Source organism: Staphylococcus sp. acrmy (genome assembly GCF_022690565.1).
GTDB classification, from domain to species: domain Bacteria; phylum Bacillota; class Bacilli; order Staphylococcales; family Staphylococcaceae; genus Staphylococcus; species Staphylococcus caledonicus.
In genome coordinates, this window is record NZ_JALCVE010000003.1 from 57,672 (window position 1) to 115,342 (window position 57,671).

Sequence of the window (57,671 nt, forward strand, 5' to 3'; positions counted from 1 at the left end):
CGATTAATCGTATTGTAGATTTCTGAGCTAGATTTTTAATAGATAGATAAGCAGTATGCTGAGCTTTTAAGCTTTGTTCAATATTTCTATAGTTATCATTGATGTATAATAACTGCTTACGTATCGTTTTTATTGTTTTGTGGTTCATACCATTGAAAAATTCTAGTGTCTTATTGATTTTATCTACGATCGCATGTAAATCGTGAAGTATTTGAGTTGTATCAAATTCGAACACATAATGATAGCGATGACTATCATCATCATGGACATCAGAATCTTTAATAATAGTATATAAATTATTGAATAGTCGTTCATTCAATTCATGAATTTCATTGATATTTGTTTTTAGACCAAATACATCTATTGGCGCTATATCTAGACGTTCTAAAATACGACGTTGTTCTAATGTATCAATAGCATGTAAAAGTCGTTCATTTTCATTTTTACCGATTAAGCCTAATTGGTATTTTAAATCTGAATAATTGAGTTCATTGGTCACTTGATTTAATGCATAGTCAGGTAAACGATGCGCTTCGTCAATAATACAATCATCAAATAATTGATAAATTGAATTTTCATAATCAGAATGTATTAAATGAGCATGATTCGTAATTCCAATTTGAATGTTATGGGCATTACGTTTTATATAATTATAGTAATGTATATCATGTCTTACAGGCACATACGTTTCAACTTTTTGGTCAAAATACATTTTTTGACCACCCTTTAGATTTAAATCTTGTATGTCGCCGGTAGTAGTCTCGGTAATCCAAATAAGTAACTGCATTTTTAAAATGTTAACCTCATAATTAGAAGTCTCATCTTTTAGTATTTGGCTAATTAAACCGAGTGATATATATTCATTTTTACTTTTAATTAAAGCAGCATTAATTTTAAAATTTAACGCTTGATTCAAACTAGGTATGTCTTTTTGTAATAATTGATTTTGCAATAATTTAGTATTTGTAGAGATCATTACATGACGCCCTGTTTCAATGTTATACATCAAAGCGGCAATTAAATAAGCAAGAGACTTTCCACTTCCTAGTGGTGCTTCAATCATAGCTTTATCATTATGCATCAATTGCTCTAAAATAATCTCAGACAAATAAAGTTGTTGAGGACGGTATGTAAGATTCAACGCCTCTGTGACACTTGAGTATAGTTGTTTTAATGAACCGTTAAACTTAGTTTGAGGGGCTTTTAAATCAACTTGTTTTTTATAAATAATTTGCTCAAATTGTCCAAACTTATCATCTAAACTAGATTGATTGTGATGTCTCACCATTTCAAACAAGATATTAAATAAATCGTACTTAAGATTCTTACTTAAATAATATAGTTGCTTCAAGGTATCCAATGGTAGTTGTTCAAACTTTTTAAAAGCATTGATCATTAAATAAGCAGTAGTTGTAGCATCTTCATCAGCCCTATGTGCATTTACTAATGGGACATTATGCGCTTCCGCTAATTCGCTAAGTTGGTAACTTTTATCTGTTGGAAATGCGATTTTAAAGAGCTCTAATGTATCAAGAACCTTTTTAGGTTGAAAAGTAATGTTATTTTGTTTAAAAGCTTTTTTTAAAAAATTCAAATCAAAATCTACATTATGTGCCACAAATATACAATCTTTAAGTTGATTATAAATTTCGTTCGCTACTTCATGAAAATAAGGCGCTTGTTCTAACATTGTTTCTTCAATTGAAGTTAGAGCTTGGATAAATGGCGGGATTTCTAAATCGGTACGAATCATTGAGTGATATGTCCCAGATATTTTATTATCTCGTACAAACGTAATACCAATTTGTATAATTTCATCGTAATCCAGTTGGTTTCCGGTCGTTTCTAAATCCACTACCGCAAAACTAGTATTTGCCATAATAAACTCTCCTTATCTTCATGTGTTTCTATTTAGATTTCGATATCGGCACTAATAAGGCGTCTTATCTGATTATTTTCATCTTTAACCATTAAGAAACCATCTTTATCAATATCAATCGCTTCACCGACGAATTGTTTTTTATTCTCAGTGAACTTCAATTTTCGCTGCCAAATATTTGAAGCTTCAATATACTCATCTCTAATTGATTCAAATGGTTGGTTTAAAAATTGATTGTAACGTTTTTCAATGGCTGAAATAAGTACTTTTAAAAAATCGTAACGGTTTATTTTTTCATCACTATGCATTCGGATGCTTGTCGCTCTATGTTGAATATCTTCTGAAAAATCTTCCGCTAAATGATTTAAGTTGATTCCAGTCCCACATATAATGGCTTCAATTGAATCATAATTTGCCACCATTTCTGTTAAAAATCCACACACTTTTTTATCATTAATATAGATATCATTAGGCCATTTAATTGCTACTTTATCTTTAGAAAATTGTTGAATCGCTTCTTTAATACCTAATGCAATGAATAGATTAAATTTTGGAATCATAGAGAACGGTATATGAGGTCTTAGTACTAATGACATCCATAGCCCTTTTCCTTTAGACGATGCCCAATTACGATTGAAGCGGCCACGTCCTTTAGTTTGTTCATCGCTTAAGATAATCATAGTATCATTATTTCCAACTAACGCTTGCTTAGCAATTGTTTGAGTAGACTCTACAGTATCATAAACGTTGATAGATGTAACAAGCTGATTATCGCTTAAAATATGTGACACAATCCCACTATACCATTGGTCAGCCAATTGATTTAATTGATGTCCCTTATGATTAATAGAATCTATTTGGCAACCGTCCGCTTTTAATTGGTCTATCACCTTTTTAACAGCAGCTCTCGAGATATGTAATTCATCTGCAATATCTTGTCCTGAAATATATTCTGATTGATGCGTATAAAGTATTTTAATAACATCTTGGCTATATTTTGACATTGTCCTTCACCCATTCCAAAATTTCTTTTTTCACATTTTGAATTTTGTTAGTTATAATAGCACACTCAATTTCGCGAAGTACTTCCTTTATCCAAGGCCCACTCTTTTTATGAAAATAATTTAATAAATCTCCACCATTTATATTCATTTCTTTACGTTCTTGTATAGGAAGTTGCTGTGCTACTTCATTAATTGATTGTGCATTAACGATAAGTGGTGAGGATATGGCTAAATTATTCAGTGTTAATAATGATTGAATTGAAAATATCTCTAAAATGTTTTGTTCGCCATAATCATACACAAAAATTCTAAAAGCGTCCTTACTATTAACGTTTGGTAGTTCTAAGATAATCTTTTTATATAACTGAATCATACTTTTTTCTTTGTTACTAAGTTTGAGTATTGCCAAAGAACGTTCAGATTGACTTTTTGCCATAAGAATTGCTAACCAAATTTCAAAAGATACAGGCACTGTGATAGTAGTTTCTGACATATCTAATTCTTTGAAAAATGGAACATAGTTAAATAAACCTAAGTTTAGAGAATTATGATAACTTTGACTCACGTTTTTACCTTTAATTAACTTTTTAAATTCAACTATAATCCGTTCAATTGAAAGATGTTCAATATCTGCAATTTGACCTTGCATTGCAGAATAAGTAGCCTCATCTAATGAAAATCCGAGTTGAGCTTGAAAACGTAAACCTCTAACAATACGCAAAGCATCTTCACTGAAACGTTCTTGAGCATTACCAACAGTACGTATGACTTGTTGATTAATATCTCTTTGACCATCAAAATAATCGTAAACGTTATAGTTTTTATCCATAGCTATTGCATTAATCGTAAAGTCCCGTCGTTGTAAATCTTCTTTCAAGTCCCGAACAAAATAAACCTCGCTTGGTCTACGATGATCTAAATATTCAGCTTCTGCTCTAAAAGTTGTCACTTCATAATTTTCTTTGTTATAGACTACATTCACTGTGCCATGTTCTTTGCCAATTGGTATTGTTTTATCAAACATCTCTTCTACTTCATCAGGTGTGGCACTGGTAGTAATATCGATATCATGAATTGCTCTATTCATTAGATAATCTCTAACAGAACCGCCTACAAAATAAGCCTCAAACTCATTGTTTTCTATTGTTTCTAAAATGGGCTGTGCTTTTTCAAATAATTCTATTCCCATATTATTCCTCATCTTGATTTAACATTTTTCTATAATAATTTTCATATTGATCAGTGATTAATTCTGAACCAAAGCGTTCTTTTACATCTTGTAACATATTTTGTTGCAGTTGTTTGTATAATGAGTCGTCAGTAAGCAATTGTATTGCGTATTTACTAGCATTTTCGCTATCACCTATATCAACGATAAAGCCCGTTTCTTCATGCTTAATAACCTCTTTAATACCACCAGCATTAGAACCTATTGGTACGACACCTGTCTTCATTGCTTCAAGCAAAGTAAGACCAAAACTTTCTTTTTCACTTAAAAGTAAAACTAAATCAGATAATTGATAAAATTTACTTACTTGGTCTTGTTTACCTAAAAATAGCACGCTATCTTCGATATTTAAATCTCTAGCCATTTTACGCATATCAAGCAATTCTGGTCCGTCACCTAATAGCAAGAATTTACTTGGTATGTGTTTATGTACTTTTGCGAAAGTTTCTAAAATAGTATCTATACGTTTTACTCTTCTGAAATTAGATACATGGATAAGTACTTTCTCATCTGGTTGAATTCCATAGACTTCTTTAAGTTTTGTTTCACGACGTGTAGGAAATTCATTTTCACGTACAAAATTATAAATAGGAACAATCTCTTTATCAGTCTCAATAATTGATTTTGTTTGTTCGGCGAGTGAACGACTCACGCTTGTGACTATGTCGCTTTTTTCAATACCAAACTTAATTGCTCCTTTTAAAGAATGATCATATCCAAGCACTGTAATGTCAGTACCATGTAAAGTCGTCATTATTTTAATATCTTTACCGGACATTTGACGTGCCAAAATACCACATATCGCATGTGGAACAGCATAATGCATATGCAATATATCTAAATCGTATTCTTTAATAACTTCTGATATTTTTGTGCTTAACGTTATATCATATGGAGGGTATTGAAACACTGCGTATTGATTCACTTCTACTTGGTGAAACGTAATATTCGGCAGTGGTTTCCGAATTCTAAATGGAATATTTGAAGTGATGAAATGGACGTCATGACCTCTTTCTGCCATTTTAATACCTAATTCTGTGGCAATAATGCCTGAGCCGCCCATTGAGGGATAGCACGTTATACCAATTTTCATGATAGCGCCCTCCTTCTATTTCTTTATTATCTTATTTACGCTCGAAGCGATCTTTATCACGAGTATTGAATTTATGCATGGTATCATTGAAACTTTCGGTCATATCTATTCCTAATGAGTTAGCTATGCAAAGTAAAACGAATAGATTATCACCTAGTTCAGCCTTAATCGTATTATCAGCTTCAGAATCTTTCTTTTTCTTCTCACCATGATAATGATTAATTTCTCTTGCTAATTCGCCGACCTCTTCTGTTAAGCGTGCGAGATTGGCTAATGGAGAAAAATAACCTGCTTTAAATTGGCCTATATATTCGTCGACTTCATTTTGCATATCTTGCATTGATTTCATATCTATACTCCTTTATAAACATTTCTTAATTAGTATATATCATATTAATCAATCATGCATTTCATGAATTCGTAAAGTACAGATAAATTCCCCTTTTACTAGTGATTGATTAAATTAAGTGTAACTATACAAAAACTGGTAACCATTTCAAAATGGTTACCAGCATAATATAAATTCAATCGCTTATTAATTATCGCTCGCTCTAGCCATTAGAATAATTCTAACTAGCTCAGCAACAGCTGTTGCAGTTGCAGCAACATAAGTCATTGCAGCGGCAGATAATACTTTTTTCGCATGTTTATATTCTTTTTCATTCACTATATCTAGTGCGGTAATTTGTTTCATTGCTCTTGAACTTGCGTCAAATTCAACAGGTAATGTCACGATAGAGAATAAAACCGCTAGTGACATTAAACCAGCACCAATCCATAAAGCTGTAGAGCCGAATGCGCTACCCATTGCAGTAAGGATAATTCCTAACATAACAATCATGTAACTTAATGAGCTCCCTACATTAGCTAATGGTACTAATGCTGTTCTAAAACGTAAGAACGCATAACCTTGTTGGTGTTGAATAGCATGTCCAACTTCGTGTGCTGCAATAGCTGTACCAGCTACTGAAGGTCTATCGAAGTTTGCAGGAGATAAACAAACAACTTTTTTATTAGGATCATAGTGGTCAGTTAAAAAGCCTTGGCCTTTAACTACATCTACGTCGTAAATACCGTTAGCATGTAAAATTTCTTCCGCTACCTCACGGCCAGTTTTACCACTTGTAGATCTAACTTGAGAATATTTTTCATAATTTGATTTAACTTTATGTTGTGCCCACATTGGAATGAGCATAATAATGACAATATATATGATATAAGACACTATAGACAATAATTCCACTCTCCTTTAATAATATTTTACTGACTATCGTCTTTTTAATCAAATAATTTAACCGTTAAGAGACGGTTAAGAGAATAATACATAATTAAAGCAAACACACTTAACCAGAATGCAATATAACCGATTATATCGCTATGTTCAGCGATAAAGCCGTAGTATGAGAACTTTCCTAGAACATAATCAATAAAGTCATTGTGAAAAACCCAAATCATTGCAACTAAAAATCCGATATATGTGACTTTAAAACGTGGATAAAAATAAATAGCTTCTAACGCCATTATGCCATGACTCATAATTAAAAAGACATTCATTATTGTAATATCGTGATACATATTAATCATGATGATATTCATAATAACGGCCCATAATCCATATTTTAATAATGAAACAAATGCTAAGGCATCTATTATAGAATTACTTCTGTTTAAAAGTATAGTTATTATTGCTATACATAAAAATAGTGAAGCAATAGGACTATCGGGTATGAATGGTAAAAAATACCATTTTGTTTGTAATAGCTGATCACCATACCATATAAACCCATATATTGTACCTAAAATGTTACATACTAGTAGGATAATTAAACTCAACCTATGATACAAAGTTAGTTCCCACATTTGTTTAAAAGTTAGCATAAACGTTAGTTCCTTCGTGGTTAAATAATTTTTAGTGTGTATTAAGCAGATTTAAAATTTGAGATAATTGATAAAATTGATGACAGTCATTCATCTGTAAACTTAAATCTATACTTTGCTGTAATTGTTCAATAAGTAAGTGCTTTTTATTAGGTTCTAATGATAGATGATGAATATTATCAAGATACGCATCAAACTGAGAAGAATACATAAGTTGATTAATAATGACTTCGTTAAGTCGTCTATCAGTCGAGTGATATTTATCAAAATGAAACAATATATCGAATGGTCTACGTTGCGATATAACATAACTAAAAATTTCATTCGTATTGATAAGTGACTGATTATCACGTGAAAGTTTAATAGCAGACATTTGAGAGTCTTTTAAACTTATTTCAAGTGTTTCATGGTTAGGTACTTTATGATTTACGAAATGAACATTATTTAACATCTCAGGAGAAGCTTTCAAGTAATTTAATATCCATACACTTATACGCGATTTAAAATGATAATGAAACAAAGCATATTCTATATAGCTTTGTTTCATTTTGAAAAGTGTTTGATTCAAGACATTCACCTACTTAGTAATCCAAACGGCTTGCTTCTTCATGCCATGTTTCATTGCTTGGATCAAGCTCTAACAATTCATTAAGAATTAATTTAGCTTGGTCTTTTTGACCTATTTCAGTTAAGTAGAAGTAATAATCACTTAGGAATGCACTTTGAGATTTCATTGTAGGATAAGCAAGCGTGAAGAAGTGTTGTGCTTCAGTATCTCGCTCTTCTTGACCATAAGCATGTGCTAAGTGCCACATAAATACAGGGTCTAAATCTTCTTCGTCAACGTAAGAAAGTAATCCAATAATAGCCTCGTAATCTTCTTCATTACGGAATAAATCACTTAAGATTAATAACGGTTCATGATAACCATTATCTACTTCAAGTGCTTGTTTTAATAATTCAACACCTTCATTAGCATCGCCATGTTCTATTTCAAGACTACCAGTCGAAACCATTAATTCTTTGTAGAATTGGTTTAAACGTAACCCCTCTTTACCAGTCTCAATAGCATCAGGATAGTTCTTTTCATTTTCGTATAATGATTGTAAATAAAAGTAGCCTTGAATGAAATCAGGGTCTTTAGACAATAGATTAGTCATAATCTTAATTGCTTCTTGCGTAATTTCATTCTTTTCATAGGCAATTGCTTTTTTGAAGAAATCTTCAGATGTCATTTCGTCTTCATTAATTTCATCGTATAAATGAATGGCATCACTATAATTTCCGCTTTGTAGTGCACAATCAGCCATACGTGCAAATAGGTTGACCCCATTCACTTCGTACTCACCAGTATCTAAGACAACTTCATATTCGTGTGTAGCGCGTAAATATTGACCATCGAAATATAATAACTCAGCTAATGCAAAATGAATGATTGGATCATTAGGTTCTAATTCACGTGCTTCAGTGAGTTTATCTATAGCTACTTCAGTCATATTAATTTGTTGATATAAGTCAGCTTCTAGCATTAGCTTTTCAGTTGAAAGCGTAACTTGACTTAGGTATTCTAGCGCTTCATCAGTTTGATTTTCAGCCATTAAGCCCTCAATAAAGTAAATCAATAGTTCACTCTCATCAGGATATTTGTGATAAAGCGTTCTAAATACTTCTAGTCCTTGAGGTGTCAAACCAAAGTTATATAAGGTCTCCCCTAGAATAAATAAAGCATCATCATTGTTAGAATTCAATGCCTCATTTACACGTGAGTCTAGATTGTCTATTTTTTGAAGATTAATATCATCTATTAATTTATAGATATCTTCCATAATGTATTATCCCTCATTTTCTAAAAGCTTTAATTTGGGCAAGAAACCTGGAAACGATACATTGACTGCATCAAATTGACGTATAGTAAGAGGCTCGTTGCTTAAAAGTGAAGCGATAGCCAACATCATGCCAATACGATGATCCGTCATACTGCTCACTGTAGCGGAGCGAGTAAATGTAGATGGATGAATAATTAATCCATCGGCAGTAGGTTGCAATTCAAAGCCTAATAAGCCAAGCATATCTGCAGTTGTATCGATACGATTTGTTTCTTTAACCTTCAATTCTTCTGCATCTTTAATGATACTAGTACCTGACGCTTGAGTACATAATAATGCAACAATTGGTAATTCATCAATTGCTTTAGGTACTAATTCACCTTCGATATGAATAGGTTTCAAATTCGGTGTATAGCGTATGCGAATAGATGCAGTAGGTTCCGAAGTTTTAGTAATATTGAATAAGTCAATATTACCACCCATTTGTTGGACGATTTCTATAATACCTGAACGTGTCGGGTTGATGCCAACATTATGAATTGTAATATCACTTCCAGGCGTAATAAGCGCTGCAACGATAAAGAATGCTGCCGAAGAAATATCTCCAGGTACGTGAAAGTCTTTGGCTTGAATATTCTCAATTGCGTTTGCAGATGTAGTAATAATATTCTGTTCAACTTGTAATGGAATATTATAATGTTCAAACATCGTTTCGGTGTGATTACGCGTAATGTCAATTTCAGTTATTTTAGATGATTCTTTTGAAAATAAATTAGAAAATAAAATAGCACTTTTTACTTGTGCACTCGCTACTTCCATTTGGTAATTAATACCTTTAATAGAAGCGGGTTTAATGATTAAAGGTGTGTAATTATTATCAATACCGTTAATATGCGCCCCCATTAGTGTTAAAGCCTTAATAACACGATCCATTGGTCGTTTACCTATAGATGCATCTCCAGATAACACACACTCAATACCTAAACCACTCAATAAACCAGCTAATAAGCGAGTTGTAGTACCTGAATTACCTGTGTAAAGCGTTTGATGTGGCGTTTCAAAATTTTGATATCCTGGAGAATGAATAATAATTTTTTCATCTTCAATCCGAATATCTACACCTAGTAATTTGAAAATATCAATTGTACGTTGACAATCTTCCCCTAGTAAAGGCTTATAGATAGTAGATGTACCTGTAGCTAAGGAGGATAACATAATTGCTCTATGTGTCATAGATTTATCGCCAGGTACTTCTATTTCGCCTACTAAAGGGCCATGTATATCAATTATTTGTTCGTTTGTCATTATCCTCTTCACCTACTTTAATAATGATTGCAATTCGTTAAACGCTGTAATTAATACATTTTTTTCAACATGACGAACATGAGGCTTACCTAACGCTTCAAGCAATACCATTTGGATGCCTTGTTCATCATTCTTTTTATCTAATAACATATAGTGATACATTTCCTCAAAGTCTAATGTTTCCACTATTGAAGTTGGATAATGAAGTTCTTTAATATAATTTGCAAAATGATGCGTATCGAATTGAGCGCCCATTACTTCATTAGAAATAATAAATTGATAAATTATACCAATCATGATGGCGTGGCCATGAGGGATTTTATATTTATATTCTATCGCATGGCCCAATGTATGCCCTAAATTTAAGTATTTACGCATATTATGTTCTTTTTCATCTTTAACAATAATATTTAGCTTAGTTTTAATCCCTTTAAAGATAAATTGATCCATCTCTTCTAATGATTGTAATTTTTCTTTTGTTGAAAAGTGCTTTTCAATGTCATCTACTGCAACTTGTCCGGTTAAAAGTGCGTGTTTATATATTTCAGCATAACCACTTAATACTTCTTCGTAAGGCAAAGTTTGTAAAAAATCTAAATCATAAATGACTGCTTTAGGTCTATAAAATGCACCAATAAGATTTTTACCATGAGATGAATTAATACCGACCTTACCCCCAACACTAGAATCATGAGCTAATATTGTAGTTGGAACCTGAATAAAATCAACGCCTCTTAATAGAGTTGCCGCTAAAAAGCCAGTTAAGTCGCCAGTTGTTCCACCACCTATGGCTAATAAGCAAGTGTTACGCGTAACGTTATAACTTAATAGTTGTTCTAATGTTTGTTGATAATGTTCGAAAGTTTTCATTTTTTCGCCAGTTGGCATAACTAACTTATAAACGTTAGGACTTTTAAGTAAAGGTTCAAATTGTTGTTTAAAGTTAAAATCAACATATTCATCTATGATTAAAAATGCTTTATCATATTCCTGAATGTAATCAAACAAATAAGAAATTGCATGATGCTCTACGATAATCGGATAATTATTACTATGATACGTTGTTTGTAATTGCATGTAAAAAACCTCGTTTCTTACTGTTATTATTAATTAAAATTCAATATTTAACTTTCTGCGTTCTTTAATTTGTTCTTTTAATTGATCGATATGATTTGATTGGAATTCTTCTAATAATGCTTTTGCCACTTCAAAAGCGACCACGTGTTCACATACCACACTTGCTGCAGGGACTGCACAACTGTCTGAACGTTCAATCGTAGCTTTAAAGTCTTCTTTCGTATTAATATCTACGGAATTTAATGGTTTATATAATGTTGGTATAGGTTTCATCACACCGTTTACGATAATTGGCATACCATTCGTCATGCCACCTTCAAATCCGCCTAAATGATTAGATCCTCTATAGAATCCTCTCTCTGAATTATATAATATTTCGTCTTGAATTTGGCTACCAGGCTTTTCAGCTGCTTTAAAACCTTCTCCAAAACTTACGCCTTTAAATGCATTAATACTTACCACGCCCTGAGCAATTCGGCCGTCTAATTTACGATCGTATTGAACATAGCTACCGATTCCAATAGGCATGTTTTCTACCATAACTTGAACGACGCCACCAATTGAATCGCCCTCTTTTTTAGCTTCGTCAATTTTATCTCTCATTTGTTGCGCAATAGTATCATCAATCACGCGAACATCATTTTTATCAATATTTTGTTTGAATGTTTCAGTGTCGTATAATCCTTCATCCTTAACGCCACCAATTTCTACTACACGACTATACATTTGAATGTCTAGTTGTTGTAATAAAATCTTTGAAACAGCTCCCACTGCTACACGTGCTGCGGTTTCTCTAGCAGAAGAACGTTCTAATACATTTCTTAAATCACGATGATTATATTTCATGCCACCGATTAAATCAGCATGACCAGGACGAGGTTTTGTAATGGTACGTTTCATGTTTTCACGTTCTTCATCAGTAATAGGCTCAACACCCATGATTTTTCTCCAATGAGTAAAATCATCATTCGTAACAACAATTGTAATCGGGCTTCCTAACGTGTAACCATTTCTAACACCAGAAACAATTTCTACAGCGTCTTTTTCGATTTGCATTCTACGCCCTCTACCGTAGCCACCTTGACGCTTAAACATTTCCTTATTAATATCTTCAGCTTTAATTTTTAAATTGGCAGGTACACCTTCAATAATGACTGTTAATTGAGGTCCGTGTGATTCTCCTGATGTTAAATATCTCATGAGCACAAGCTCCTTTCTCTTTACTACGTTAAATTATGATATGTGTTATCATATCATATTCAGTGTATTTACATAACGGTTGGAAAACGCTTAAATTAAAATTATTTGAAAATTCAAACAAATATCCGAGTATCTCTTCTTGAAATTAAGAAATTAAAAAGCAGGACCTCATTCATATGAATAGATTGTCCTGCTTTATTATTAGTCTATTGTTAATTGATTATTCGTATAACCATGTGTCTCTTGGTGATTCATAATTGCTTAATTCATCTTCTTTAAACCATAAATTAATTTCGCGTTCGGCAGATTCAACTGAGTCAGAACCATGAATGACGTTTCTACCTACTGTTAATCCTAAATCTCCTCTTATTGAACCAGGAGTTGCTTCTGAAGGATTTGTTTTACCTATAATATGTCTTGAAACGTCTACAGCATCTTCACCTTCAACGACCATTGCAAATACTGGCGCTGAGGTAATGAATGAAATAAGTTTACCGTAGAAAGGTCTTTCAACATGTTCCGCGTAGTGCTCTTCTGCTAACGATTGTGGCACTGTCATTAATTTAGCTCCCACAAGTTTTAATCCTTTACGTTCAATTCTAGAAATAATTTCCCCAATTAAATTACGTTGTACAGCATCTGGTTTAATCATTAAAAATGTTCTCTCCATCACACTTCATCCCCTTGTTTGTTTATCTTTCGTTATTCAGTGTTGTTAAATATGTATTTAACTATCAATAAAAATAAAACCTGTTACTAGTTTATAGTAACAGGTTGGTAAAGCGCTTTCAATACAGTTTTATTCTAAACGTTTCGGGAACCCATTTTCTTTATCAATTTTACAAAAAGATTTTGAGCATTAGGTTCTTCGAGTTGATCGATTAATTTTAAAGCTTTAGCAAGATAGCGATCGCTAATTCTTTTAGATGTCTTTATACTATCTGAATTTTTTACTCTTTCAATAATAGGCTCAAATACTTCAGTACTTGTATTATGGTTAAGTGATGCAATCTGTTGCTTAAATGAGTTATCACTTCTCATTTCGAGTAGTACTGGTAAAGTAATATGGCCATTCATTAAATCACTACCCACAGGCTTTCCAAGTTTCTTTTCAGAACTAGTGAAATCTAAAATATCATCGACAATTTGGAAACTCATACCTATATAATGGCCAATCATTTTTAATTTTCGAACGGTCTCATCATCAGCTTCAGAAGTAATTGCGCCAACTTCAGTTGCTAATTGGATAAGTAATGCAGTTTTACGATTAATACGACGTAAATAATTAGTTATAGTTTGTTCACTATTGAATTGATCTTGAAATTGGAATAGCTCGCCTCTACAAACATCTACTATTGAATTAGAAATAATATGGTGAATGCGATTATCCTGTATTTCGGATAGATGATGTAAGCCTAAAGCAAGTAAAAAGTTTCCAGTTAAAATAGCCGTTGTAACATCCCATTTTTTTACTATAGTTAAACGGCCTCTACGCTTATCGCTTTTATCAATGACATCATCATGAACAAGTGTAGCCATATGAATTAATTCTAAAGCTACAGCTACACGGTAAGTATCTTCAGTATTCTTTTTTGGACCGAATTGACTACTTAATATAACAAACGCTGGTCTAACGCGTTTCCCTCCTGATGATAGTAAATGAAATGTAGCTTCTTGTAACACCGGATCATTACTTTTAATAGCTTCTTGGAGGCGTTTTTCTACATTTTTAATTTCACTATTCATGTTTAACTTTGCCACATTAATCACCTTTTATTTAGAAGAACTTTTTTGTTTATAGCCTAGGTGCATTGCAGCAACGCCACCTGTGAAGCTACGGATTTTAATATTATTAAATCCAGCTTGTTCAAACATACGTTTTAACTTTTCTTTATTAGGAAAATTAAACGTCGATTGTTGTAACCATTCATACTCTTCTTTAGATTTGGCAAATAATTTACCAAATACAGGCATAACAAATTTAAAGTATAGTTTATAGACTTGTTTAAAGACGGGCATAGTAGGTTGACTTGTTTCTAAACATACTACCATACCACCAGGTTTTAGCACACGATTCATTTCTTTTAGGGCAGCTAAATAATCAGGGACGTTACGAAGCCCAAAACCAATAGTGACATAATCGAATGAATTATCTTCAAATGGTAAGCTCATTGCATCGCCATGGACTAAATGGATATTATCCATAGTTTTAGTTTTTTCTTTACCAACTTCAAGCATATTTTCACTAAAATCTAATCCTGTAACTTCGCCATGTGGCCCTACTGCTTTACTAAGAGCAATTGTCCAATCGGCAGTACCACAACATACATCTAGAGCTTTGCTCCCTGCTTTAACGTTCATTGTTTTCATGACATGTTTACGCCAAACCTTATGTTGTTCGAAACTAATAATATTGTTTAAACGATCGTATTTTTTTGAAATATTTTGAAAGACTGTATGAACTTGTTCTTTTTTTGCATTATTTTCAGCCATTTTTATTACCTCTACTTTTTTCTATATAGCTTTGATTAATATCTTTAATAAATTGATGAACTTCATTTTCATTATACATTTTCAAATAAGATGGATAATATGTATTGACATCTTTGAAAAGGTATTTATATATATCAACTTCCGATAAGTTTTTGTCACCAAAATGGGACAATGTTATATATGGGAAAATTGTTTCTATTTCAATAATGGTTTCATAAATATCATTTAATTCTAGAGATTGGTAATGTAAAGATGATTTTAACTCATTAGACTTAACGATAGCCTTACTCATAGCCAATTGAAATTTAGGTTCATTAATTTCAGCTAATAAAGTATAAAAATGGGCACTTAATAAATCTCCAATCAATATTGATTTCTTTGATAATTTATTATATGAAATCTTGTCAAGATGCTTCATTGAAGTATCGATAGTGAGGCAAGCAAGTTTAGCATTTTCAGGGATATCAAATCTATCCAGTAAATCGCTTAAATTACTATTGATATCAATTGATTCATAATTATTGAAACCCTTAAGCCTTTGATCAATTTGTCTCTTTAATATGCTTAATGTTCTTTCCATGTTCACACCTCACGTTATTATCACTATACATCTTAACATTATATACATAAAAATAAAATATAGTGATTTAGTGTGAATCAAACTTTATTTTATAATTAAGAGAAATTAAGTTTATTTGAAGAAAATAATTAAACTAACACATATATAATAACTTAATCGTTTTAAATTTTATGTATAAAAATAAAAAAGCCCTTATGTAGGGCTTTTAAGTAAATTATTTAACAGCATCTTTTAATGCTTTACCAGCTTTAAATGCTGGAACTTTACTTGCAGGGATTTCGATTTCTTTACCTGTTTGAGGGTTACGTCCTTTACGTGCAGCACGTTCACGTACCTCAAAGTTTCCGAAACCAATTAATTGAACTTTTTCACCTTTTGAAAGTGAGTTTTGAATTGATTCGAAAACAGCATCTACAGCAGAACCAGCTTCTTTTTTAGTTAAGTCAGCTTGTTCAGCAACTGCATTAATTAAGTCAGTTTTATTCATTACGAGTTCACCTCCAGATGAATGATAATGATATCTTTATATCATTATGCTATGACTTTAACACAATGATTAACGTCACCGCAATGATTTATACGCTTAAAACACTGAAATATCAGTATTTATACATAAAACTTTTAAAAAATAGCTATTAAAGTGTAATATAACACATTATTCTGCTTTCTTGTCGCGTCCCATTAAATCTCTTACGCTATCTTTCACAGGTTTATCTTCAAATAAAACTTTATATAATGCATTAGTAATTGGCATATCTACATGTTGTTCTTTAGCTAAATGATAAACAGAATTAGTTGTGTTGATTCCTTCAACGACCATATCCATTTCATTTAAAGCTTCTTCAGTAGTTTGACCTTTACCTAATTTATAACCTAAAGTGTAGTTTCTAGAATGTGTTGATGTACATGTTACTATTAAATCGCCGATACCTCCGAGACCTAAAAACGTCATAGGGTCGGCGCCTAATTTTTCACCTAATCTACTTATTTCAGCTAAACCTCTTGTCATTAATGCAGCTTTTGCATTATCTCCATAACCGATTCCGGCAACGATACCACTAGCAACGGCAATAATATTTTTTAAAGCGCCACCTAATTCAACACCTACTAAATCATTATTTGTATATACACGTAAATAATCATTCATAAATAAATCTTGAATTAATTGGCTAATATGTTCATCTTTTGAGGATGCCGCAACTGTAGTAGGCTGTTTAATCACTACTTCTTCGGCATGACTTGGCCCAGATAATACACCTATACCACCGTTATGAGCTTCAGAAATTGAGTCTTCAATCATTTCTGACACACGTTTAAAGGTTTTATTTTCAATACCTTTAGCTACATGGATAAATGTTTTTTTAGAATCAATAAGTGAGTCAATTTGTTCAGTAACCTCTCTGATCGCTTTCGTCGGTAATGCCATTAAATAAACATCAGAGAACTCTGTAGCTTCCTTTAGGTTACTTGTAGCTTTAATAGTATGATTTAACTGTGCACTTTTTAAATAACGTTTATTTTGATGATGGTCGTTAAGTTCTTTTACACTGTCCTCATTTTTTCCCCCCATTAAAACAGTGTGTCCATTTTCAGCTAGCACATTTGCTAACGCAGTACCAAAACTCCCCATACCAAATATTGTAATTTTAGTCATAGTTAAGTCTCCTTTTTAGTTTCTTCTTCTTGGAATGATATGAATCGGCGTGCCTTCAAATCCAAAAGCGTGTCTAATTTGATTTTCAAGATAGCGTTTGTAAGAGAAGTGCATTAATTCAACATCATTTACGAATACAACAAATGTAGGAGGTTCTATTGCTACTTGTGTAGTGTAGAAAACATTTAAACGACGTCCTTTATCTGTTGGAGTAGGATTCATAGAAATCGCATCAGTTACCACTTCGTTTAATGTAGAACTTTTTACGCGTTTTTTGTGATTTTGACTCGCTTCGTTTATATAAGGGAATAGCGTACGAAGACGTGTTCTTGTTTTGGCTGAAACAAACGCAATTTGCGCATAATCTAAAAATTGGAATTGATTTCGTACGTCGTCTGCAAATTTTTTCATTGTATTACTATCTTTATCTACTGTATCCCATTTATTCACTACAATAACAATTGCTTTACCTTCTTCATGTGCATAACCAGCCACACGTTTATCTTGTTCTATAATACCTTCTTCGGCATCAATGACAATTAATACTACGTTAGATCGTTCAATTGCTTTTAATGCACGTAGTACTGAATACTTTTCGGTCGATTCATATACTTTACCTTTTTTCCGCATTCCAGCAGTATCGATTAATACATAATCTTGTCCGTCATAACTATATTCAGTATCGACAGCATCTCTAGTAGTTCCGGCAACGTTAGATACGATGACACGTTCTTCACCTAAGATGGCGTTAACTAAACTTGATTTCCCTACATTTGGTCGTCCAATTATAGATAATTGTATCGTATTTTCATCATATGGGTCTTCAGTTTCTTCTTTAAAATGTTGAACAACTGCGTCTAATAAATCTCCTAGCCCTAGACCATGTGAACCAGATATAGGATATGGATCGCCAAATCCAAGTGAGTAAAAATCAAATATATCACTCTTCATTTCAGGGTTATCGACTTTGTTAACAGCTAAGACAACAGGTTTTTTAGATTTATATAACATTTGAGCAACTATTTCATCGCTTTGTGTTAAACCTTCACGTACATTAACCATGAAGATAATAACGTCTGCTTCATCGATGGCAATTTCTGCTTGTGCTCTAATTTGTGTTTGAAAAGGAGCATCTCCAATTTCTATACCACCAGTATCAATAATGTTGAATTCATGTGTTAACCATTCGCCTGATGAATATATACGGTCACGTGTTACACCAGGAGTATCTTCAACGATTGATACACGTTCACCTACTACTCTATTAAATATTGTAGATTTCCCTACGTTCGGTCTGCCTACAATAGCTACAATAGGTTTAGTCATAAGTTAACTTCCTCTCTTTCTAAAATCTCTATAATTTTATCATATGCGTTTATGTTTTAAAACTAAGTATATAAGTATGACTTGAGCATTACCAATTGAATACAATATGTATAAAGAAAATAAGAGCAGGATAGAAATCAAATTTAACTAGTATGATTTCACACTCCCGCTCGGTTTGATTAACTAGAAAAGATTAAGACATTAGTAATTTATGCTCTGGGAAACCGTTAAATGATGTCTCTAAAGCAAGATTCTCGACAGATATCGTTATGATTCTACTCAAATTCTAAACATTCTTGTTTTAATCTTCTCTAATCAATATGAACCAAATAAATGAGCCTAGAACATTTCACTATAAATGCCCTAGGCTCTAATCTTAAAAGTTATATTGCAATTAATTAAAATTTTAAGTTTTTAAATTTATCGCCAAATACGTCTCCTAAAGTAGGATTATCTTCGTTAGAATCATTATTTAGATAAGAACGAGTTGTCGCATCTGTACTTTCAATTAGGTCACCTTTAGGTAACGTAGCTTTAATAGATAATGAAATACGTTCATTTTCTTCATCAATTCCTAAAATTTTAACATTAACTTGTTGGCCTGGTTCTAATTTTTCGCCAGGAGTACCAATGTGTTCATGCGCAATTTCAGAAATATGAACTAAACCTTGAACACCAGGTGCGATTTCCACGAAAGCACCAAAGTTAGCTAAACGCATAACTTTACCTTCAATAACATCGTCTTCATGGAAACGACCTTTAATGCTTTCAAACGGTGTAGGAAGCGTATCTTTAATAGATAGTGAAATACGTTCTGCATCTTTTTCAACTGATTTGATTTTTACATCTACTTCTTGACCTACAGAAACTACGTTTTCTGGAGAGTCAACATGTTCGTGAGAAAGTTCAGACACGTGTACTAAACCATCAACGCCTCCGATATCAACGAAAGCACCAAAGTTTGTTAAGCGTGCTACTTTACCTTTAATTACATCACCAACGTTAAGTGATTCTAATAATGATGATTTCTTAACATCATTTTCAGCTTGTTCTACAGCTTTACGGCTTAAAATGACTCTGTTATTTTCTGGATCTAATTCTTCAACTTTAATACGAATTGTTTGTCCATCGAATACAGAGAAATCTTCAATGAAATCAGTTGAAATTAGTGAAGCTGGTACGAAGCCACGTTGGCCAACGTCTACAACTAAGCCACCTTTAACAACTTCAGTAACTTTAGCTTCAATTACTTCTCCATTATCAAGTTTTTCTTGTAAATATTCATATGATTTTTCAGTCTCAAGTTGACGTTTAGATAAAATGTAAGCACCTGAGTCATTTTCTTCATCGATTTCGATTTTAGTCACATATGCTTCAATTTCGTCGCCTTCTTTTACAACTTCACTAGGATTTTCGATGTGATGAGTTGAAAGTTGGCTAATAGGAATTATCCCATTGAATTTACCACCATTAATGTGAACTACGACTTGTTTATCTTCAACTTGTTGAACTTCGCCAGTGACTTTGTCACCTTCTTTAATGTCGTTAATCATTGATTCATTGAATTCTTCAGTCATCTTGTTTGCCTCCTTATACACTACATAATAATAACATCTTATAAACTGACAGAATTGTCAAGACATTCCCCTTTAGCTTCATAAGTTTTGATGAAAGCTATCAATCGCTTTGTTTATTTAATATTGAGTAATTAATACTGCAATTTATAATTTCAATTTATATTGTAACTCGGGAATGCATATAAGATTTAGAAGTGACTATTTGTTTCTAACATCAATTATATCGAACAAAAATAGCTATTTAAAACAATTCGCACTTTAAATAAAATAAAACGCAAAATATTCTAAATAGCTTTAATGTAATTTCTAAAGATTTTTGACTAACGCCATAATTTCTTCTGTAACTTCTTCAATTGTTTTACTTGTTGTATCAATTGTTATAGCGTCTTCAGCTTTTCTTAAAGGAGAAATTTCTCGATTCATATCGTATTGATCACGATCTTCAATTTCTTTTTTTAATTGTGACAGTGTTGAAGGTATACCTCTTTTTTCGTTTTCCTTTTGGCGTCGTTCAGCTCTTTCTTCTACTGAAGCAATCATATAGATTTTTAAATCAGCATCAGGAAGTACTACCGTCCCTATGTCTCTGCCATCCATAACAATACCTTTTTTAGCGGCTAAGTCTTTTTGTTTTTCTACTGCAAATGTACGTACTGGTGCTTTTGAAGCTACATAAGAAACATTTTGAGTGACATCATTTTCACGTAAAAAATCAGTTACATCTTCGTTGTCTAAGATGATACGTTGACCTTTTGAACTATCATAAGTTAATTCTAAAGTAGTTTGGTCAACAAGTTCTTGAAAATCTTCTGGACGGTTTTGTTGTAAATATTTATATGTTAATGCTCGATACATGGCCCCGGTATCTACATAAATCATTGATAGTTTACTAGCTACTTGTCGTGCTATAGTACTTTTTCCTGCAGCTGCAGGTCCGTCCAAAGCTATATTAATTGAGTCCATAAAATTTATATCCTTCCTTGTTGTTTTATTTGTATTATTTTATCATAAATATGTAATTTAAAAATAGGAGGAATTTAATGAAGCGTCTTCTCGTTATACATACTGGTGGAACGATTAGTATGTCTCAAAATCAATTTAATCAAGTGGTAACAAATGAAGTTAATCCTATTTCTTTACATAAAGATGTTATTAGACAATATGCAGAAGTAGATGAAATTCACCCTTTTAATGTTCCTTCTCCTCATATTACGCTAAAACATGTTATTGAACTTAGGGACATTATTATGCAGTCGATTAGTACCGAAGAATACTCTGGTTTTGTGATTACACATGGTACAGATACTTTAGAAGAGACTGCTTACTTATTAGATTTATTATTAGATATTGAAGCGCCAGTAGTCATTACTGGAGCTATGCGTTCCTCTAATGAAATTGGGTCAGATGGTCTTTATAATTTTATTTCTGCCGTACGTGTAGCTTCAGCAGATCAAGCACGCAACAATGGAGTAATGGTTGTATTTAATGATGAAATACATACTGCAAGAAATGTAACTAAAACACACACTTCTAATATCAATACTTTTCAAAGTCCTAATCAAGGTCCTTTAGGTATTCTTACTAAAGATAAAGTGCAATTTTATAATCAACCCTATCACCAAAAATCATTTTCCAAAATAAGTAATGAGTTGTACGTGCCATTACTTAAAGCATATGTAGGCATGCAAAGCGATGTTTTATATTTTTATGCTGAACAAGAAGTAGACGGTATAGTGATAGAGGCGCTAGGACAAGGTAATTTGCCACCTAGTTGCTTAGATGGGATTGAGGCATGTTTAAATAAAGATATACCTATTGTGCTTGTCTCAAGGTCGTTTAATGGTATCGTTAGTCCAGTTTATGCGTATGAAGGCGGCGGCTACACGCTAGCAGAAAAAGGATTGATTTTTTCTAATGGTTTAAATGGTCCTAAAGCGCGTTTGAAATTATTAGTAGCTCTAAGTAACCATTTAGATACAGGTATATTAAAACAATATTTTGAAGAACAATTTTAAAAAATAAAGCGAGAACAATTGAGATTTAGATACCGTTTGTCGGTTTCCAAGAGCACAAAATAAGTATGGCTCAGTCTCAAGTATTCTCGCTTTTTTATATTTAACTTTCTAAAGGCGTCTGTTTTTTACTTAATATGCTTTGAGTAATGATACCACCGTGGTATTTCCCATTTTCAATGAAGATACTATTATTATCATTACCAGCAGCAATGACACCTGCGATATAGCAATTCTCTACATTTGTCTCAAATGTTTCTTTATTGTGGACGGGCGCAGTACCAAATTCATTAGTATTAATTTCAATACCAATAGATTTTAAGAAATCATAATCTGGATGATAACCTATCATCGCAAACACATGATCATTTGGAATTTCAATGACTTTGCCATTTTTTTCATAAAACACACTATTCTCAGTGATTTCGGTTACATTGGCATTAAATTCCATCGTAATCTTCTCGTGATTTACTAATGATTCAAAATTAGGTAAAATCCAAGGTTTGATAGCTGCAGAATAACGGTCACCTCTATATAACACAGTCACATTAGCGCCTGCTTTTTCTAATTCTAGTGCAGCATCTACTGCAGAGTTTTTACCACCGATAACGGTCACATTTTGATTGAAGTATGGATGAGCTTCTTTAAAATAGTGTTGTACTTTAGGTAATTCAGCCCCTTTAACTTCTAATGTATTATGTTGACCATAATAACCAGTCGCCACTGTTAAAAACTTACATTCGTATACATCTTTTGTAGTTGTAATCGTAAATTTATTATCAATTTTTTTAACCGTTAGTACTTCTTCAAAAGCATTCACATTTAAGTTGTGATGTTTTACAACTTCTCTGTAGTAAACGAGTGCCTGGTTACGGTGTGGCTTACTCTCCTCTACTATAAAAGGAATATCCCCTATACTTAACTTGTCACTTGAAGAAAAGAATGTTTGGTGTGTTGGATATTTATAAATCGCATCCACAACGTTCCCTTTTTCAATAACTAAAGTTTTAATCCCTTTTTTCTTTTGTTCAATTGCAGCACTTAAACCACATGGGCCTCCGCCGATAATTATACTTTCTATGGTTTGCATGTCATTGGCCTCCTTTAATCACCCATATATTATAGCAGTTCATACTTTAATTCTAAATAGAAATAACTTTTGAATTTCTAATTGAACATAAATTGATGAAAATATGGAGAGGAAAGTGCATATTAAATAAAAAAAGCGAGACATCGAAATCTAATTTAATTCTTAGATTTCAACGTATCGCCTAGGCCAAAACTCAAATAATTATTATTGAGGAATAACTAATTTTTGACCATTAGTAATGTTATTACTTGATAAACCATTAGCTTGTTTTAATTTATTGACGTTTTCAACAGTACCTTCACCATAGTATTGAATAGCAATTCTATATAAGTTTTCATTGCCAGAAACTACGTGAGTTTGTCCGCCTGATGAAGAGTTACTAGATTGGCTATTGTTATTATTATTGCTTTGTGTACTGTTATTATTAGTAGCTTGTGAATTAGCATTATTGTCGCTATTAGATCCATTAGATGAATCATTAGAACTGTTATCTGAATCATTAGCGTTACTATCTTCTGAAGAAGAACCAGAAGTTGTTGCTTTATCAGATGAATTAGAACTGTTGTCATCACTAGATTTATCTTTATCAGATGAGTTACTGTCGCTAGATGCTTTGTCTTTGTCGCTATCATCTTTTGAAGCTTTATCGCTAGATTTATCTTTATCGCTATCGCTAGATGCTTTATCTTTGCTGTCTTTATCATCAGATTTATTAGTAGTTTGTTCAGTTTTATTATCACTTTGTTTCCTATCTTTATGGTCATTATTTAAATACATGCCTATGAAGATAGCTAATGCAGCTAAAATTAATAATAATGCTATAAGTGGTAGTAAAATACCCATTAAGCCACGTTTCTTTTTACCATTGTGTGCTTGGAATCCATCATTGTCATCATAACGATGATTATCACGGTGATCATCACGATAATCGTCTTTGTGGTTATCATGACGATGATTGTTGTCACGATGATTTAAATCATCGTCGTGAGAATGTTTATTTTTATGTTTAGCAGCGGCCGCGCCAGCAGCTCCAGCTCCAGCAACTCCTGCGCCAGCTACTGCGGCCTTTTTACCTTTACTTCCTTTTTTACGAGAATCACGTGAGTCATTTAAATTTTCATGACGCTCATCATTGTCTACATGATGTTTATCTTCATAACGTTGATCAACATCATCTTTAGTATTGTGACGAGAATCGCGTGGAGTATTATCATCTAAACGATCATTTTTACGATGTTTACCTTTGTCTTTAGCTGCATATGAAGCACCAGCTGCACCAGTGGCGCCTGCGCCTCCAGCAATAGCAGCGTCTTTACCATCAACTAAACGGTCATCGTCATCATGTTTGTTGTGTCGTTTAGTATCATAGTCATCTCTTTTGGAAGCTTTAGCATCTTGATACTTTTCTTCGTCTAAGTCACGATTATCTTTTCTAGAAGGACGGCGATGTTCATCATTTCGAACGTCGTCTTCATTTAAGTTTGTTGAATTTCTTTCGTTTCGATTATTATGTAAATCATCAAATGATTCTTCATCATAACGATCATCTAATGAACCTTCATTTATATTTTCATTTTGTTGGTCATTAAATTTTTTATTACGATGAGTAGCTTGGTTACGTCTTCTTTGACGTCTTTGTGAGTTTCTAGGTGGGAATTGCTGATCTGATTGATTGTCAACATTATCAACGTTATCATCAGAATGATTCGTCACTTGATCGACTTGGTCATCAGAATCTATCGATTGACGATTCTTTTCAAAGTCATCTTTAAAGTTGTTTTTAGACACGGTCAACATCCTTTCATATTGTTTATTTTAATAACACATACTTTATACCCTGATAAGTGTTAAATATGTATCATTTTTGATATTTCTTGTAAAACATTCAGTGATTTTATTATATCCTGTATAAAATATTTAAGTAAAGAAAAGCTATTCTACTTTAAACAAATTTTCTAGTTTTTCAGTATAAGTTAATTTGCGTTTTACTTTTTTTCTATTAAATTTCGATATATTGCTTAAGTTTGAATCTATATCACAGCAATTCTTCGGCTTATCTGGTATTTCACCGAAAAATTCTAAAAGATAGCTTCTTCTGCATTGATCTAAAGTTGTATAACCTAACATGCGTTGATAATTTCTTTTTTTACGTTGTAATGAATTAGCAAAAATAGTCTTAAGTTGTTGGGTAGTATAATTTAATGCTAAGACATCTAACATTTCTTGTTTGTTAGGTGGTAGAAATGCGCCTAATTGATATGCATCTATATCTTCTGGCATGATTGCGTCATTAAATAGTAAAGTCTCAAGAATGTAACTATCATCAGGTTGATATAAACTAATTGCTTGGCTTGGTTGACCATCTCTACCAGCCCTGCCTATTTCTTGTAGATAATTTGAAGGACTGGTTGCTAAGTGGTAATGAATAATTGTTCTAATATCTTTTTTATTCACCCCCATACCAAAAGCATTGGTTGCCACAATAATAGGTATAAAATTATTAAAAAATTGATACTGTACAGTGTGACGCTCTTGATAAGACAAGTCGCCATGATAAATGCCGGTTAAATAACCATGTTGATATATTAGTTTTGCAAGTTCTAAACATATTTTCTTAGATGACACGTAAATAATAGTAGGACCAGAATGCGCTATAAACTTGAGTAGCCATGATATTTTTCCTTCATCATTATCAAAGTTAATATGAGAAAATGCTATATTATCACGATTCATAGTTGTCTTTATAATTTTCAATTTAGTAGACAAAATCATTTCTAAATCATTTGATAAATGTGGAGGTGCTGTTGCAGTAAGTGCCAAAATAGTTGCGGTATTGAAATGACGTGTAATTTGGCCAATTAAAGCATAGTGAGGTCTAAAATCATATCCCCATTCTGATAAGCAGTGGGCTTCATCTAAAACTATCAATCCAAACGATAAATGTTTTATTAATTTAAAGTTGCTAGGTTGTAAAATAAATTCTGGACTTAAATATATAAAACGACTTTGATTTAGCATGTCAATATTTGCTTTCTTCTCATACTCATCCATGCCTGAGTGAATACATGAAATTAATTTCTCACCTTGTGATTTTAGTTGTGTAACTTGATCATCCATTAAAGAAATTAAAGGTGAAATAATTAATGTTGGTTGTTGTTTCATATAAGTTGGAAATTGATAACACAAACTTTTACCACTACCGGTTGGTAAAATACCTAGTGTATGTTGTTGATTTAGTACATTTTGAATAATTTCTTTCTGCCCAGGATTAAAGGTGTCATAGCCAAACCATTCTTTTAGCTTGTCTTCAAGCATAGATATCCCCTCTCTCTATACCTACAATTATTAATTTAATTTGAAAGTAAGATAATTCATTAAACGCTTCTTTAAATACTTTTAATTTTTCGCCTCTATGATCTAAATAAAATATTTCGAAATTTTTCACTACATCAAAAGGAATATAATGTTGATAATTTTGGTAATAACCCTTAATAAACAACTCTAGAACATGATCTTCTACTGTGTTAAGTTTCACATCTTGGGTAACTGCTATTTCTTCCATCGATAAGCCTTGAGCTAATTGTTGATATGAAAGTGCAGTTTTATTTAATAAAGACGGCAATATAATTAATTTAGATAATAAAGGAAAATCCTCTTTAGATTCGATAGCAAACATCATATCTACCAAATTATTAAGCTCAAATACAAAAAGCTCTTTAAAAGGCACACCTTCAATTAAACTGACCTGTTGTCTTGTGTACATTGATTCTTCATAACCTTGAAGATAATAATGTAAGTAGCAATGATGTTCATTATTTTGATCAATGATTGTAAAAAGACGTTTAATTTCATCTTGAAAATGAGTAAATAAATCATTTTGAATAATTTCTGCATAAAGTTGCTTTACTTTTTGTTGAACCATCATATGTTGAGAAACGGGAGTAAAGTCTAAATGGTCATTCAAGTAATGTGAAATGGACTGAGCTAACAATTGAATACCATTAAAAGTATTGATAAGACTATCATATGTATAGCGTGGATGAATTTTAATTTTTATATTTTCATTTGTCTTTTCTGTAATAAATCGCTCAAAAGACGGATATTTTAATTTAGGAAAACTATGATATAATGATAAAAGTTGTTGAGAACAAGCATCAAAAAACGTTTGGTGTGTTTTTTTACCACTTAAAATATTATAGATACTTTTATCAGTTTTATATTTAAATGCATGCGTTGATGCATATGAAATGATTGAATGCATTTGTGAATCCTCACTTTATGAAACTGTAAAATAATAAATTAAATAATCGAAGACTTAGTTAACATTTGTTATACTAGTGTAACATTTTTATCAAAGGAGGCGAAGAAATTGGCGAAGTATACAATCGTTGATATGGATACATGCATAGCATGTGGTGCGTGTGGTGCTGCAGCGCCGGACATTTATGATTATGACGACGAAGGTATTGCTTTCGTAATCCTTGATGATAATCAAGGTACTGCTGAAGTACCTGAAGAATTATATGAAGATATGGAAGATGCTCTTGATGGTTGTCCAACAGATTCAATTAAGATTGAAGAAGAACCTTTTGATGGTGATGCATTAAAATTCGAATAAAATCTATGATTGAATTGTACCATATATATTTTGGAATTGGGATATAACCCAACAATAAAGGCTTAGATATGATTGTTTTATAAATCGTCTCTAAGCCTTTTATAGTATCGACACTTTTTCACGTTCTTTAAACTAGAATAGGTTTATATAATATTTTATTTGATAACTTTTCTTAAACGTTCATATAATAGTACAAATATGATTGAAATAACAATACCTTTAATAATATTAAATGGAATGATGCCAGATAAAATTATAATTTTTAGATTACCAACTACATCACCTAAATTAAAAATCATGCCATATAGAGGTAATAGTACAAAGTAATTAAGGATACTAAGTACGATTGTCATAACAACTGTACCAACTATTAAACCAATAATTAATGAACGATTAGAATTAGAACGTACACGTTTACTTACATAATAAGCTGAAAGTAGAAAACTTATGCCAGCTAAAACGTTAGCCACAGGGCCAACTGGATCTCCCATATTAAATAAAAAGTTAAGAATATTTTTGATAAGCGCTACTATTACACCAGCCATTGGTCCTAATATAAATGTAGCTAGCAATGTAGGCACATCACTAAAATCAAGTGTTAAGTATGGCGGTAAAAATGGCAATGGAAATTTAATAAACGTTAGGATAAACGCGATTGCCCCCAACATACTTATAGTAATAAGACGTTTGTTTTGTTGCATATTAAATTTTCTCCTTCCATTCATCTTACATAGAATTGGAGATAATTTGCGCAACAAAAAACCTCCATCTCCTCCCATCCAGACTATACTGTCGGCTTCAGATTTACACTGAATCAGCCACTTCATAAGAAGCGGGTCGCAGGCTTAATTTACTGCCGGTTGGGACTTGCACCCTACCCCGAAGATGAATTGTATAATTATTTATTTAAATCTTACATGAAGCATATGAATTGTGCAATACTGTTGCTCAATTAAAAGAAGACCGTTTAAACCAATTAATTAAGTAATTAAAAAGTTTAAACGGTCTTATTATAATACAATAGTGTTTAAGATATTGTTTGTGGCTTAGGTAATCGGATAATAAATGTTGTGCCTTCATTAACTTCACTTTGAACAGAAATTGAACCACCATGTTCTTCGATTATCATTTTACAAATAAATAATCCTAAGCCTGTTCCCTGTTTACCTCTTGTTCTAGAACCCTCTACTTTGTAGAAACGGTCAAATACAAGTTCTAGATGCTCTGGCGCTATACCACTACCAGTATCACTGATATATAGTATTTGATCATCCTCAGTTGAAGATGTAGTGATAGTAATTGAGTCACCTGGTTTAGTATAACGTGTCGCGTTATCGATTAAGTTAGTGAGAACTTGGTCGATACGATCGGCGTCATAATACCAAAGTTCATTACCAACCTCTGGCGATAAATTCATATCCAATTCTAAATCCAATGCTTGTTGACGATATTTCATTTGTATTTTTGAAAGAAGTGTTTGAATTGGCTGAACTTCTTTGTTTACCGTCAAGCCTTCAGCATCCATGCGTGCCACATTTAATAATTCGTTTACTAATCGATTAAGACGCTTAGTTTCATCAAGAACAATGGATAATGAATCTCTTATTTCTTCTGGCTCTGTAACAATACCATCAACAATTGATTCGGTATAGCCTTGTAATAATGAAATTGGTGTACGTAGTTCATGTGATACATTAGCTATGAAATCTTTCTTCATTTGGTCAAGATTATGTTCATTTGTCATATCCCTGATAATCACTACAATGCCACTACGCCCGTCTTGTTGAATTCGCTCGATATAACTCATAATAAATACATAGTATTTAGAGTTAAATTCATATTCATTAAATTCTGTACCTTTAGATTTAAAGGTCTTTTCAATTTGTCTTTCGATTTCTTGGTAAGTATTATTATCAATTGTAGGAATGATATCATCAGCCATTTTATTAGATAAAATGATCTCTCTATTATCATTTAGACCTAAAACGCCTTCCACCATTGAATTAATCAAACTATCTCGAATATTTTTTTGTGTTGATAATGCTTCAATGTTTTCCTGGATTTCATGGCTCATATGGTTGAAGGTATGAGAAAGTTCTCCGATTTCGTCTTTTGTAGAGACCGTCGTTTTTTGAGAATAATCTCCCTTTGATACATTAATAGCTTGTGATCTTAACTCTCTCAATGGTTTAGTTATACGATTTGATAAAAAGAACGCAAATATAGTTGAGATAGCTAAGAAAATGATTGCGGTAATTAAGATAATAATTGTTATCGCATTATTAGTATCTTCTATAGATTTTAAATCTTGGAAAATAAATACAGCACTATATTTAGAATTAGCGTTATCTTGTGCTTGCATTGGATAACCTAATAAAATGTATGAATGTGAATTTCCGTTTTCTCTAATAGTTACGTTCTGGGTTGCTGATTTGCCCTGTGAAAATACTTGCTTAAAGTGACCATTATTATGTATTTCTTGGAGCATTTTATTTTTAGTCTCACTGTTTGAATGATCAGCCTTCGTATCTTTGTTAGTCATTATAATGACGCCACCTGAACCATCAATCAGTTGTTGACTATGTTTAATAGCAAGAGATTTATTATCAGCTTTCTCGACGAGATGACTAATCCTTGACGCATCTTCTCGAATTGAATTTTCAGTTTGTTGAGTATAGTAATATTGAATAAAGGTGATTAAAGCAGCACTTAATAAAATTAAAACTGTCGTTACTATAAATAAAATAGTTAACCACAGTTTTATGACGACACTATTTAGTCGGTTCTTCACTAGATTTTACCTCGAATTTGTAACCAACGCCCCACACTGTTTGAATCATATGAGCTGCGTCAGCAGAAACGCGATTTAGTTTTTCTCTTAAACGCTTAACGTGCGTATCCACGGTTCTTAAATCACCATAAAATTCATAATGCCATACTTCTTTAAGCAGCTGTTCACGATCAAATACTTTATTTGGTGTTTTAGCTAAATAGATAAGTAGTTCATATTCTTTAGGTGTTAAGTTAACTTGTTGATTATCCGCTAAGACAAAATGTGCATCGTTATCAATAAGTAAGTGATTAAATTCAATAACGTCTCTTGCATGAGGTTCACTTTGTTCTGGTTGAGATGATTGAGTTCTACGTAATAAAGCTTTAACTCTAAGGACCACTTCTCTAGGTGAAAATGGTTTGACAATATAATCATCAGCACCAGATTCAAATCCTTCAACTCTATTCGTTTCCTCGCCTTTTGCAGTAAGCATAATAATTGGAGTGTTCTTATGCTCACGCAATTTAGATGCCATTTCAATTCCATCCATTTCAGGAAGCATTAAATCTAAAAGAATGCACGCATAGTCATTTTCAATGGCAAGATCATAAGCTTCTTTACCGTCACTTGCTTCATGAATAGTAAACGATTCTCTTTCTAAGTATAGTTTTAATAATCTTCTAATTCTATCTTCATCGTCTACAATTAATATTTCTTTCGTCATTTTGCTTTTTACCTCCTACACATGCTCTTTACTCCATTTATTATAGCATATAGAACTAGTGAAAGCTTTATCTAAAGATATACTTTGTGAAAAAATTAGCAAGCGTAATTGCTAAAACTTATTTTCAGTTATATAGCTAATTATTTACCGTTTTCTGCCATATGTCTTAAAACTTTAACTTCATGAGGAGTTAAGACACGACCTTCTCCAGCATTTAAACCTTTAAGATCTAGGTTTCCTAACTCAATACGTGTTAATTTATCTACTTTATGGCCAAAATGCTCAAACATACGTCTTACTTGTCTATTACGTCCTTCGCTAATAGTAATTTCTACAAGCGTTGTGTTTCTTTCTTTATCTTGTTTTTTTACTTTAACTTGAGCGGGTTGTGTAATGCCATCTTCTAATTCAATACCATTTTCTAATGCTTTAACTTCTTCACGCATTAGGTAGCCTTTTAATTTAGCGACGTATTTCTTTTGAATATGGTATCTTGGATGAGTCATTAGATTTGTGAATTCACCGTCATTTGTAAGTAATAATAAACCTGATGTATCATAATCAAGACGACCGACTGGATAAATTCTAGTTTCTAAGTCCTCAAAATAGTCTGTAACTACTCTACGGCCTCTATCATCAGAAACACTCGTAATAACTTGAGTAGGTTTGTAGAATAAAATATACATTTTATCTTCTTGTTCAATTTTAATCCCTTCAACTTCTACATTGTCTGAAGGTTTTACTTTGGTACCTAATTCGGTTACAACTTCACCATTCACTCTAACTTTACCTTCAGTTATTAAAGTTTCTGCTTTTCTTCGTGACGTATAACCACTATTTGCAATTCGTTTTTGAAGTCTTTCTAATTCTTTGCTCATTTTGAATCTCCTTTTTGATTTACAAGGTTACTGAAGAAGTCTTCCATTTCTTCTTCATCTTCTTCAGTTGTAGGTAAATCTTCTATTTTTTCAATACCAAATACATTTAAAAATAAATCAGTTGTTTGTAAAAGATGACTACGTGAACTTTCAACATCTTTAGCTTCAATCAGACCACGAGCAATTAAAGTACGTACCGCACCATCAGAATTAATACCTCTTATCAGTTCTATGTCACTTCTGGTTAAAGGCTGATTATAGGCAATAATGGATAAAGTTTCCATCGCAGCTTGAGAGAGTTTCATATTTGCTTTTTGTTCAATTAGTTGTTCTATATAGGAAGCGGCTTCTTTTTTTGAAGTTAAAATATAAGTAGAACCAAATTTCTGAATGGTAAGCCCCGTAGAATCATAAGATGAAATCAATTTATCTAGTGCTTCTTTATCTATATCAAGAATTTCAATGAGTTGTTTCTCTTCAAGACCTTCGTCACCGGCTGTATAAAGTAATGATTCTATAATTCCCTTATTATCCAATGTTAAAATTCACTCCTCTGATGATGTTGATGTCATCAAAATTCTTTGATTGTTCTATATTAATGAGACCAGATTTAGACATTTCAAGTATAGCGAGAAAATGTGTTACTACTTGCTCTATCGGTTCATGAAATGTGAACAAACTGAAGAAATTGAAAGATGACTGTTTTTGTAATTGAAGTGAAACCTTTTCAGTAGCTTGTTGAATGGTAAACGATTCTTTTGTAATTTCAACTGATTTAGGCGTGTTAATCGCTACTCTATTTCTCACTCTTTGATACGCTACAATTAATTCGGTTAAATCAATTGTTTGGTTTGCATCCCATGTTGCGTCTTTTTCTAAATGTGATAAATCGGTGGGATGTTTAGTGAAGTATAATTCACGTTCTTTTTTCATATCATTAAGTAATTCCGTATATTGCTTATAGTTTTGATATTCTATTAAACGTCCAACTAACTCTTCTCTTGGATCTTCAACAATTTCATCGTCCATTTCTTGTTGTGGTAATAATAGTTTGCTTTTAATCATTAATAATTCAGAAGCCATGACTAAGTATTCACTCGCCCCATTAATTTCAAGCTGTTTCATCGCATGGATATATTGCATGTATTGTTCAGTTAGAGACTTCATAGGAATATCATAAATATCAATCTCATATTTCTGTATTAAGTGTAGTAACAAATCTAACGGGCCGTTGAAGGCATCTAATTTTACTTCATACATAGTTATCGTCCTCATAAAAATTCTATAACGTGCATAATTCACTAGAGTATTATAGCATGAATATCATAAACATTTAAATTAAGGATGATGTAGATTGGAACAAGCATTAATAAATTTCTATTATCATTTTCATAAGCATCAACATTATTTTCTCTGCCATGATATCTTAGAAGAGGCTTGGAAGATGAACCCATCTTTTTCCAAAAAGGATGCTATTGTAAGTTTAATCCTATTTTCAACTGCGATGTATCATTTTAGAAGACATAATTTTAAAGGCGCTTTGAAAAGTTTCCAAAAGGCATTACTTACTTTTCAACAAGCGTCAGATAAAGCAGATATAGGTTTAAAAGAAAAGGACTATATTAATTTAATAGAAAAACAAATCGATAATGTAATGAATCACCATACATTTATACCTGTATATTTACCTGTGACTAATTATATGGAAAAGTTAATATATAAAGTTTATCCAGATTATGAATTTAAACACTTACCAGTGAGAGAAGATTACATTGTACATCACCATTTGTTAAGAGATAGAAGAGAAGTTGTAGAAGCTAGACAACAAGCACTTCTAAATAAACATAGAAAAAGAGACGAGACAGAAATCTAATATTTTACAAAGATTTCATTGTCTCGCCCCGATATGGCGACATAAAAGAAAGGCATTAGATTTAATACACCCATATCTTAGTCAACCAGTGTTTAAGAGTTTTAGCCTCTTTTTACTTACACTCTAGGATGAAATTGATTATACATTTGTCTAATTTGGGTTTTTGAAACGTGTGTATATAATTGTGTTGTGGATATATCTGAATGACCTAACATTTCTTGAACCGCACGTAAATCAGCCCCATTTTCAAGTAAATGAGTGGCAAATGAATGTCTTAACGTATGAGGCGTTAACGTTTTAGTAATATTCGCTTGTAAACCATATTGTTTAATAATCTTCCAAATGCCTTGACGTGTTAAAGGTCGGCCATGCATATTTAGAAACAATACGTTAGTGACGGTGTTCTTTAATAATTGCGGTCGAACGTTATTAATATAAGTGTCTAAGTATTCAATAACTGTATCACCAAGAGGGATAATACGTTCTTTATTCCCCTTACCGAACACTTTTACAAACCCCATAATTAAATTAATATCTTCAATTTCTATTCGAATTAATTCAGAAACACGCATTCCAGTCGCATACAATAATTCAAGAATTGTGCGATCTCGATAACCATTATTCTTATTTAGATTTGGTGTTTCTAAAAGTTCAAGTACTTCATCAACTTCTAGTACGTCTGGGAGTTTCTTTTCATACTTAGGTGTTTCAATTAACACAGTAGGATCTTTAGCTGCATATTTTTCACGTAATGCAAATTGGTGAAAACTGCGTATTGTAGAAATAAAACGGGCAATTGATTTTGAGGAAGCACCTTCATCGATTAAATGGCCTAGACATTCTTGGATTGTTTGACGGTCGATAAAATCTATATGTGCGATTTTATGTTCTGACATATATGTTTTATATTTATTTAAATCTCGACGATAAGCACCAATTGTATTCTCACTTAACCCTTTTTCTATTTGAATAAATTTTAAATATTCTTCGATAATTGTATCCATAACAACACCTCTATTTTTCAGAAAAGGAATAGAAAAGGATTCATGTTTAACTTTTTAAGTTTCAATCTTTACATGAACCTTTATCATCCTGTCTCACCAATCAATTCTTTATTGATTTTTTTTAGCTTGGCATTCGGCACAAACGCCATGAAATGTTAATCTGTGGTCTAAAATTTTGAAATTGTATTCAGATTCTACACGTTCTTCTACTTGAGGTAATAAATCTTCATGAATTTCATCTACTTTACCACATTCCATGCATACTAAGTGGTGGTGAAAGTGTTTAGCGCCCTCTTTTCTAAGGTCAAAACGAGCCACGCCATCACCGAAGTTGATTTTATCAACTACTTTTAGTTCGGCAAGTAATTCTAAAGTTCTATAAACAGTGGCTAAACCTATTTCAGGCGCTTTATCCTTTACTTTTAAGTAAACATCTTCTGCACTAAGATGATCCTTTTCATTTTCAATTAAGACACGCACTGTTGCTTCACGTTGAGGTGTTAATTTATATGAAGATTGTTGTAATTGTTGTTTTACTCTATTTAATCGTTCTTCCATGGGAGCGACACTCCTCTATTAATAATTATAATCATTTTAATTTGAAAATATTTCAATTACTAAATTACCAATATTTTCGCTAAAAAGCAAGTCGTAAGCCATTCTTATTTAGAATGATTATAATTTAATAATACATGTTGTAATCCAATGATAGTTTTAGCATCTTCAATTTCGTTACTATCAAGTAAGGCTTTAATATCTTTAACAGGAACTTTATGTAATTCCACAAATTCGTCGTCATCAAGATTTAGTGTGCCTTCACTTAATTGATCTGCAAAGTAAATCGTTAATTTTTCATTTGAAAAGCCTGGTGACCCATACATATTTGTAATTAACTCTAAATCTTTTGCAATATAGCCTGTTTCTTCTTCTAATTCACGTTTCGCTGCTTCTTCTCTTTCTTCGTCTTCTTCTAATTTACCAGCTGGTAGTTCTAATAATGGTTTTTCAACAGGTTTACGATATTGTTCAACTAACAGTACTTCGTTCTCAGGTGTAATTGCACAAACTGCGACAGCACCATTGTGATAAACTAGTTCGCGTTTAGAAGTATTGCCATCCGGTAGCTCTACATCATGTATTTCTAAATCGATAATTTTACCGTTATAAATTACTGTTCTATCAAAAGTCTTTTCATTAAATTCCATTTAATTCACGTCCCTTTTAATTCGTTATATTAATTGATAAGATAAATGCGTTACCTAAAGTGTATCGAAAGGAGATTGGACATGCAAAAAAATATTTTAAAGAGTGGCATCGAAATTTCAGAACTAGGTTTAGGTTGTATGAGTTTAGGAACTAATTATCAAGAGGCTGAACCAATTATCGAAAGTGCAATTGAAAATGGTATTACTTATTTTGATACCGCTGATATATATGACAGAGGAACAAATGAAGAAATCGTGGGTAAAGCACTAAAAAAATATCAAAATAGAGATGATATTGTTATTGGTACAAAAGTTGGAAATCGTCCAACAGAAGATGGTGGTACAACTTGGGATCCTTCAAAAAAACATATTAAAGAGAGCGTTAAGGGATCTTTAAAACGTCTCGGGTTAGACCATTTAGATTTATATCAACTGCATGGAGGCACAATTGATGATCCATTAGATGAAACGATTAGTGCATTTAATGAATTAAAACAAGAAGGTATTATTAAAGCGTATGGTATCTCATCAATTCGCCCTAATGTCATCGATTATTATTTAAAACATAGTGAAATTGAAACAATTATGTCTCAATTTAATCTCATCGATAATCGACCAGAAAAACTATTAAATGATATACACGCTCATAATGTTAAAGTTTTAGCACGTGGTCCAGTATTTAAAGGATTACTAACTTCCAATAGTGTTAAGGCTTTAGATAATAAATTTAATGAAGGTATCTTTGACTATAATCATCATGATTTAGGTGAAACAATTGCCTCTATTAAAGAAATTGAAAGTAATTTGAGTGCCCTTTCATTTGAATATTTAAAATCTCATGATGCACTTGGCTCAATTATTGTAGGCGCTAGTTCTCCTGAACAAATAGAAGAAAATGTGAGAAATTATCACAAAAAAGTAAGTTTAGATCAAGTTAAAGTTGCCCGTGAAAGAGTTAAAAATCTCGAATACACACAACATTTAAAATAAAACTTATCAATAATTTTAATAGTCCAGGGAGTTAGTATCTTCCCTGGCTATTTTTATTTCTTTAAAATTGCGAGCTTTTTTAAGGATATTCGTTTTCGGTTATTTTTTTAGTATAACTTTTTATATAAGGAGTTATCCCCTAGTGATGCACTATCTAGAGCAACGTTCATGACTTCTCCTCTAAGTATTATTTCGTGAAATTTAAATTCAACAAATTCTTGTTCCGAAGCTTCTAATGAATCATAATGCTCATGCCCTAATAAATCTCTAAATGTAAACGTACTATGAAGTTCTAAAGTAGGAATATTTTCAACTGCCTGTTTGACATGATGATTGACGTAACACAACATGATAACCCCTCCAATTTAAATGCTAACTTTTATTTTTAAAAAATGGTGTTAGCCATTGTTCAAATCTTCTCGGCGCTAAATGATATAACTTTAGTAATTGATGCATCCATTTAGGTTTGTTAATTTCTTTTTCCTGTTTAATTATGCCCTCTACTACTTCACTTGCTAATTGCTTAGGGTCTAACATAAGCGCTTCATACTTCTGAGCGTATGCTAGTATGGGGTCAGCCTTTTCGTGAAATGGTGTTTGAATCGGTCCAGTATTTACCGACATCACATGATAGTTAGGTTCCTCAATTCTTAAAGCGTTAAGAACAGCGTTTAAAGCGGCTTTGGAAGCACCATAATGAGCGGCATGCGCCTGTGTCACATAGGCTGCTTGGCTAGCAATCCCAACTATTGAAGCATTCGTAGTGAAATGAGTGCGTAAGACATTCAATATAAGATTAAAACTAATCACATTCACGTCATAGGTTTCAATCATTTCTTTAGGTGAATGTTGCTGAATAGACTTAAAATAGCCTAAACCAGAACTATAGATTAAGCCATGTATTGGTTTATTGATATTTGACGCTAATTTAAAAATTGCTTCCCTATTTTGTAAGTCACATTGAACCATCGAGACCTTATTATGATATGTTTTAAAATCAATTTGGTTAAATTTTTGAGGGTTTCGAGCAATAATCGTCACGTAAGCGCCACGTTTAAGAAGTTGTTTAACAATTTCTAATCCTAAACCACTCGTGCCTCCTGTTACTACATAATGGTTGCCAATCATGATGACTTCTCCTCCTTTAAAGATTCATACTTATACTAACGTATTCATACTATTTGATAAAGAAAATAATAAATAAGCCTGGAAGAGATAACTTAGCAAAGTAACCACTAGTTTGCCATGATGATTGTATAATATGTTACTATGGTTTTATAAAAAATAGAGTGAGGATGATGTAGTCAATGAAATTAGTATTCTATGGCGCTGGAAATATGGCGCAAGCAATTTTCAAGGGAATTATTAACTCTAAGAAATTAAATTCAGATGATATCTATCTTACAAACAAATCTAATGAAGAAAGTTTAAAGAAATTTGCGGAAGAATTAGGAGTAGAATATAGTTACGATGATGAAGCCTTATTAAAAGATGCAGATTATGTATTCTTGGGAACTAAACCATATGATTTCGAAACAGTAGCAAAACGAATCCGTCCTTATATTACTGATGAAAATCGTTTTATCTCTATTATGGCAGGTTTACCTATCAACTATATTCATGATCAACTACAAGTTACAAATCCAATTGCTCGAATCATGCCTAATACGAATGCTCAAGTCGGTCATTCTGTTACAGGGATTAGCTTCTCAGGGAATTTTGGACCTAAATCTAAAGATGAAGTAATTGATTTAGTAAATGCATTCGGTTCAGTCATTGAAGTAGATGAAGATCATTTACATCAAGTTACTGCAATTACAGGCAGTGGTCCAGCCTTCTTATATCATGTGTTTGAACAATATGTTAAAGCTGGTACAGAATTAGGCTTGGAAAAAGGACAAGTTGAAGAATCTATTAAAAATTTAATTATTGGAACGAGTAAAATGATTGAACGTTCTGATTTAAGTATGGAACAATTGCGTAGAAATATTACATCTAAAGGTGGTACGACACAAGCAGGTTTAAATGCTTTAGATCAACATGATATTAAAGGCATCTTTGAAGATTGTCTAAACGCAGCAGTAAGTCGTAGTATTGAATTATCTAAAAATGACGATAACTAATATAATCATTTAAAAATAGCCCCTAGAATCTTTGTTATTCTAGGGGTTTTTGACATGGCACATTAAATTTTAAACGTATCAAAGTCTTTCACAAACTCAAAATTTGGTGTTTGTTCTTTGGCTTGTAAGTCCAATTTTATTGAGTCAATGACATCATGATTGTAACGGTTACTTAAATGAGTAATTAAGCTTCGTTTTACATTAGCTTGTTCTATTAAATCAAAGACATCTTCTATATGACTATGATGATAGTTATTTGCTAATGTTTTATCACCCTCTATATACGTAGCTTCGTGAACCATAACGTCAGCGTTTTCAGCTATATAAAATTCATTTTTACAAGGCTTAGTGTCACCAAAGATTGATACAATTGGTCCAGGTTTAGCAGGCCCTTTAAAATCATCTGAATTAAATATTTGGCCTTCATGTTCAAACGTCTCATAAATTTTAACTTCTTGATATTTAGGTCCAGGTTCTAAACCTATCGCTTTAAGTGCATTAACATCAATAGTTCCTGGAGTAGTTGGCGATTCAATGCGATAACCATATGATGGGATGCCATGATTTAATAGTTTAGCAGAAACTGTAAAACCGTCATGATGATATGTAAAGTTATTATCTATTTCAATATATGTAATAGGATAATTTAAATGGGATTCTGATAATCTTAAAGTAGTTTCAATAAAATTTTGTAATCCCTTTGGCCCTATAATCGTTAGTGGCTTATCTTCCCCACCTTGAAATGAGCGACTTGTTAATAAGCCGGGTAATCCAAAGATATGGTCGCCATGCATATGCGTGATAAATATATGATTCACTTTGCCAAGTTTAATCGAATGATGCAAAATTTGATGTTGTGTACCTTCCCCAACGTCAAATAGCCAAATAGAATTCGAATAAGGTTCTAGATTTAAAGCGATGGCTTGAGTATTTCTTTCTTTAGTTGGCAACCCAGCGCTTGTACCAAAAAACGTCACTTCCATTCATATGCCTCCCTTTTTCTCCAATATATTTTATCACATCTCCCATTGATTGTTATAATAAGAAATGAGATTAACTAACAAGAAACAATTTAAGGTATAATGATATTAATAAATTATTAAATTGCTCGTCTTTCATTTCATATGTACATCCTGAAAATAATATATACATTTTAGGCAAAATTGTATGAAGCGGTGTCAATTTATTTTATAATAAATTAATCATAGCAATTAAAGAATTGAGGTTTTGATCTTGAGTAAACATACTAAACATATTCCTTGTTTAATTACTATCTTCGGGGCAACCGGAGATTTAAGTCATAGAAAATTATTTCCATCTCTTTTCCATTTATTCCAACAAGACAATTTAGACGAACATATTGCCATTATTGGTATTGGACGTCGAGATTACACAAATGAAGTCTTTCGTGAACAAGTTAAAGAGTCAATAGCAACACATGTGAAAGATACTGATCAAATAGATGAATTTATGGAACATGTTTATTATTTTAAACATGATGTTAGCGATGAACAAAGCTATCATGCACTCTTAGATTTCTCTAATGAACTTGATAGTAAATATCAATTAAAAGGTAATCGTCTATTCTATTTAGCGATGGCTCCTCAATTCTTTGGCGTTATTTCTGATTATTTAAAATCAGCTGGCCTTACTGAAACAAATGGATTTAAACGATTAGTCATCGAGAAACCATTCGGTAGCGATTTAAAATCAGCTGAACAATTAAACAATCAACTACGTCAATCATTTAAAGAAGAAGAAATTTATAGAATTGACCATTACTTAGGTAAAGACATGGTCCAAAATATTGAGGTACTTCGCTTTGCGAATGCGATGTTCGAACCATTATGGAATAATAAATATATTTCTAATATTCAAGTGACTTCATCTGAAGTTCTAGGTGTAGAAGATCGTGGTGGATACTATGAATCTAGTGGCGCATTAAAAGATATGGTTCAAAACCATATGCTTCAAATGGTAGCTTTATTAGCGATGGAAGCGCCTATAAGTCTTAAGAGTGAAGATATCCGTGCTGAGAAAGTTAAAGTACTTAAATCTCTAAGACAATTAAAACCACAAGAAGTGCGTCAAAACTTTGTACGTGGTCAATATGGTGAAGGTCATATAAACGATACTAAAGTAAAAGCATATCGTGACGAAGATCGTGTAGCTGAGGACTCTAACACCCCTACGTTTGTATCAGGTCGCTTAACAATTGATAATTTCCGTTGGGCAGGCGTACCTTTCTATATTCGAACAGGTAAACGTATGAAATCTAAAACGATTCAAGTCGTAGTTGAATTTAAGGAAGTTCCATTAAATCTTTATTATCAAACAGATAAACTTCTTGATTCTAATCTTCTAGTGATTAATATTCAACCTAATGAAGGCTTGTCACTTCATTTAAACGCTAAAAAGAATATTCAAGGTATTGATACTGAACCAGTTCAATTATCTTATGCCATGGGCGCGCAAGATAAGATGAACACAGTAGATGCTTACGAAAACTTATTATTTGATTGCCTAAAAGGTGATGCTACGAACTTTACTCACTGGGAAGAATTAAAATCTACTTGGAAATTTGTGGATGTCATTCAAAAGGAATGGACGATGAATGAACCTAATTTCCCTAATTATGAATCAGGCACAAATGGTCCACTAGAAAGTGACTTATTGTTAAGTAGAGATGGTAATCACTGGTGGGACGATATTCAATAAATTTAATGTAAACTTTACAATTGAATAAGTCGAAGTATATGGGAAGACAGCTCATTTGAAGCGGTGTCTTCCCTTTTTTGAATTGTTTGTGAAAAAATTTTATGTTATAGCACACGTTAAGATGTATATTTTCTAAAAATAAGGTAAAATATGAGTTAATGATTGTAAATTTATTGGAGTGAAAGTTTTGAACGTTATCAAGCAGATACAACAGGCAATCGTATTTATCGAAGACCGTTTATTAGAGCCGTTTAATTTGCAAGAGTTAAGTGATTACGTTGGTCTTTCTCCTTACCATCTGGATCAATCATTTAAAATGATTGTAGGACGCTCACCTGAGAGCTATGCGCATGCTAGAAAAATGACAGTAGCAGCAAAAGAGATGATACAAAGTTCTTCGAGACTTGTAGATGTGGCAAAAAAATATAATTATGTGAGTTCAAATGACTTTGCGAATGATTTTAGTGATTTTCATGGTATCTCACCTATACAAGCATCTACCAAAAAAGATGAATTAAAGTTACAAGAACGTCTTTATATAAAATTAACAACCACTGAACGTGCACCTTATCCATATAGATTAGACACAACAGACGATATCGCACTAGTAGGCTACGTTCGATTTATTGAAGGAAATGATTTGTCTAATCCTTATAAAGTTCCTGATTTTTTAGAAGATTTATTTCTTGATGGTAAAATAAAAGATTTAAAAAGATATAATAATATAAGCCCTTTTGAGTTATTTGTAATTACTTGTCCTTTAGATGAAGGTGTAGAAATATTTATAGGCGTTCCGAGTGATCGCTACCCTTCTCATTTAGAAAGTAGATTATTGCCTGGTCATCATTATGCAAAATTCAATTTACAAGGTGAAATTGATTATGCTGTAAATGAAGCCTGGTATTACATTGAATCAAGTTTACAACTTACTTTACCTTATGAAAGAGACAGCTTGTATGTCGAAATTTATCCTTTTGATATCTCATTTGAGGACCCATTCACTAAAATTCAATTATGGCTACCTATTGAACAAGACGACTATGATGATTTAGATTAATTTAAAAATTTAAAGAGACTTAAAATTAAACACTAAAATGTAAGAGGCTGGGACATAAATCCTAAAATAATAGCGTAGAGATGATTCAGTACATGATTGAATCACCTCTACGCTTCTCTTTTATCAATACTTCGTATTGTTTGGCTCCCGTTCTTACTGTAATGTAAGCTATTTCCTAGGGGGGAGCGGGGAAGAAATCTAATGTAATTTCAAAGATTTCGTAGTCCCACCCCGGCAAGGTTGACTAGAAATGAAGAAAGTACAGATTGGACGCATCTTCATTTCAGACAACTACTGCCAGGTCGAGACAAGGTCTCGACACTCATCCTATTCCCTCAGGAGTCTCGCCAACAATACTATGTTATATAAATAAAGAAAATGGTAATTTCTATTGAAAACAGATAGAAATTACCATTTTACCTTTAAACCGAAATGTTTATGTCCCAGACGCTTCTCTTTTTATCAATGCTATGTTAGTTTCAGGTACATTTAAATTAAAAAATCTTAAATAGTTGCTACGAAAGCTTCGTATGGTTTAAGTGCTTTAAGGTCAATGTCAGTATGATAATTATGAAGTTTAATACCATCTTTGGTTAAATCAAATGGTAACTCTAATGAAGCATTGTCACCAGTAAGATTTCCAACTACTACTACTGTTTGACCATTAAGTTGACGTGTATAAGCGAACACTTTGTCATTATCAACATCTACTAAATCAAATTGTCCATACGTATAAATATCATCTGATTTTTTCAATTGAATCAAATCTTTATAGAAATTTAATACTGAATTGTCATCTTGTAACTGGTCTTCGACATTAATTGACTTATAATTTGGATTAACTGGGAACCAAGGTTCGCCCTTCGTAAAGCCACCATTCTCTGAATTATCCCACTGCATAGGTGTACGTGAGTTATCACGATTTTCCATCTTATATTTATCCAATAATTGATTAACATCGCCACCTTGTTCTTTGACGATTTGATATTCATTTTTAACAGCAACATCATTAAATGTTTCAATACTCTCAAATGGATAATTCGTCATACCAATTTCTTGGCCTTGATAAATAAACGGCGTGCCTTGTTGTAAGAAGTAAACTACAGCGTGACTTGTAGCAGATTCAAACCAATAATCTTTATCATTACCCCACGTTGAAACTCGACGCGGTTGATCATGGTTTTCAATAAATAATGCATTCCAACCTACACCTTCTAATGTCTTTTGCCAACGATTTAATACTTCTTTATAGGCTTTTACATCAAATTGTGAATCACCTGTGCTCCATAAGCCTAGATGCTCGAATTGGAAAATCATATTAAATTTCCCTTTATCTTCGCCGACCCATTCTTCAGCATTATCTGGATTTACACCGTTAGCTTCACCTACCGTCATGATGTCGTAATGACTTAAAGATTCGTCTTTCATTTCTTGTAGCCACTCTTGAATACCAGGTTGATTCATATCTACATCAAACGCTGGAGCATATCTTTTACCTTTAGGAACCGGTAAGTCCCCTGCTTCAAACGTCTTCTTGATATGAGTAATCGCATCGACTCTGAATCCGTCGATCCCTTTTTCAAACCACCAATTCATCATACTAAAGACAGCTTCACGTACTTCTGGATTATTCCAATTTAAATCCGGTTGCTTTTTACTAAAGAGATGGAAATAGTATTGATCAGTTACTTCGTCAAATTGCCAAGTAGACCCGTTAAAGATACTTTCCCAATTGTTCGGTTCTGAGCCATCTGGTTTAGAGTCTGCCCAAATATACCAGTCACGTTTAGGATTGTCCTTACTTGATTTAGATTCAATAAACCATGGATGTTCATCTGACGTATGGTTCACTACTAAATCTAGAATTAATTTCATGCCTTTGTCATGAACCTTTTCCAATAGAAGATGGAAATCCTCCATCGTTCCAAACTCATCCATAATAGCTTGATAATCACTAATATCATAACCATTATCATCATTCGGTGATTGGTACATTGGACTTAACCAAATCACATCAATCCCTAAGTCCTTTAAATAGTCTAATTTCTCTATAATACCAGGTAAGTCCCCAATTCCATCATTATTACTATCATTAAAGCTTCTAGGATAGACTTGATAAGCTACGGCTTCTTTCCACCAATTTTTAGTCATAATTTAATCTCCTTTGTCTTTGCACACATTTTGATATGTATTTCTATTTTTGAAAATGAAATTGCTAGGCGAATACATTAACTTGATATTTTGACTAGTTAATCGGAATATAAGTAAGCGATTTCATATATGAGTATACTCATATCGTAATAATTTAAGAAATATAAGTCAATTAACTAATAAAAATAACTAAATAAACAAACAAAATTTTATAAAAAAATGGCTGAAATTGCTAACGACAAAATCAACCATTTTAAATATTAGTATTAAACCAAGATTATAAAAACTATTACTCTTCTTCAACCCATTGTGTATGGAATACGCCTTCTTTATCTTTACGTTGATAAGTATGCGCACCAAAGTAATCACGTTGTGCTTGAATTAAGTTAGCAGGTAAGTTCTCAGAGCGATAGCTATCATAATAGTTAACACTTGCAGAGAAACCAGGCGTTGGTACACCATTACGTACGCCAGTAGCTACGACATCTCTTAATGCATCTTGATAGTCTGTAACGATATCTTTAAAGTAAGGATCTAATAATAAGTTTTGTAATTCAGCATTATTATCATAAGCGTCTTTAATTTTTTGTAAGAATTGTGCACGAATGATACAACCTTCACGCCAAATCATAGCTAAATCGCCTAATTTAAGATTCCATTCATTTTCTTCACTTGCTTTACGCATTTGAGCGAAACCTTGTGCATATGAACAAATTTTACTCATATATAATGCTTTACGAATTTTTTCTAAAAATTCTTCTTTATTACCTTCAAATTTAGCGTTAGGTCCATTTAATTCTTTAGAAGCATTCACACGCTCTTCTTTAATTGATGAAATAAAACGAGCAAATACTGATTCAGTAATGATAGTTAATGGAATACCTAATTCTAATGCGTTGATTGAAGTCCATTTACCTGTACCTTTTTGGCCAGCAGTATCAAGAATTTTTTCAACTAGAGCATCATTATCTTCATCTAGTTTAGTGAAAATATCGCCAGTAATTTCAATTAAGTAGCTTTCAAGTTCGCCAGCATTCCATTCTTTGAAAGTTTTTGAAATTTCTTCGTGTGACATGCCTAATAAATCTTTCATCATGGCATAGCTTTCTGCGATTAATTGCATATCTGCGTATTCAATACCATTGTGTACCATTTTTACGTAGTGACCGGCACCGTTTGGTCCGATATATTCAACACAAGATGCACCATCTTTAGCTCTAGCAGCGATAGCGTCTAAGATATCACTTACTTTATTGTAAGCTTCTTCTTGTCCACCTGGCATTAGTGATGGACCAGTAAGCGCACCGATTTCTCCACCAGATACACCCATACCAATAAAGTTAACGCCACTTTGCGCTAATGCTTTATTACGACGAATTGTATCTTGATAATTTGTATTACCACCGTCGATTAAAATATCATCGTCATCTAATAAAGGTAATAAACTTTCAATTGTTGCATCTGTAGCAGGACCAGCTTTAACCATTAATAAAATTTTACGTGGTTTTTCAAGTGAATTCACAAACTCTTCTAAAGAGTATGTTGGATGGATTTGTTTACCTTCTGATTCTTTAACCATTATGTCTGTTTTTTCGCTTGAACGGTTATAAACAGATACACTGTAACCGCGTGATTCAATGTTCCAAGCTAGGTTTTTACCCATTACAGCTAAACCTACTACACCTATTTGTTGAGTCATATTACTTACCTCTCTCATTCAATTTTTCAATAGTATTGTATCATAAAAACGAGAATTACTTCACTAAACTCAATCGTTATTTAGAGACTAATTCGATTATTTTAATCAATTGTTGAGCTAATTGATTTAAAGATTGTACTGAAATTCGTTCTGATGTTGTGTGGATATTTTCATAACCAACCCCAAGTATAACGGTCGGTATGCCGAATGTATTAATGATACTTCCGTCTGAACCACCGCCAGCAATGACAGTATCTCCTGTTAGACCAAGTTCTTTTGCACTATTTATCGCATATTGAGTCACTTCAGCATTATCTTCAATCTTAAATCCAGGATAGCTCTTTTCAATACGAACATGAGCTTCTTCACCTAATTCTTTAGCCGTTGATTCAAATATATCTTTCATATGAGTAACTTGTTGATTGATGCTTTCATCGTTGTGAGAACGTGCTTCAGCTTCTAAGACAACTTCGTCTGCAACAATATTAGTAGCAGAACCACCATGAAATTTGCCTATATTTGCGGTAGTGTACTCATCGATTCTACCTAATTTCATTTTACTTATCGCTTTAGCCGCAATATTAATAGCACTCACGCCTTTATCTGGTGTGCTTGCATGGGCTGTTTTACCTGTTATAGTAGTATGAATAGACATTTGTGTAGGCGCACCCACGACAGTCGTACCTACATGCTGACTTGCATCTACCGCATAACCGAACTGAGCATCAAGTTCGTTGCTATCTAATTCTTTAGCGCCTTTTAGTCCAGATTCCTCTCCTACTGTTATAATAAATTGGATTTGGCCATGAGGTAGATTATGCTCTTGCAAGTATTCAATTGTCTCAATAATAGCTGCTAAGCCCGCTTTATCATCTGAGCCAAGCACGGTAGTTCCGTCTGAATAAATATAACCATCATCGCTTACATGTGGCTTTACATTGATTCCAGGCATGACCGTATCCATATGACTTGTGAAATAAATACTAGGAATGCTATTATCTTCACTTGTGCTTGGTAACGTACAAATAAGATTGTTTGCTCCTAACCATTCTTTCTCAGAAGCATTATCTTCAACTACATTTAACCCAAGCTGTTCAAATTTATTTTTTTAAATGGGTTGAATAACTTCTTCGTGTCCAGTTTCAGAATTAATTTGGACTAATTCTAAAAATGTATCAAGTAATCGTTGACTGTTAACCATTAGTAATAACCCCTTTCTTATATAAATTCTATTCTAACTAATTTTTCACCATATCAAAACTAAATTGATTGCTATTTGTATAAAAATCATTTAAAGTATTTTTATATGTAATTAAATCGAATAAGTTAAGCTTTATCTGTGCTTAATAGTAAGGAGCGTTATAGATTGAACAATAAAGTTTTAAGAATCATCATTATTGTTATGTTAGTTGCAATTGTAGCGGCATTATTACTTACAAGTTTAGTACCACTTATGCATTAATAACATAAAGCGTTCGAATTTAAACATATCTAAGTTTTACTAAATCATGTTTTATATACGCTTTTTATATGAAAAATTAACGACTAGCCCCCTCTTTATTGAATAGAGGGAGTTAGTCGTTTTTTTAAAGAAATGATTTATTTTTATTGTTTAATACGGTTTCTATAAAATAGGAATAAGCCGACAAGAATTGAAGAAAAGGCTATGGTATTGAGCAATGTATTATTTTGAGTGGCACCAGTGTTAGGCAATACACTAGCACTATGAGTTGAAGCGTTAGCTTGAATGTTAGCTTTAGCTTCATAATGATTTGAACTATTGTCATTATTCATAGCATTGTTACTGTTAAGTTTATTATAGTTAGTTGTATTAGGGACATTATTGTTAGTAGGTACGGCATTATTATCAGTTGTATGATTAGCTTTATTTGAAGTTACATTGCGATTAAGCGCATCACCAGGAATAATAGGATCTTCAACTTCTAGAATATCATAATGAGGATTTACGTTAGGAGGAGTAAACGTCCCATCTTTATGAAGAATACCGTGATCCAAACCATTAGTAGCGTTATTGATATTACCATTACTGTAATTACGCTCAGCGGCATGAGCGCTAAACTGAGTGCTAAATAACATACTGCTCATCAAAGTTAAATTAGCTGCTTTTAAATAAAATTTCTTATTCATTTCAACACCTCACTAATATGTTTGATATAACTATATAAATATTTTATAAAATAATCAATATTTTTATTATATTTTACATCAAACAGACTAAAACTTAGTATATTAGAATTTTACTTATTACGGACAAACTAAAAAAGAGATTAAGCAACAAAACATTGCTTAATCTCTATAAATACAATTAAAACTTATCATTACTATATTTCACTATGTAACTTTAATGAACCAAAGTGTGACTTAATATTTAAATATTCTTCTAACTCATTTAATATTTGCATCATACTTGCGCGTGATTTTAAAGATTGATGAGAGCTAGGTAGAGGTAATTCGTCTAGTGTTAAACGTATCTCATACAGTGAATGTAACCTTAATGCAGTATAATCATTACTGTTTACGTTGTTACCTATCTCAGCCATTAATTTTGAAATATCACTGATTAACGGATCATCAACAGTTATTTGATGAATAAGTGGTTGAATTCTACGTAAAAGTTCTAATTGCTCCTGTCTCATATCAAAATAGTGATAATATGAATTTTCATTACGTACAAAATGATTTTTTACATCTTTGAAAGCAATTGATTTAGCTTTACGAATATCTAATTGCAATTTTTCAAAAGAGACTGTTAAATCATTATGATAATTTGTGCATGCATGACTATACGTTTTAAAAATCTCTTTAAAGCCCGTTTCAATTTCTTTCTTCAAATTGCCTAATGTTTTATCGAAGCTAGGCATAATCAAATTCATAATAAAGGCAATGCCTAACCCTACACTTAAAAGTAATATTTCATTAATAATAAGGTGAAGATTAATCGCACTAGCGTTAAATACATGGAGTAATATAACGCAACTTGTAACGACACCTTCTTGAACTTTCAACATTACTGTAATAGGTATAAATAATAAAACAATCAAACCTAAAACTAAGGCATTTTGACCAAGTAAACTGAACACAAGGGAGCCGAATAATAATATTAAAAGACATGATACGAATCGAGATACAATTGCTTGAACAGAGTGCATTTTAGTATGTTTGATACATAAAACGATAAGGATAGCGCTCGATGCATAATTATCGAGCCCCATCCATTTAGCTAAAATAACACCGAGAGTGATACCTACCGCAGTCTTAAGTGTTCTAAATCCAATTTTATAGGGATTTAACTTTAACATTGGTAAGTCCCTCTTATCTTTTTTCGCAATATTTATCGAATAAGCCTTGTAATTGATTAATAACATCCATTACATCGTGACCTTCGATTTGATGACGTTCAATCATTTCGGTAATTTTTCCATCTTTAATAAGTGCAAATGATGGGCTTGAAGGTGCATAACCTTCAAAATAATCTCTAGCTTGTTGTGTTGCTTCTTTATCTTGACCAGCAAAAACAGTAACTAATCTATCTGGTAATTTATCATAATGCAAAGCATGACTTGCTGCTGGACGAGCGATACCGCCTGCACAACCACATACTGAGTTAACCATTACTAGAGAAGTACCATCTTGTTGCAATACTTTATCTACTTCTTCAGCACTTGTTAATTGCTCATATCCTGCAGATTCAATCTCGTTACGAGCTTGATCGACGACACCATTCATATATAAATCAAAGTTTAAATCCATTAGAATCACCTTTCAATCAATTGTTATTTAATGCTATTTTACTAATTTGATAGTCATAGTTCAAATAGCTTGTCTAGTTAATTTACAGGCAAATTAATAGATGTTAGCTGTTTCGATGGCATATTGCTCGATACGTTTTTTCACTTGCGCCATAAAGCGTCCTGTTTGTACGCCATCAAGGATACGGTGGTCAATTGAGATACATAAGTTAACCATATGTCTAATCGCAATCATATCATCGATAACTACAGGTCTTTTTACAATAGATTCTACTTGTAAAATGGCTGCTTGAGGATGGTTAATAATACCCATCGATGATACTGAACCAAACGTACCCGTATTATTAACTGTGAATGTACCACCAGTCATGTCCTCTTGCGTAAGTTTCTTATTACGCGCTTTACGGGCAAGTTCATTAATTTCTATAGCTATTCCTTTAATTGATTTTTCATCTGCATGCTTGATTACAGGAACATATAATTTATCCTCATCAGCAACGGCAATAGAAATATTAATATCTTTGTGTAAGATAATTTCATTATTATCCCAAGTACTATTTAGTAATGGATTAGCTTTAAGCGCTTCAGCCACAGCTTTAATAAAGAACGCAAAGAAAGTTAAATTGTAACCTTCATTTTCTTTAAAAGCATCTTTATAATAATTTCTTGTTTTTACTAAATTAGTCGCATCTACTTCTACCATCATCCAGCCATGTGGAATTTCTGTAGCACTTGTTACCATGTTTTGTGCAATTGCTTTACGCACACCATTGACTGGTATCGTTTTACCAGAATGATTTGATTCGCTTGATGCTTTATTATTTGAAGGAGCAGATGGTATATCTTGGCTAATAGCTGTTTGACTACTATTTTGTGTTGGTTGATTTTGTGTATTTAAAGACGCAGATTGTTGTTCAGAACTTACATAAGCTTCTATATCTTTTTTAGTTACACGACCCTCAAAACCTGTGCCAGGTACTAACGATAAATCGACATTATTTTCTGAGGCAATTTTAAAGACTACGGGTGAAAATCTTCCGTTATTAGCTTGAGATGAACCTGGTGTTTGTTGTTGAGGTTGATTTGTTTCATCCTTATTTTTACCAACATTATTAGAAATGTCGTTACCTTCAAGTGCTAAATTATCATCGCCACTTAAATTGACTTCGCTTTGATTTGAATCTGTGACATTATTGTCATTTGATGAATCAGTTGAATTAGTTGTTTCAATCTTACAGATGATATGATCAACTTGAACAGTTTCTCCTTCATTAACTAGAAGTTCTGTAATGGTACCTGATACGGTTGAAGGCACCTCGGCAGTAACTTTATCAGTTACTACCTCACATAAAGGTTCGTATTCATCAACATGATCGCCTACAGATACTAGCCACTGTTCTATAGTTCCCTCATGTACGCTTTCACCTAGTTTAGGCATTTTTACGTCCATTGTATTGCCTCCTTAAAATTGTGCAAGTTCTCGCATTTTAGTTAAGATTTTTTCTGGATTCATCATTAGTTCATTTTCAAGGTTAGGAGAAAATGGCATTGATGGTACATCGGCACCAGCTAATCTTATAATCGGCGCATCAAGTTCAAATAAGCAGTTTTCAGCAATAATTGCAGAAACTTCAGACATGACACTACCTTCTAAATTATCTTCAGTTACTAATAAAATTTTACCATTACGTTTAGCACGTTCAATGATAGTTTGTTTATCTAACGGATAAACGGTTCTTAAATCTACGACTTCTACACTTACTCCATCAGCAGCTAAGATGTCAGCAGCTTGTAAACAGTAATTCACACATAAACCATATGTAAATACAGTAATATCGTCACCTTCACGTTTAACATCAGCTTTTCCTAGAGGAACAGTAAAATAGTCAGTAGGAACTTCTTCTTTTAGAAAACGATAAGCCTTTTTATGTTCGAAAAAGAGCACTGGATCATTAGATTCAACAGAAGAAAGTAATAAGCCTTTAGCATCATATGGGGTTGAAGGAATAACAATAGTTAATCCAGGTGTTGAAGCAAAGATACTTTCAATACTTTGTGAATGGTATAGCCCACCATGAACGCCACCACCAAATGGTGCACGAATAGTAATTGGGCATTGCCAATCATTGTTTGTACGATAACGCATTTTAGCAGCTTCACTAATAATTTGGTTCACTGCAGGTAAAATAAAATCAGCGAATTGAATTTCGGCGATTGGACGTTTACCCATCATTGCAGCGCCAATAGCTGTACCTACGATATTGGATTCAGCAAGTGGTGTATCGATGACGCGTTCAGCACCGTATTTTTCTTGTAAACCACGAGTGGCACCAAATACGCCACCTTTACGTCCTACGTCTTCTCCTAAAATGAAGGTATTAGGATTGTGCTCCATAGCTAAGTCTTGTGCTTGTTGAATAGCTTCAATGTAGCTCATTTTAGTCATTGTTAATACCTCCTTCAGGGTCGTATACATAAGTATAAGCTTCATCTACAGATGGATATTCAGCTTGTTCAGCATCTTTAGTTGCTTTATTTATAATTTCTTTATGAGCTTCTTCAAGTTCAGACAACCATGTATCATCAATAATACCTTGTTCAAATAAATAATCTTTGAATTTTAAATTACAATCTAAAGCTTTTAATGATTCACGTTCCTCTTTAGTACGATATGTATCATCATCGTCAGAAGAGTGAGGTGTCATACGACTCGTAACGGCTTCAATTAAAGTAGCGCCTTCGCCATTGAGGGCTCTGTCACGTGCTTCTTTCATTGCTTTATACATAGCGATTGGATCATTCCCATCGACAGTTTCTCCATGGATGCCATAGCCAATCGCTCTATCAGATAATTTTTCCGCTGCATATTGGAGGGAATCAGGCACAGAGATAGCGTATTTATTATTAATGATGACACACACAAATGGTAATTTATGTACGCCCGCAAAGTTTAAACCTTCGTGGAAATCACCTTGGTTAGAACTACCTTCGCCTACTGTAGCTGTAGCTATGTTAGATTTTTTATCCATTTTCAAAGCTAAAGCAGCACCGACTGAATGTGGTATTTGAGTTGCCACAGGAGAGCTTTGTGATAAGATTCCTTTTTCACGATGGCTAAAGTGTGACGGCATTTGTTTACCGCCCGAATTGATATCATCTTTCTTACCAAATGAAGCAAGCATCGTATCATATGGTGAAATACCCATATAAGTTACGAAAGCTAAATCTCTATAGTATGGAGATGAAATATCTCCTTCTTTCATTGCATAAGCCATTCCAATCTGAGTCGCTTCTTGTCCTTGTCCACTTACAACAAAGGGGATTTTTCCAGCTCTGTTAAGTAGCCATAAGCGTTCGTCGACTTTTCTTCCTAAATCCATCCATTTATAAATTTCTTTAAGGTCTTCTTCTGTAAGGCCGACAGATTTATAATCAATCATCCTATAATTTCCTCCCTATTAAACATGAATTGCTCTATTTTCTATTTTTAATCCTAATTCCATTAATACTTCTGATATTGATGGATGAGCATGCGTAGTAAGACCTAATTCTAATGCTGAACCATTCATAAATTGTAAAAGGGCTACTTCATTGATAAGTTCAGTAACGTGAGGGCCCACCATACTTATTCCTATAATGTCGCCATTATCTTGGTTGGTAACCACTTCACAAAATCCACGTTGTGTAGAATTATCTTCAATTACAGCTTTTCCATTTGCGTTGAAAGGAACTTTGTGAGCTTTCACATTCAGACCTTCTTCTTTAGCTCTATCAATATTGAGCCCTATCGAAGCTATTTCCGGATATGTATATACGCATTTAGGCATTGTATTATAATCAAGAGAAACCGGAGCTTCATTAAACATATGTTCAACCGCTATGACACTTTCTTTAGATGCCACATGTGCTAATTGTAACTTTCCAATACAATCACCGGCAGCATAAATATGTTTATCTTCAGTTTGCTGATATTCATTAACTAATATGTATCCAGCAGTATCTTTTTTTATCTTAGTATTATTTAACCCAATATCATCTGTATTAGGAGTACGTCCAATTGCAACTAAAACTTTTTCGACATTAATTTTAGTCTCGCCAATCGTAATAGCAACATGGTCGCTACCAATTTCGTAAGCGTCTTCGTTTAATTGACAATTTTCAAAAAATTGTACCCCTCTAGCTTCTAATTTTTCTTTTAAAAACTTAGATATTTGAGTACTCTCAGTTGGTAAGATACGGTTTCCTGCTTCAATAACTGTAACTTCTTTTCCTAAATCAATAAGTAAAGAAGCAAATTCTAATCCTATTACACCGCCACCTATAATCGCAACACTCGATGGTAATTCCGACATTTCTAGTAAATCAGTACTAGAAATAATTTGGTTATGATCAAATTCTAAAATCGGCAAACTTTTAGGTGCGGAACCAGTAGCAATAAGTACATTTTGGTTAGGTAATAAATCAGACTCTCCATTACTATATCCTACCGATATTGTTCCACTTTGAGGTGAAAATATTGAAGTACCCATAATACGACCCGTGCCGTTATATACATCAATATGATTCTTCTGCATAAGACTATTAACGCCTTGATACATTTGGTTAACAATTTCCGATTTACGCTCCATCATTTTAGAAAAATCTATTGTAAAGTCGTTGATGTTTACTCCAAAATCAGATGAATGACGTACCGTACGTGTCACTTCTGCAGATTTTAATAATGCCTTAGTCGGGATACAACCCTTGTGTAAGCAAGTTCCACCTAACAATGATTTTTCAACTATGGCAACTTTTTTACCTAATTGTGAGGCTCGAATAGCGGCTACATATCCTGCTGTTCCTCCACCTAATACAACTAAGTCATATTGCTTTTCAGACATATGCTTACTCCTAACTACTCTAAACTTAGTTTTAGGCTAGGACATCATCTTTTAATACTAATCAAGCTTTAGATGATAATGCCCCAACCTACCAATATAATTCATACTTATTTATTTTACATCAAAAAGTTTTATTAATAAATTCATAAACTGATCCTAGTTACTTATGTTATTAATAGTGTATTACTTATTACGATTATTTTGCGCTATCATTTCTTTAGCATTTTCGCGTGTTAACTCTGTTACACTCGCACCCGAAATCATTCGAGCAATTTCATCAACTTTGTCATCATCTTCAAGTTCTTTAACTTGAGTTGTTGTACGATCATCCGTTGAAGCTTTGCTAATTAGTAAATGGTGATCACTCATTGATGCAACTTGAGGCAAGTGAGAGATGCAAATAACTTGAATATATTCAGCTATATCGCGCATCTTTTCTGCCATTTTCTGAGCAGCTTGACCTGAAACCCCTGAATCCACTTCGTCGAATAAAATAGCAGTTTGACCACGTGATTGGACGAATATACTTTTAAGGGCGAGCATAATTCGAGACAATTCACCGCCTGAAGCAATTTTATTAAGACTTTTAAGTGGTTCGCCTTTATTAGGACTAATTAAAAATTCTACAAATTCTATACCATTAATTGTAGGACTTTCTAAAGGTTGGAATGAAATTTCGAGGTTCGCATCTTTCATTTGTAAGTTTTGTATTTCCGCAACTATATGATCTCTCAAAACAAGTGCTACTTTACGACGCTCATCAGATAGTTTCTTACCTTGCGACATCACTTGTTTATAAAGTTGAGCGATTTCATCTCTTAGTTGTGACGTACTTTCTTCATAATTTTCAATTTTAGCAATTTCATTTTTTAATTTATCTTGATAATTGATTAATTCGGAAATATCTTTTCCATATTTTCGTTTTAAATTATTGAGTAAATTCATTCTAGACTCTAATTCGTTCAATGTTTGCTCGTCAAACTCTGTATTAGACATTTCGTCATACAATTCGTGTTTTGCATCTTCAAGTGTGTAATAAAACTGGTCTATGTCTTCTTTTAATTTAGTAAATTTATCAGGCAGAATTTCATCAATTGATTGTAGATGATTGCTCAATTCATATAATCTATCAGTTATCGCATGTTCATCTGTTAAAGTAAGATGCGCATTATTTAGAGCTAAGCTTAATTTTTCAGAATTTTGAATTCTACGGATATCTACTTCTAATTGTTCAGCTTCGCCCTCTTTAAGTGATGCTTCCGTTAACTCTTCATATTGGAATTTCATTAAGTCTAGACGTTGAAGTAATGCTTGGTCAGCTGACTCAAGTTCTTCCAATTCTTGTTTTTTATTTTTATATTCATTGAAAATATGTTGATATTTCTCTTTAGTTTTTAAATATTTCTCTTCGGCGTAATCATCTAATAGTTTAAGATGATATTTTTGTTTTAATAGTGTCTGAGTCTCATGTTGACCGTGAATATCTAGAAGTTCTTGCATAACTTTCCGCAAATCTTGAAGTGTAACGATTTGATTATTTAATCTGCAAATACTTTTCCCAGAGCTAAAAATTTCTCGCTTAACTAATAAGAAATCTTCATCGATATCAATATCTAAATTGTGAAGTACTTCAATAGCATCCTTACTATTATCAATATCAAAGATACCTTCGATAATCGCTTTCTTCTCACCATGCCTTACATAGTCAGATGAAGCACGCACGCCAATCAATTGACCGATTGAATCTATGATGATAGATTTCCCAGAACCGGTTTCACCACTTAACACAGTTAACCCATCTGAAAAATGAATTTCTAATTCATCGATGATTGCAAATTGTTTTATTGATAAGGTTTGTAACATGGAAACATCGCATCCTTATAATAAATTGAAAATTCTAGTTTTAATTGTATTACTTGCTTCTTTGTCTCTACAAATCAAAAGACAAGTATCGTCGCCACAAATCGTTCCAAGCACTTCATCCCA

56 protein-coding genes, 1 pseudogene and 1 riboswitch (2 of these 58 cut by a window edge) are annotated in these 57,671 nt (G+C 32.7%); of the genes and pseudogenes, 8 read left to right on the forward strand and 49 right to left on the reverse strand.

Annotated elements, in window-relative coordinates; translation table 11 throughout:
* From FH144_RS03760 to cmk, 21 genes are all read right to left on the reverse strand, one after another.
* A protein-coding gene (locus tag FH144_RS03760; protein WP_242313769.1) for a helicase C-terminal domain-containing protein crosses the window boundary here: on the reverse strand, nucleotides 1-1,879 show its 5' portion. It extends 824 nt beyond the left edge of the window; only the first 1,879 of its 2,703 coding nucleotides appear in the window; it begins with the start codon at nucleotides 1,877-1,879; the stop codon falls past the left edge of the window.
* Nucleotides 1,880-1,911: 32 nt separating this feature from the next.
* A complete protein-coding gene (locus tag FH144_RS03765; RefSeq protein ID WP_242313771.1) occupies nucleotides 1,912-2,883 on the reverse strand; it encodes a biotin--[acetyl-CoA-carboxylase] ligase in 972 nt (323 codons plus the stop codon).
* Nucleotides 2,870-4,072, reverse strand: a complete 1,203-nt coding sequence (locus FH144_RS03770) for a CCA tRNA nucleotidyltransferase (RefSeq protein ID WP_242313773.1) — start codon at nucleotides 4,070-4,072, stop codon at nucleotides 2,870-2,872. Before FH144_RS03770 ends, FH144_RS03765 begins: the two co-directional genes overlap by 14 nt.
* A 1-nt stretch (nucleotide 4,073) precedes the next feature.
* Nucleotides 4,074-5,204 (reverse strand): N-acetyl-alpha-D-glucosaminyl L-malate synthase BshA, encoded by a 1,131-nt coding sequence (gene bshA, locus FH144_RS03775; protein ID WP_242313775.1) that lies wholly within the window; start codon nucleotides 5,202-5,204, stop codon nucleotides 4,074-4,076.
* Nucleotides 5,205-5,235: 31 nt separating this feature from the next.
* The gene (locus tag FH144_RS03780; protein WP_107508475.1) at nucleotides 5,236-5,553 is read right to left on the reverse strand and encodes a nucleotide pyrophosphohydrolase; all 318 of its coding nucleotides are present in this window, start codon (nucleotides 5,551-5,553) and stop codon (nucleotides 5,236-5,238) included.
* Between the two features lie 186 nt (nucleotides 5,554-5,739).
* The gene (locus FH144_RS03785) at nucleotides 5,740-6,438 is read right to left on the reverse strand and encodes a zinc metallopeptidase (RefSeq protein WP_107506150.1); all 699 of its coding nucleotides are present in this window, start codon (nucleotides 6,436-6,438) and stop codon (nucleotides 5,740-5,742) included.
* Nucleotides 6,439-6,482: 44 nt separating this feature from the next.
* Nucleotides 6,483-7,082: a DUF1405 domain-containing protein gene (locus FH144_RS03790; protein ID WP_242313777.1), complete on the reverse strand. Its 600-nt coding sequence runs from the start codon at nucleotides 7,080-7,082 to the stop codon at nucleotides 6,483-6,485.
* Nucleotides 7,083-7,113: 31 nt separating this feature from the next.
* Entirely contained in the window at nucleotides 7,114-7,650 is a 537-nt protein-coding gene (locus FH144_RS03795; RefSeq protein ID WP_242313779.1) for a YpiB family protein, read from the reverse strand.
* 13 nt (nucleotides 7,651-7,663) lie between these two features.
* Nucleotides 7,664-8,908, reverse strand: coding sequence for a tetratricopeptide repeat protein (locus tag FH144_RS03800; protein WP_242313781.1), 1,245 nt, complete (start codon nucleotides 8,906-8,908; stop codon nucleotides 7,664-7,666).
* Nucleotides 8,909-8,914: 6 nt separating this feature from the next.
* Nucleotides 8,915-10,213, reverse strand: a complete 1,299-nt coding sequence (gene aroA / locus FH144_RS03805; RefSeq protein ID WP_242313783.1) for a 3-phosphoshikimate 1-carboxyvinyltransferase — start codon at nucleotides 10,211-10,213, stop codon at nucleotides 8,915-8,917.
* A gap of 12 nt (nucleotides 10,214-10,225) precedes the next feature.
* The gene (gene aroB, locus FH144_RS03810; RefSeq protein WP_242313785.1) at nucleotides 10,226-11,290 is read right to left on the reverse strand and encodes a 3-dehydroquinate synthase; all 1,065 of its coding nucleotides are present in this window, start codon (nucleotides 11,288-11,290) and stop codon (nucleotides 10,226-10,228) included.
* A gap of 33 nt (nucleotides 11,291-11,323) precedes the next feature.
* A complete protein-coding gene (aroC, locus tag FH144_RS03815) occupies nucleotides 11,324-12,490 on the reverse strand; it encodes a chorismate synthase (protein ID WP_103165827.1) in 1,167 nt (388 codons plus the stop codon).
* Between the two features lie 220 nt (nucleotides 12,491-12,710).
* Entirely contained in the window at nucleotides 12,711-13,160 is a 450-nt protein-coding gene (gene ndk, locus FH144_RS03820) for a nucleoside-diphosphate kinase (RefSeq protein ID WP_107508482.1), read from the reverse strand.
* A gap of 134 nt (nucleotides 13,161-13,294) precedes the next feature.
* Nucleotides 13,295-14,251: a polyprenyl synthetase family protein gene (locus tag FH144_RS03825; protein ID WP_107508483.1), complete on the reverse strand. Its 957-nt coding sequence runs from the start codon at nucleotides 14,249-14,251 to the stop codon at nucleotides 13,295-13,297.
* Nucleotides 14,252-14,263: 12 nt separating this feature from the next.
* Nucleotides 14,264-14,983 (reverse strand): demethylmenaquinone methyltransferase, encoded by a 720-nt coding sequence (locus FH144_RS03830; protein WP_242313787.1) that lies wholly within the window; start codon nucleotides 14,981-14,983, stop codon nucleotides 14,264-14,266.
* A complete protein-coding gene (locus FH144_RS03835) occupies nucleotides 14,976-15,563 on the reverse strand; it encodes a heptaprenyl pyrophosphate synthase subunit A (RefSeq protein ID WP_242313789.1) in 588 nt (195 codons plus the stop codon). The genes FH144_RS03830 and FH144_RS03835 overlap by 8 nt, the downstream gene beginning before the upstream one ends.
* Before the next feature lie 214 nt (nucleotides 15,564-15,777).
* Nucleotides 15,778-16,050 (reverse strand): HU family DNA-binding protein, encoded by a 273-nt coding sequence (locus FH144_RS03840; RefSeq protein ID WP_002449794.1) that lies wholly within the window; start codon nucleotides 16,048-16,050, stop codon nucleotides 15,778-15,780.
* 168 nt (nucleotides 16,051-16,218) lie between these two features.
* Nucleotides 16,219-17,217, reverse strand: coding sequence for an NAD(P)H-dependent glycerol-3-phosphate dehydrogenase (locus tag FH144_RS03845; protein ID WP_242313791.1), 999 nt, complete (start codon nucleotides 17,215-17,217; stop codon nucleotides 16,219-16,221).
* A 15-nt stretch (nucleotides 17,218-17,232) separates the two neighbouring features.
* A complete protein-coding gene (der, locus tag FH144_RS03850; RefSeq protein ID WP_107508357.1) occupies nucleotides 17,233-18,543 on the reverse strand; it encodes a ribosome biogenesis GTPase Der in 1,311 nt (436 codons plus the stop codon).
* 398 nt (nucleotides 18,544-18,941) lie between these two features.
* On the reverse strand, nucleotides 18,942-20,120 hold the full coding sequence (gene rpsA / locus FH144_RS03855) for a 30S ribosomal protein S1 (protein WP_107508358.1): 1,179 nt from the start codon (nucleotides 20,118-20,120) through the stop codon (nucleotides 18,942-18,944).
* A 306-nt stretch (nucleotides 20,121-20,426) separates the two neighbouring features.
* Nucleotides 20,427-21,083 carry a (d)CMP kinase gene (gene cmk, locus FH144_RS03860; protein ID WP_107508359.1) on the reverse strand — a complete coding sequence of 219 codons (657 nt, stop codon included), beginning with the start codon at nucleotides 21,081-21,083 and terminating at the stop codon, nucleotides 20,427-20,429.
* Between the two features lie 77 nt (nucleotides 21,084-21,160).
* Between cmk and FH144_RS03865 the strand changes: the two genes are divergently transcribed.
* Nucleotides 21,161-22,135, forward strand: a complete 975-nt coding sequence (locus FH144_RS03865) for an asparaginase (RefSeq protein WP_242313794.1) — start codon at nucleotides 21,161-21,163, stop codon at nucleotides 22,133-22,135.
* Nucleotides 22,136-22,235: 100 nt separating this feature from the next.
* On the opposite strand, the gene ypdA is transcribed toward FH144_RS03865, so the two are convergent.
* From ypdA to FH144_RS03885, 4 genes are all read right to left on the reverse strand, one after another.
* A complete protein-coding gene (gene ypdA, locus FH144_RS03870) occupies nucleotides 22,236-23,222 on the reverse strand; it encodes a bacillithiol disulfide reductase YpdA (protein ID WP_107508361.1) in 987 nt (328 codons plus the stop codon).
* Nucleotides 23,223-23,426: 204 nt separating this feature from the next.
* Nucleotides 23,427-25,010 carry an elastin-binding protein EbpS gene (gene ebpS / locus FH144_RS03875; RefSeq protein WP_242313796.1) on the reverse strand — a complete coding sequence of 528 codons (1,584 nt, stop codon included), beginning with the start codon at nucleotides 25,008-25,010 and terminating at the stop codon, nucleotides 23,427-23,429.
* Between the two features lie 144 nt (nucleotides 25,011-25,154).
* A complete protein-coding gene (locus FH144_RS03880; RefSeq protein ID WP_242313798.1) occupies nucleotides 25,155-26,537 on the reverse strand; it encodes a RecQ family ATP-dependent DNA helicase in 1,383 nt (460 codons plus the stop codon).
* A complete protein-coding gene (locus FH144_RS03885) occupies nucleotides 26,530-27,483 on the reverse strand; it encodes a helix-turn-helix domain-containing protein (RefSeq protein WP_242313800.1) in 954 nt (317 codons plus the stop codon). The genes FH144_RS03880 and FH144_RS03885 overlap by 8 nt, the downstream gene beginning before the upstream one ends.
* 108 nt (nucleotides 27,484-27,591) lie before the next feature.
* On the opposite strand from FH144_RS03885, the gene FH144_RS03890 reads away from it, so the two are divergent.
* The gene (locus FH144_RS03890; RefSeq protein WP_103167061.1) at nucleotides 27,592-27,840 is read left to right on the forward strand and encodes a ferredoxin; all 249 of its coding nucleotides are present in this window, start codon (nucleotides 27,592-27,594) and stop codon (nucleotides 27,838-27,840) included.
* Nucleotides 27,841-27,995: 155 nt separating this feature from the next.
* On the opposite strand, the gene FH144_RS03895 is transcribed toward FH144_RS03890, so the two are convergent.
* The 6 genes from FH144_RS03895 to FH144_RS03920 form a co-directional block, all read right to left on the reverse strand.
* The gene (locus FH144_RS03895; RefSeq protein WP_242313802.1) at nucleotides 27,996-28,541 is read right to left on the reverse strand and encodes an ECF transporter S component; all 546 of its coding nucleotides are present in this window, start codon (nucleotides 28,539-28,541) and stop codon (nucleotides 27,996-27,998) included.
* 62 nt (nucleotides 28,542-28,603) lie between these two features.
* A riboswitch (FMN riboswitch) is annotated at nucleotides 28,604-28,731 on the reverse strand.
* Nucleotides 28,732-28,867: 136 nt separating this feature from the next.
* Nucleotides 28,868-30,631: an ATP-binding protein gene (locus FH144_RS03900; RefSeq protein WP_242313805.1), complete on the reverse strand. Its 1,764-nt coding sequence runs from the start codon at nucleotides 30,629-30,631 to the stop codon at nucleotides 28,868-28,870.
* Nucleotides 30,612-31,337 (reverse strand): response regulator, encoded by a 726-nt coding sequence (locus FH144_RS03905; protein ID WP_242313807.1) that lies wholly within the window; start codon nucleotides 31,335-31,337, stop codon nucleotides 30,612-30,614. Before FH144_RS03905 ends, FH144_RS03900 begins: the two co-directional genes overlap by 20 nt.
* A gap of 140 nt (nucleotides 31,338-31,477) precedes the next feature.
* Entirely contained in the window at nucleotides 31,478-32,215 is a 738-nt protein-coding gene (locus FH144_RS03910; RefSeq protein ID WP_242313810.1) for a pseudouridine synthase, read from the reverse strand.
* Nucleotides 32,212-32,751, reverse strand: a complete 540-nt coding sequence (gene scpB, locus FH144_RS03915) for an SMC-Scp complex subunit ScpB (protein ID WP_242313811.1) — start codon at nucleotides 32,749-32,751, stop codon at nucleotides 32,212-32,214. The genes FH144_RS03910 and scpB overlap by 4 nt, the downstream gene beginning before the upstream one ends.
* Entirely contained in the window at nucleotides 32,744-33,475 is a 732-nt protein-coding gene (locus tag FH144_RS03920) for a segregation and condensation protein A (RefSeq protein WP_107508370.1), read from the reverse strand. Before FH144_RS03920 ends, scpB begins: the two co-directional genes overlap by 8 nt.
* Nucleotides 33,476-33,569: 94 nt before the next feature.
* Here FH144_RS03920 and FH144_RS03925 point away from each other — a divergent pair, with 94 nt between their 5' ends.
* Nucleotides 33,570-34,088, forward strand: a complete 519-nt coding sequence (locus tag FH144_RS03925; RefSeq protein WP_107508371.1) for a DUF309 domain-containing protein — start codon at nucleotides 33,570-33,572, stop codon at nucleotides 34,086-34,088.
* A gap of 116 nt (nucleotides 34,089-34,204) precedes the next feature.
* Here FH144_RS03925 and xerD read toward each other — a convergent pair whose 3' ends face one another.
* From xerD to FH144_RS03940, 3 genes are all read right to left on the reverse strand, one after another.
* A complete protein-coding gene (gene xerD / locus FH144_RS03930; RefSeq protein WP_242313813.1) occupies nucleotides 34,205-35,092 on the reverse strand; it encodes a site-specific tyrosine recombinase XerD in 888 nt (295 codons plus the stop codon).
* A 108-nt stretch (nucleotides 35,093-35,200) separates the two neighbouring features.
* A complete protein-coding gene (fur, locus tag FH144_RS03935) occupies nucleotides 35,201-35,650 on the reverse strand; it encodes a ferric iron uptake transcriptional regulator (protein WP_107508373.1) in 450 nt (149 codons plus the stop codon).
* A 104-nt stretch (nucleotides 35,651-35,754) separates the two neighbouring features.
* Nucleotides 35,755-36,297 (reverse strand): NUDIX domain-containing protein, encoded by a 543-nt coding sequence (locus tag FH144_RS03940; RefSeq protein ID WP_242313816.1) that lies wholly within the window; start codon nucleotides 36,295-36,297, stop codon nucleotides 35,755-35,757.
* Nucleotides 36,298-36,378: 81 nt separating this feature from the next.
* Between FH144_RS03940 and FH144_RS03945 the strand changes: the two genes are divergently transcribed.
* Nucleotides 36,379-37,287 carry an aldo/keto reductase gene (locus tag FH144_RS03945; RefSeq protein ID WP_242313818.1) on the forward strand — a complete coding sequence of 303 codons (909 nt, stop codon included), beginning with the start codon at nucleotides 36,379-36,381 and terminating at the stop codon, nucleotides 37,285-37,287.
* A 107-nt stretch (nucleotides 37,288-37,394) separates the two neighbouring features.
* Here the strand turns inward: FH144_RS03945 and FH144_RS03950 are convergent, their stop codons facing one another.
* Both FH144_RS03950 and FH144_RS03955 read right to left on the reverse strand, forming a co-directional pair.
* The gene (locus tag FH144_RS03950; protein ID WP_242313820.1) at nucleotides 37,395-37,637 is read right to left on the reverse strand and encodes a hypothetical protein; all 243 of its coding nucleotides are present in this window, start codon (nucleotides 37,635-37,637) and stop codon (nucleotides 37,395-37,397) included.
* A gap of 22 nt (nucleotides 37,638-37,659) precedes the next feature.
* A complete protein-coding gene (locus FH144_RS03955) occupies nucleotides 37,660-38,415 on the reverse strand; it encodes an SDR family NAD(P)-dependent oxidoreductase (protein ID WP_242313822.1) in 756 nt (251 codons plus the stop codon).
* Nucleotides 38,416-38,594: 179 nt separating this feature from the next.
* Here FH144_RS03955 and proC point away from each other — a divergent pair, with 179 nt between their 5' ends.
* Nucleotides 38,595-39,410 (forward strand): pyrroline-5-carboxylate reductase, encoded by an 816-nt coding sequence (gene proC / locus FH144_RS03960; RefSeq protein ID WP_107508378.1) that lies wholly within the window; start codon nucleotides 38,595-38,597, stop codon nucleotides 39,408-39,410.
* Nucleotides 39,411-39,472: 62 nt separating this feature from the next.
* Here proC and rnz read toward each other — a convergent pair whose 3' ends face one another.
* Nucleotides 39,473-40,393, reverse strand: a complete 921-nt coding sequence (rnz, locus tag FH144_RS03965; protein ID WP_242313823.1) for a ribonuclease Z — start codon at nucleotides 40,391-40,393, stop codon at nucleotides 39,473-39,475.
* Between the two features lie 250 nt (nucleotides 40,394-40,643).
* Here rnz and zwf point away from each other — a divergent pair, with 250 nt between their 5' ends.
* Both zwf and FH144_RS03975 read left to right on the forward strand, forming a co-directional pair.
* Nucleotides 40,644-42,128: a glucose-6-phosphate dehydrogenase gene (gene zwf, locus FH144_RS03970; RefSeq protein WP_242313825.1), complete on the forward strand. Its 1,485-nt coding sequence runs from the start codon at nucleotides 40,644-40,646 to the stop codon at nucleotides 42,126-42,128.
* A 187-nt stretch (nucleotides 42,129-42,315) separates the two neighbouring features.
* Nucleotides 42,316-43,185, forward strand: coding sequence for an AraC family transcriptional regulator (locus tag FH144_RS03975; protein WP_242313827.1), 870 nt, complete (start codon nucleotides 42,316-42,318; stop codon nucleotides 43,183-43,185).
* Nucleotides 43,186-43,689: 504 nt separating this feature from the next.
* Here the strand turns inward: FH144_RS03975 and FH144_RS03980 are convergent.
* The 3 genes and pseudogenes from FH144_RS03980 to FH144_RS03990 all read right to left on the reverse strand — a co-directional run bounded on the left by FH144_RS03980 (nucleotide 43,690) and on the right by FH144_RS03990 (nucleotide 48,236).
* Nucleotides 43,690-45,336 (reverse strand): glycoside hydrolase family 13 protein, encoded by a 1,647-nt coding sequence (locus FH144_RS03980; RefSeq protein WP_242313828.1) that lies wholly within the window; start codon nucleotides 45,334-45,336, stop codon nucleotides 43,690-43,692.
* Between the two features lie 289 nt (nucleotides 45,337-45,625).
* The gene (gene gndA, locus FH144_RS03985; protein WP_242313830.1) at nucleotides 45,626-47,035 is read right to left on the reverse strand and encodes an NADP-dependent phosphogluconate dehydrogenase; all 1,410 of its coding nucleotides are present in this window, start codon (nucleotides 47,033-47,035) and stop codon (nucleotides 45,626-45,628) included.
* 76 nt (nucleotides 47,036-47,111) lie between these two features.
* Nucleotides 47,112-48,236, reverse strand: a pseudogene (locus tag FH144_RS03990) (M20/M25/M40 family metallo-hydrolase).
* Nucleotides 48,237-48,401: 165 nt separating this feature from the next.
* Between FH144_RS03990 and prli42 the strand changes: the two are divergent.
* Complete coding sequence (prli42, locus tag FH144_RS03995) at nucleotides 48,402-48,497, forward strand: stressosome-associated protein Prli42 (protein WP_157947855.1); 96 nt, start codon at nucleotides 48,402-48,404, stop codon at nucleotides 48,495-48,497.
* A 143-nt stretch (nucleotides 48,498-48,640) separates the two neighbouring features.
* On the opposite strand, the gene FH144_RS04000 is transcribed toward prli42, so the two are convergent.
* From FH144_RS04000 to ahrC, 9 genes are all read right to left on the reverse strand, one after another.
* Nucleotides 48,641-49,183 carry an LPXTG cell wall anchor domain-containing protein gene (locus FH144_RS04000; RefSeq protein ID WP_242313833.1) on the reverse strand — a complete coding sequence of 181 codons (543 nt, stop codon included), beginning with the start codon at nucleotides 49,181-49,183 and terminating at the stop codon, nucleotides 48,641-48,643.
* Between the two features lie 194 nt (nucleotides 49,184-49,377).
* Nucleotides 49,378-50,355, reverse strand: coding sequence for an aromatic acid exporter family protein (locus FH144_RS04005; RefSeq protein ID WP_198611462.1), 978 nt, complete (start codon nucleotides 50,353-50,355; stop codon nucleotides 49,378-49,380).
* 13 nt (nucleotides 50,356-50,368) lie between these two features.
* Nucleotides 50,369-50,806: a bacilliredoxin BrxB gene (gene brxB, locus FH144_RS04010; RefSeq protein ID WP_242313835.1), complete on the reverse strand. Its 438-nt coding sequence runs from the start codon at nucleotides 50,804-50,806 to the stop codon at nucleotides 50,369-50,371.
* Between the two features lie 93 nt (nucleotides 50,807-50,899).
* The gene (locus FH144_RS04015; protein WP_242313837.1) at nucleotides 50,900-52,255 is read right to left on the reverse strand and encodes a dihydrolipoamide acetyltransferase family protein; all 1,356 of its coding nucleotides are present in this window, start codon (nucleotides 52,253-52,255) and stop codon (nucleotides 50,900-50,902) included.
* Between the two features lie 12 nt (nucleotides 52,256-52,267).
* Nucleotides 52,268-53,251: an alpha-ketoacid dehydrogenase subunit beta gene (locus tag FH144_RS04020; protein ID WP_242313839.1), complete on the reverse strand. Its 984-nt coding sequence runs from the start codon at nucleotides 53,249-53,251 to the stop codon at nucleotides 52,268-52,270.
* Nucleotides 53,244-54,245: a thiamine pyrophosphate-dependent dehydrogenase E1 component subunit alpha gene (locus FH144_RS04025; RefSeq protein ID WP_242313841.1), complete on the reverse strand. Its 1,002-nt coding sequence runs from the start codon at nucleotides 54,243-54,245 to the stop codon at nucleotides 53,244-53,246. Before FH144_RS04025 ends, FH144_RS04020 begins: the two co-directional genes overlap by 8 nt.
* An 18-nt stretch (nucleotides 54,246-54,263) precedes the next feature.
* The gene (gene lpdA, locus FH144_RS04030) at nucleotides 54,264-55,685 is read right to left on the reverse strand and encodes a dihydrolipoyl dehydrogenase (protein WP_242313843.1); all 1,422 of its coding nucleotides are present in this window, start codon (nucleotides 55,683-55,685) and stop codon (nucleotides 54,264-54,266) included.
* Between the two features lie 183 nt (nucleotides 55,686-55,868).
* Nucleotides 55,869-57,548: a DNA repair protein RecN gene (recN, locus tag FH144_RS04035; protein WP_242313845.1), complete on the reverse strand. Its 1,680-nt coding sequence runs from the start codon at nucleotides 57,546-57,548 to the stop codon at nucleotides 55,869-55,871.
* Nucleotides 57,549-57,563: 15 nt separating this feature from the next.
* Nucleotides 57,564-57,671, reverse strand: partial view of a transcriptional regulator AhrC/ArgR gene (gene ahrC, locus FH144_RS04040; protein ID WP_242313847.1) — the end only. The gene runs 345 nt beyond the window's last position; 108 of the gene's 453 nt are visible here — the last part of the coding sequence; its start codon lies beyond the right edge, outside the window; the stop codon is at nucleotides 57,564-57,566.

What these genes read in the sequence shown, in the direction of transcription:
- FH144_RS03790 (WP_242313777.1), bottom strand. Translation starts at nt 7,082, where the DNA reads ATGCTAACTTTTAAACAAATGTGGGAACTAACTTTGTATCATAGGTTG.
- rnz (WP_242313823.1), bottom strand. Translation starts at nt 40,393, where the DNA reads ATGGAAGTGACGTTTTTTGGTACAAGCGCTGGGTTGCCAACTAAAGAA.
- FH144_RS03905 (WP_242313807.1), bottom strand. Translation starts at nt 31,337, where the DNA reads ATGACGAAAGAAATATTAATTGTAGACGATGAAGATAGAATTAGAAGA.
- FH144_RS03800 (WP_242313781.1), bottom strand. Translation starts at nt 8,908, where the DNA reads ATGGAAGATATCTATAAATTAATAGATGATATTAATCTTCAAAAAATA.
- FH144_RS03865 (WP_242313794.1), top strand. Translation starts at nt 21,161, where the DNA reads ATGAAGCGTCTTCTCGTTATACATACTGGTGGAACGATTAGTATGTCT.
- FH144_RS03955 (WP_242313822.1), bottom strand. Translation starts at nt 38,415, where the DNA reads ATGATTGGCAACCATTATGTAGTAACAGGAGGCACGAGTGGTTTAGGA.
- brxB (WP_242313835.1), bottom strand. Translation starts at nt 50,806, where the DNA reads ATGGATTTAAACTTTGATTTATATATGAATGGTGTCGTCGATCAAGCT.
- FH144_RS03770 (WP_242313773.1), bottom strand. Translation starts at nt 4,072, where the DNA reads ATGGGAATAGAATTATTTGAAAAAGCACAGCCCATTTTAGAAACAATA.
- aroA (WP_242313783.1), bottom strand. Translation starts at nt 10,213, where the DNA reads ATGACAAACGAACAAATAATTGATATACATGGCCCTTTAGTAGGCGAA.
- FH144_RS04025 (WP_242313841.1), bottom strand. Translation starts at nt 54,245, where the DNA reads ATGATTGATTATAAATCTGTCGGCCTTACAGAAGAAGACCTTAAAGAA.
- FH144_RS03920 (WP_107508370.1), bottom strand. Translation starts at nt 33,475, where the DNA reads ATGTATGAAGTAAAATTAGATGCCTTCAACGGCCCGTTAGATTTGTTA.
- recN (WP_242313845.1), bottom strand. Translation starts at nt 57,548, where the DNA reads ATGTTACAAACCTTATCAATAAAACAATTTGCAATCATCGATGAATTA.
- FH144_RS03835 (WP_242313789.1), bottom strand. Translation starts at nt 15,563, where the DNA reads ATGGAAAGAACATTAAGCATATTAAAGAGACAAATTGATCAAAGGCTT.
- aroC (WP_103165827.1), bottom strand. Translation starts at nt 12,490, where the DNA reads ATGAGATATTTAACATCAGGAGAATCACACGGACCTCAATTAACAGTC.
- FH144_RS03765 (WP_242313771.1), bottom strand. Translation starts at nt 2,883, where the DNA reads ATGTCAAAATATAGCCAAGATGTTATTAAAATACTTTATACGCATCAA.
- cmk (WP_107508359.1), bottom strand. Translation starts at nt 21,083, where the DNA reads ATGGACTCAATTAATATAGCTTTGGACGGACCTGCAGCTGCAGGAAAA.
- ypdA (WP_107508361.1), bottom strand. Translation starts at nt 23,222, where the DNA reads ATGCAAACCATAGAAAGTATAATTATCGGCGGAGGCCCATGTGGTTTA.
- FH144_RS03940 (WP_242313816.1), bottom strand. Translation starts at nt 36,297, where the DNA reads ATGGAATTTAATGAAAAGACTTTTGATAGAACAGTAATTTATAACGGT.
- FH144_RS03830 (WP_242313787.1), bottom strand. Translation starts at nt 14,983, where the DNA reads ATGGCTGAAAATAATGCAAAAAAAGAACAAGTTCATACAGTCTTTCAA.
- FH144_RS04000 (WP_242313833.1), bottom strand. Translation starts at nt 49,183, where the DNA reads ATGAATAAGAAATTTTATTTAAAAGCAGCTAATTTAACTTTGATGAGC.
- FH144_RS04020 (WP_242313839.1), bottom strand. Translation starts at nt 53,251, where the DNA reads ATGACTAAAATGAGCTACATTGAAGCTATTCAACAAGCACAAGACTTA.
- FH144_RS03895 (WP_242313802.1), bottom strand. Translation starts at nt 28,541, where the DNA reads ATGCAACAAAACAAACGTCTTATTACTATAAGTATGTTGGGGGCAATC.
- FH144_RS03885 (WP_242313800.1), bottom strand. Translation starts at nt 27,483, where the DNA reads ATGCATTCAATCATTTCATATGCATCAACGCATGCATTTAAATATAAA.
- rpsA (WP_107508358.1), bottom strand. Translation starts at nt 20,120, where the DNA reads ATGACTGAAGAATTCAATGAATCAATGATTAACGACATTAAAGAAGGT.
- bshA (WP_242313775.1), bottom strand. Translation starts at nt 5,204, where the DNA reads ATGAAAATTGGTATAACGTGCTATCCCTCAATGGGCGGCTCAGGCATT.
- proC (WP_107508378.1), top strand. Translation starts at nt 38,595, where the DNA reads ATGAAATTAGTATTCTATGGCGCTGGAAATATGGCGCAAGCAATTTTC.
- FH144_RS03950 (WP_242313820.1), bottom strand. Translation starts at nt 37,637, where the DNA reads ATGTTGTGTTACGTCAATCATCATGTCAAACAGGCAGTTGAAAATATT.
- FH144_RS03910 (WP_242313810.1), bottom strand. Translation starts at nt 32,215, where the DNA reads ATGAGCAAAGAATTAGAAAGACTTCAAAAACGAATTGCAAATAGTGGT.
- FH144_RS03845 (WP_242313791.1), bottom strand. Translation starts at nt 17,217, where the DNA reads ATGACTAAAATTACAATATTTGGTATGGGGAGTTTTGGTACTGCGTTA.
- FH144_RS04005 (WP_198611462.1), bottom strand. Translation starts at nt 50,355, where the DNA reads ATGTTAAAGTTAAATCCCTATAAAATTGGATTTAGAACACTTAAGACT.
- FH144_RS04015 (WP_242313837.1), bottom strand. Translation starts at nt 52,255, where the DNA reads ATGGACGTAAAAATGCCTAAACTAGGTGAAAGCGTACATGAGGGAACT.
- aroB (WP_242313785.1), bottom strand. Translation starts at nt 11,290, where the DNA reads ATGCAATTACAAACAACGTATCATAGTAATAATTATCCGATTATCGTA.
- FH144_RS03840 (WP_002449794.1), bottom strand. Translation starts at nt 16,050, where the DNA reads ATGAATAAAACTGACTTAATTAATGCAGTTGCTGAACAAGCTGACTTA.
- lpdA (WP_242313843.1), bottom strand. Translation starts at nt 55,685, where the DNA reads ATGTCTGAAAAGCAATATGACTTAGTTGTATTAGGTGGAGGAACAGCA.
- fur (WP_107508373.1), bottom strand. Translation starts at nt 35,650, where the DNA reads ATGGAAGAACGATTAAATAGAGTAAAACAACAATTACAACAATCTTCA.
- xerD (WP_242313813.1), bottom strand. Translation starts at nt 35,092, where the DNA reads ATGGATACAATTATCGAAGAATATTTAAAATTTATTCAAATAGAAAAA.
- ndk (WP_107508482.1), bottom strand. Translation starts at nt 13,160, where the DNA reads ATGGAGAGAACATTTTTAATGATTAAACCAGATGCTGTACAACGTAAT.
- der (WP_107508357.1), bottom strand. Translation starts at nt 18,543, where the DNA reads ATGACTAAACCTATTGTAGCTATTGTAGGCAGACCGAACGTAGGGAAA.
- FH144_RS03780 (WP_107508475.1), bottom strand. Translation starts at nt 5,553, where the DNA reads ATGAAATCAATGCAAGATATGCAAAATGAAGTCGACGAATATATAGGC.
- FH144_RS03980 (WP_242313828.1), bottom strand. Translation starts at nt 45,336, where the DNA reads ATGACTAAAAATTGGTGGAAAGAAGCCGTAGCTTATCAAGTCTATCCT.
- gndA (WP_242313830.1), bottom strand. Translation starts at nt 47,035, where the DNA reads ATGACTCAACAAATAGGTGTAGTAGGTTTAGCTGTAATGGGTAAAAAC.
- FH144_RS03880 (WP_242313798.1), bottom strand. Translation starts at nt 26,537, where the DNA reads ATGCTTGAAGACAAGCTAAAAGAATGGTTTGGCTATGACACCTTTAAT.
- FH144_RS03945 (WP_242313818.1), top strand. Translation starts at nt 36,379, where the DNA reads ATGCAAAAAAATATTTTAAAGAGTGGCATCGAAATTTCAGAACTAGGT.